This is a genomic window from Pseudomonas sp. NPDC089996 (assembly GCF_044748405.1).
In the GTDB taxonomy this organism is placed as follows: domain Bacteria; phylum Pseudomonadota; class Gammaproteobacteria; order Pseudomonadales; family Pseudomonadaceae; genus Aquipseudomonas.
This window is the reverse complement of the sequence record NZ_JBIVGA010000002.1, coordinates 453847-509968: the sequence shown is the minus strand read 5'-3', so window position 1 is coordinate 509968 and position 56122 is coordinate 453847. Positions and strand designations below refer to the sequence as shown.

51 protein-coding genes (1 of these 51 cut by a window edge) are annotated in these 56122 nt (G+C 64.4%); 28 read left to right on the top strand and 23 right to left on the bottom strand.

Annotation, left to right across the window (positions count from 1 at the left end; translation table 11 throughout):
* Position 1 precedes the first annotated feature (1 nt).
* The gene (locus ACIPW4_RS05200; protein WP_400655580.1) at positions 2–1243 is read left to right on the top strand and encodes a Zn-dependent hydrolase; all 1242 of its coding nucleotides are present in this window, start codon (positions 2–4) and stop codon (positions 1241–1243) included.
* Positions 1243–2265, top strand: coding sequence for a histone deacetylase family protein (locus ACIPW4_RS05195; RefSeq protein ID WP_400655455.1), 1023 nt, complete (start codon positions 1243–1245; stop codon positions 2263–2265). The genes ACIPW4_RS05200 and ACIPW4_RS05195 overlap by 1 nt, the downstream gene beginning before the upstream one ends.
* Before the next feature lie 107 nt (positions 2266–2372).
* Here the strand turns inward: ACIPW4_RS05195 and ACIPW4_RS05190 are convergent, their stop codons facing one another.
* The gene (locus ACIPW4_RS05190) at positions 2373–3797 is read right to left on the bottom strand and encodes a PLP-dependent aminotransferase family protein (RefSeq protein WP_400655454.1); all 1425 of its coding nucleotides are present in this window, start codon (positions 3795–3797) and stop codon (positions 2373–2375) included.
* A gap of 326 nt (positions 3798–4123) precedes the next feature.
* Here ACIPW4_RS05190 and ACIPW4_RS05185 point away from each other — a divergent pair, with 326 nt between their 5' ends.
* Positions 4124–5536: an amino acid permease gene (locus tag ACIPW4_RS05185; RefSeq protein ID WP_400655452.1), complete on the top strand. Its 1413-nt coding sequence runs from the start codon at positions 4124–4126 to the stop codon at positions 5534–5536.
* Between the two features lie 3 nt (positions 5537–5539).
* On the opposite strand, the gene ACIPW4_RS05180 is transcribed toward ACIPW4_RS05185, so the two are convergent.
* The gene (locus ACIPW4_RS05180; protein ID WP_400655578.1) at positions 5540–5719 is read right to left on the bottom strand and encodes a hypothetical protein; all 180 of its coding nucleotides are present in this window, start codon (positions 5717–5719) and stop codon (positions 5540–5542) included.
* A gap of 94 nt (positions 5720–5813) precedes the next feature.
* Between ACIPW4_RS05180 and tam the strand changes: the two genes are divergently transcribed.
* Positions 5814–6590, top strand: coding sequence for a trans-aconitate 2-methyltransferase (gene tam / locus ACIPW4_RS05175; protein ID WP_400655450.1), 777 nt, complete (start codon positions 5814–5816; stop codon positions 6588–6590).
* Here tam and ACIPW4_RS05170 read toward each other — a convergent pair.
* Positions 6587–6952, bottom strand: coding sequence for a DUF2784 domain-containing protein (locus ACIPW4_RS05170; RefSeq protein WP_400655448.1), 366 nt, complete (start codon positions 6950–6952; stop codon positions 6587–6589). The two genes, tam and ACIPW4_RS05170, sit on opposite strands and share 4 nt — an antisense overlap.
* A gap of 74 nt (positions 6953–7026) precedes the next feature.
* The gene (locus ACIPW4_RS05165) at positions 7027–7896 is read right to left on the bottom strand and encodes a LysR family transcriptional regulator (protein ID WP_400655446.1); all 870 of its coding nucleotides are present in this window, start codon (positions 7894–7896) and stop codon (positions 7027–7029) included.
* Between the two features lie 244 nt (positions 7897–8140).
* Between ACIPW4_RS05165 and ACIPW4_RS05160 the strand changes: the two genes are divergently transcribed.
* The 5 genes from ACIPW4_RS05160 (at position 8141) to ACIPW4_RS05140 (ending at position 14241) form a co-directional block, all read left to right on the top strand.
* Positions 8141–9457 carry an MFS transporter gene (locus ACIPW4_RS05160; RefSeq protein ID WP_400655443.1) on the top strand — a complete coding sequence of 439 codons (1317 nt, stop codon included), beginning with the start codon at positions 8141–8143 and terminating at the stop codon, positions 9455–9457.
* 14 nt (positions 9458–9471) lie between these two features.
* Positions 9472–10863: an FAD-dependent oxidoreductase gene (locus ACIPW4_RS05155; RefSeq protein WP_400655442.1), complete on the top strand. Its 1392-nt coding sequence runs from the start codon at positions 9472–9474 to the stop codon at positions 10861–10863.
* A 95-nt stretch (positions 10864–10958) separates the two neighbouring features.
* Positions 10959–11669: a YebC/PmpR family DNA-binding transcriptional regulator gene (locus tag ACIPW4_RS05150; protein WP_051097568.1), complete on the top strand. Its 711-nt coding sequence runs from the start codon at positions 10959–10961 to the stop codon at positions 11667–11669.
* A gap of 134 nt (positions 11670–11803) precedes the next feature.
* Positions 11804–12748, top strand: coding sequence for a LysR family transcriptional regulator (locus ACIPW4_RS05145; RefSeq protein WP_400655440.1), 945 nt, complete (start codon positions 11804–11806; stop codon positions 12746–12748).
* 80 nt (positions 12749–12828) lie between these two features.
* The gene (locus ACIPW4_RS05140; RefSeq protein ID WP_400655438.1) at positions 12829–14241 is read left to right on the top strand and encodes a DOPA decarboxylase; all 1413 of its coding nucleotides are present in this window, start codon (positions 12829–12831) and stop codon (positions 14239–14241) included.
* A 120-nt stretch (positions 14242–14361) separates the two neighbouring features.
* Here the strand turns inward: ACIPW4_RS05140 and ACIPW4_RS05135 are convergent, their stop codons facing one another.
* Positions 14362–15735 (bottom strand): MFS transporter, encoded by a 1374-nt coding sequence (locus ACIPW4_RS05135; protein ID WP_400655436.1) that lies wholly within the window; start codon positions 15733–15735, stop codon positions 14362–14364.
* A 476-nt stretch (positions 15736–16211) separates the two neighbouring features.
* Here ACIPW4_RS05135 and quiC point away from each other — a divergent pair, with 476 nt between their 5' ends.
* Positions 16212–18119 carry a 3-dehydroshikimate dehydratase QuiC gene (gene quiC, locus ACIPW4_RS05130; protein WP_400655434.1) on the top strand — a complete coding sequence of 636 codons (1908 nt, stop codon included), beginning with the start codon at positions 16212–16214 and terminating at the stop codon, positions 18117–18119.
* A gap of 67 nt (positions 18120–18186) precedes the next feature.
* Here the strand turns inward: quiC and ACIPW4_RS05125 are convergent, their stop codons facing one another.
* Complete coding sequence (locus tag ACIPW4_RS05125; RefSeq protein WP_400655432.1) at positions 18187–18435, bottom strand: CsbD family protein; 249 nt, start codon at positions 18433–18435, stop codon at positions 18187–18189.
* Positions 18436–18684: 249 nt separating this feature from the next.
* Between ACIPW4_RS05125 and ACIPW4_RS05120 the strand changes: the two genes are divergently transcribed.
* From ACIPW4_RS05120 to ACIPW4_RS05105, 4 genes are all read left to right on the top strand, one after another.
* A complete protein-coding gene (locus ACIPW4_RS05120) occupies positions 18685–19143 on the top strand; it encodes a chalcone isomerase family protein (RefSeq protein WP_400655576.1) in 459 nt (152 codons plus the stop codon).
* A gap of 3 nt (positions 19144–19146) precedes the next feature.
* Complete coding sequence (locus ACIPW4_RS05115; RefSeq protein WP_400655430.1) at positions 19147–19680, top strand: DUF3833 domain-containing protein; 534 nt, start codon at positions 19147–19149, stop codon at positions 19678–19680.
* Positions 19677–19826 (top strand): DUF2256 domain-containing protein, encoded by a 150-nt coding sequence (locus ACIPW4_RS05110; RefSeq protein WP_400655428.1) that lies wholly within the window; start codon positions 19677–19679, stop codon positions 19824–19826. Before ACIPW4_RS05115 ends, ACIPW4_RS05110 begins: the two co-directional genes overlap by 4 nt.
* A gap of 76 nt (positions 19827–19902) precedes the next feature.
* Positions 19903–20574: a TetR/AcrR family transcriptional regulator gene (locus ACIPW4_RS05105; RefSeq protein WP_400655426.1), complete on the top strand. Its 672-nt coding sequence runs from the start codon at positions 19903–19905 to the stop codon at positions 20572–20574.
* Between the two features lie 6 nt (positions 20575–20580).
* On the opposite strand, the gene ACIPW4_RS05100 is transcribed toward ACIPW4_RS05105, so the two are convergent.
* Positions 20581–21588, bottom strand: coding sequence for a GlxA family transcriptional regulator (locus ACIPW4_RS05100; RefSeq protein WP_400655424.1), 1008 nt, complete (start codon positions 21586–21588; stop codon positions 20581–20583).
* 174 nt (positions 21589–21762) lie between these two features.
* On the opposite strand from ACIPW4_RS05100, the gene ACIPW4_RS05095 reads away from it, so the two are divergent.
* The 3 genes from ACIPW4_RS05095 (at position 21763) to ACIPW4_RS05085 (ending at position 25059) form a co-directional block, all read left to right on the top strand.
* Positions 21763–21975: a PLDc N-terminal domain-containing protein gene (locus ACIPW4_RS05095; protein ID WP_012314118.1), complete on the top strand. Its 213-nt coding sequence runs from the start codon at positions 21763–21765 to the stop codon at positions 21973–21975.
* 359 nt (positions 21976–22334) lie between these two features.
* Positions 22335–22829: a GNAT family N-acetyltransferase gene (locus ACIPW4_RS05090; protein WP_400655422.1), complete on the top strand. Its 495-nt coding sequence runs from the start codon at positions 22335–22337 to the stop codon at positions 22827–22829.
* Between the two features lie 139 nt (positions 22830–22968).
* The gene (locus tag ACIPW4_RS05085) at positions 22969–25059 is read left to right on the top strand and encodes a putative bifunctional diguanylate cyclase/phosphodiesterase (protein ID WP_400655419.1); all 2091 of its coding nucleotides are present in this window, start codon (positions 22969–22971) and stop codon (positions 25057–25059) included.
* A 133-nt stretch (positions 25060–25192) separates the two neighbouring features.
* On the opposite strand, the gene ACIPW4_RS05080 is transcribed toward ACIPW4_RS05085, so the two are convergent.
* Positions 25193–26017: an aldo/keto reductase gene (locus tag ACIPW4_RS05080; RefSeq protein WP_400655417.1), complete on the bottom strand. Its 825-nt coding sequence runs from the start codon at positions 26015–26017 to the stop codon at positions 25193–25195.
* A gap of 226 nt (positions 26018–26243) precedes the next feature.
* On the opposite strand from ACIPW4_RS05080, the gene ACIPW4_RS05075 reads away from it, so the two are divergent.
* A complete protein-coding gene (locus ACIPW4_RS05075) occupies positions 26244–27122 on the top strand; it encodes a DMT family transporter (RefSeq protein ID WP_400655415.1) in 879 nt (292 codons plus the stop codon).
* Positions 27123–27252: 130 nt separating this feature from the next.
* Here the strand turns inward: ACIPW4_RS05075 and ACIPW4_RS05070 are convergent, their stop codons facing one another.
* The 3 genes from ACIPW4_RS05070 to ACIPW4_RS05060 are packed head-to-tail and all read right to left on the bottom strand — an operon-like array spanning position 27253 to position 31071.
* Complete coding sequence (locus ACIPW4_RS05070; protein ID WP_400655413.1) at positions 27253–28704, bottom strand: aldehyde dehydrogenase family protein; 1452 nt, start codon at positions 28702–28704, stop codon at positions 27253–27255.
* A complete protein-coding gene (locus ACIPW4_RS05065) occupies positions 28701–29669 on the bottom strand; it encodes an NAD(P)-dependent oxidoreductase (protein WP_400655411.1) in 969 nt (322 codons plus the stop codon). Before ACIPW4_RS05065 ends, ACIPW4_RS05070 begins: the two co-directional genes overlap by 4 nt.
* A 10-nt stretch (positions 29670–29679) precedes the next feature.
* Entirely contained in the window at positions 29680–31071 is a 1392-nt protein-coding gene (locus ACIPW4_RS05060; RefSeq protein ID WP_400655409.1) for an NAD(P)/FAD-dependent oxidoreductase, read from the bottom strand.
* Between the two features lie 198 nt (positions 31072–31269).
* Here ACIPW4_RS05060 and ACIPW4_RS05055 point away from each other — a divergent pair, with 198 nt between their 5' ends.
* Positions 31270–32328 carry a GlxA family transcriptional regulator gene (locus tag ACIPW4_RS05055; RefSeq protein ID WP_400655407.1) on the top strand — a complete coding sequence of 353 codons (1059 nt, stop codon included), beginning with the start codon at positions 31270–31272 and terminating at the stop codon, positions 32326–32328.
* 165 nt (positions 32329–32493) lie between these two features.
* Here ACIPW4_RS05055 and ACIPW4_RS05050 read toward each other — a convergent pair whose 3' ends face one another.
* From ACIPW4_RS05050 to ACIPW4_RS05040, 3 genes are read right to left on the bottom strand one after another with little or no spacing between them, the layout of a single operon-like run.
* A complete protein-coding gene (locus ACIPW4_RS05050; RefSeq protein WP_400655405.1) occupies positions 32494–32832 on the bottom strand; it encodes a RidA family protein in 339 nt (112 codons plus the stop codon).
* Positions 32833–32844: 12 nt separating this feature from the next.
* Positions 32845–33195: a cupin domain-containing protein gene (locus tag ACIPW4_RS05045; RefSeq protein WP_400655402.1), complete on the bottom strand. Its 351-nt coding sequence runs from the start codon at positions 33193–33195 to the stop codon at positions 32845–32847.
* An 11-nt stretch (positions 33196–33206) separates the two neighbouring features.
* On the bottom strand, positions 33207–34586 hold the full coding sequence (locus ACIPW4_RS05040) for an MFS transporter (protein WP_400655400.1): 1380 nt from the start codon (positions 34584–34586) through the stop codon (positions 33207–33209).
* A 230-nt stretch (positions 34587–34816) separates the two neighbouring features.
* Between ACIPW4_RS05040 and ACIPW4_RS05035 the strand changes: the two genes are divergently transcribed.
* A complete protein-coding gene (locus ACIPW4_RS05035) occupies positions 34817–36295 on the top strand; it encodes an FAD-dependent oxidoreductase (RefSeq protein WP_400655397.1) in 1479 nt (492 codons plus the stop codon).
* A gap of 108 nt (positions 36296–36403) precedes the next feature.
* Here ACIPW4_RS05035 and ACIPW4_RS05030 read toward each other — a convergent pair whose 3' ends face one another.
* Positions 36404–37186 carry an NAD(P)-binding domain-containing protein gene (locus ACIPW4_RS05030; RefSeq protein ID WP_400655395.1) on the bottom strand — a complete coding sequence of 261 codons (783 nt, stop codon included), beginning with the start codon at positions 37184–37186 and terminating at the stop codon, positions 36404–36406.
* A gap of 12 nt (positions 37187–37198) precedes the next feature.
* Positions 37199–38518: an NAD(P)/FAD-dependent oxidoreductase gene (locus ACIPW4_RS05025; RefSeq protein ID WP_400655393.1), complete on the bottom strand. Its 1320-nt coding sequence runs from the start codon at positions 38516–38518 to the stop codon at positions 37199–37201.
* Positions 38519–38789: 271 nt separating this feature from the next.
* Here ACIPW4_RS05025 and ACIPW4_RS05020 point away from each other — a divergent pair, with 271 nt between their 5' ends.
* Genes ACIPW4_RS05020 through ACIPW4_RS05010 form a run of 3 tightly spaced genes read left to right on the top strand, consistent with a single transcriptional unit; the run spans position 38790 to position 42532 of the window.
* Positions 38790–40142, top strand: a complete 1353-nt coding sequence (locus ACIPW4_RS05020; RefSeq protein ID WP_400655391.1) for an MFS transporter — start codon at positions 38790–38792, stop codon at positions 40140–40142.
* Positions 40143–40158: 16 nt separating this feature from the next.
* Positions 40159–41148, top strand: coding sequence for a LysR family transcriptional regulator (locus ACIPW4_RS05015; RefSeq protein WP_400655388.1), 990 nt, complete (start codon positions 40159–40161; stop codon positions 41146–41148).
* Entirely contained in the window at positions 41135–42532 is a 1398-nt protein-coding gene (locus ACIPW4_RS05010; protein ID WP_400655386.1) for an aspartate ammonia-lyase, read from the top strand. Before ACIPW4_RS05015 ends, ACIPW4_RS05010 begins: the two co-directional genes overlap by 14 nt.
* 43 nt (positions 42533–42575) lie before the next feature.
* Here ACIPW4_RS05010 and ACIPW4_RS05005 read toward each other — a convergent pair whose 3' ends face one another.
* Positions 42576–43106, bottom strand: coding sequence for a GNAT family N-acetyltransferase (locus ACIPW4_RS05005; RefSeq protein WP_400655383.1), 531 nt, complete (start codon positions 43104–43106; stop codon positions 42576–42578).
* Positions 43107–43232: 126 nt separating this feature from the next.
* On the opposite strand from ACIPW4_RS05005, the gene ACIPW4_RS05000 reads away from it, so the two are divergent.
* Positions 43233–43856 (top strand): glutathione S-transferase family protein, encoded by a 624-nt coding sequence (locus ACIPW4_RS05000; RefSeq protein WP_400655381.1) that lies wholly within the window; start codon positions 43233–43235, stop codon positions 43854–43856.
* A gap of 53 nt (positions 43857–43909) precedes the next feature.
* On the opposite strand, the gene sfnR is transcribed toward ACIPW4_RS05000, so the two are convergent.
* The 3 genes from sfnR to msuE are packed head-to-tail and all read right to left on the bottom strand — an operon-like array spanning position 43910 to position 46774.
* On the bottom strand, positions 43910–45010 hold the full coding sequence (gene sfnR / locus ACIPW4_RS04995) for a sigma54-dependent transcriptional activator SfnR (protein WP_400655378.1): 1101 nt from the start codon (positions 45008–45010) through the stop codon (positions 43910–43912).
* A 9-nt stretch (positions 45011–45019) separates the two neighbouring features.
* Positions 45020–46204: an acyl-CoA dehydrogenase family protein gene (locus tag ACIPW4_RS04990; protein ID WP_400655375.1), complete on the bottom strand. Its 1185-nt coding sequence runs from the start codon at positions 46202–46204 to the stop codon at positions 45020–45022.
* A gap of 9 nt (positions 46205–46213) precedes the next feature.
* Positions 46214–46774, bottom strand: a complete 561-nt coding sequence (gene msuE / locus ACIPW4_RS04985) for an FMN reductase (protein ID WP_400655372.1) — start codon at positions 46772–46774, stop codon at positions 46214–46216.
* Positions 46775–46812: 38 nt separating this feature from the next.
* Here msuE and ACIPW4_RS04980 point away from each other — a divergent pair, with 38 nt between their 5' ends.
* Together ACIPW4_RS04980 and ACIPW4_RS04975 are read left to right on the top strand one after the other, a co-directional pair.
* The gene (locus ACIPW4_RS04980) at positions 46813–47226 is read left to right on the top strand and encodes a hypothetical protein (protein ID WP_400655370.1); all 414 of its coding nucleotides are present in this window, start codon (positions 46813–46815) and stop codon (positions 47224–47226) included.
* 320 nt (positions 47227–47546) lie between these two features.
* The gene (locus tag ACIPW4_RS04975; RefSeq protein WP_400655367.1) at positions 47547–49034 is read left to right on the top strand and encodes an aldehyde dehydrogenase family protein; all 1488 of its coding nucleotides are present in this window, start codon (positions 47547–47549) and stop codon (positions 49032–49034) included.
* Positions 49035–49058: 24 nt separating this feature from the next.
* Here the strand turns inward: ACIPW4_RS04975 and ACIPW4_RS04970 are convergent, their stop codons facing one another.
* Together ACIPW4_RS04970 and ACIPW4_RS04965 are read right to left on the bottom strand one after the other, a co-directional pair.
* A complete protein-coding gene (locus tag ACIPW4_RS04970; RefSeq protein ID WP_400655365.1) occupies positions 49059–49907 on the bottom strand; it encodes an ABC transporter permease in 849 nt (282 codons plus the stop codon).
* Positions 49904–50905, bottom strand: a complete 1002-nt coding sequence (locus tag ACIPW4_RS04965) for an ABC transporter substrate-binding protein (RefSeq protein WP_400655362.1) — start codon at positions 50903–50905, stop codon at positions 49904–49906. The genes ACIPW4_RS04970 and ACIPW4_RS04965 overlap by 4 nt, the downstream gene beginning before the upstream one ends.
* A 154-nt stretch (positions 50906–51059) precedes the next feature.
* Between ACIPW4_RS04965 and ACIPW4_RS04960 the strand changes: the two genes are divergently transcribed.
* On the top strand, positions 51060–52997 hold the full coding sequence (locus tag ACIPW4_RS04960; RefSeq protein WP_400655359.1) for a S8 family serine peptidase: 1938 nt from the start codon (positions 51060–51062) through the stop codon (positions 52995–52997).
* A gap of 11 nt (positions 52998–53008) precedes the next feature.
* On the opposite strand, the gene ACIPW4_RS04955 is transcribed toward ACIPW4_RS04960, so the two are convergent.
* Positions 53009–55153, bottom strand: coding sequence for a methyl-accepting chemotaxis protein (locus ACIPW4_RS04955; protein ID WP_400655356.1), 2145 nt, complete (start codon positions 55151–55153; stop codon positions 53009–53011).
* A gap of 268 nt (positions 55154–55421) precedes the next feature.
* Between ACIPW4_RS04955 and ACIPW4_RS04950 the strand changes: the two genes are divergently transcribed.
* Positions 55422–56122, top strand: partial view of a Na+/H+ antiporter family protein gene (locus ACIPW4_RS04950; RefSeq protein ID WP_400655353.1) — the 5' portion only. The gene runs 619 nt beyond the window's last position; the window shows 701 of its 1320 coding nt (coding positions 1–701); it begins with the start codon at positions 55422–55424; its stop codon lies beyond the right edge, outside the window.

Genomic DNA, 56122 nt, shown 5'->3' with positions numbered 1-56122 from the left:
CATGTTGAAAAGCAATGGTGATCGCCTGTGGGCGAGCCTGATGGCCATGGCCGAGATCGGCGCCACCGCCCGTGGTGGCAGCTGCCGCCTGGCCCTGAGCGACGAGGACAAGGCCGGCCGTGAACTGTTCAGCCACTGGTGCCGCGAAGCCGGGCTGACGTTGACCGTGGATGCCATCGGCAACCTGTTCGCCCGTCGTGCCGGCAGTGATCCGACCGCCGCCCCGGTGATGATGGGCAGCCACCTCGACACCCAGCCCGAAGGCGGCCGTTTCGATGGCGTGTATGGGGTACTGGCGGGGTTGGAGGTGGTACGCCGCCTCAACGACCTGAACATCCAGACCCGCAAACCGCTGGAAATCGCGGTGTGGACAAACGAAGAGGGCGCCCGCTTCACCCCGGCCATGTTCGGCTCGGCAGTGTTCACCGGCAGCCTGGCGCTGGACCAGGCCCTGGCCATCCGTGATGCCGATGGCATCAGTGTCGCTGACGAACTGCAGCGCACCGGTTACGCCGGCCAGCGTCCGCTGGGTGGCAACGTCGATGCCTACTTCGAGGCGCATATCGAACAGGGCCCGATCCTCGAAGACAACGCCAAGGCCATCGGTGTGGTCAGCGGTGGTCAGGCGATCCGCTGGCTGGACGTAACTGTCGAAGGCATGGCTGCCCACGCCGGTACCACGCCGATGCCGCTGCGCAAGGACGCCCTGTACGGCGCCGCGCGGATGATTCAGGCGGTCGAGCAACTGGCCGCCGACTTCGCCCCGCAAGGCCTGACCACCGTCGGTGAATTGTCGATCGCCAAGTCCTCGCGCAACACCATCCCCGGCGTGCTGCGCTTCACCGTCGACCTGCGTCATCACCGCGACGAAGCCATCGAGGCCATGGAGCGCGACCTGACCCTGAAGCTGCAGGCCATCGCCAACCAGCGCGGTCTGCAGGTGCGCATCGAGCGCCACTGGGTCAGCCCGGCCACGCCGTTCGACGCCGAGTGCGTGGCCGCCGTGCAGCAAGCGGTGGACGGCCTTGGCTATGCCCAGCAAGCAATCGTCAGCGGCGCCGGCCACGACGCCATTCTGCTGGCTCGCTACTGCCCCACGGCGATGGTGTTCATCCCCTGCGTCGGTGGCCTGAGCCATAACGAAGCCGAGGACGTGCTGCCCGAGGATGCCCGCCAGGGTGTCGACGTACTGCTCAATGCCGTGCTGGCCCGCGCCGGCCGAGTCGAACAAGGAGAAGCCTGATGCGCTGCTATTTCCACCCCGAACAGCTGCGCCACCATCCGCGCAGTTATTACTCGCGCGGCGCCATGCGCACTCCGCAGGAAGTCCCCGAACGCGCCCAGCGTCTGCTGCAGGCCGCCAAGGACCTGGGCTTCGACATCCGCCAGCCCGACGACGCCGGCCTGGCACCGCTCAAGGCCGTGCATGGTGAGGCTTACCTGACGTTCCTCGAAGAGGCCCATGCGCGCTGGAAGGAAGTGCCCGAGGACTGGGGCGACGAGGTGATGTCGAACATCTTCGTGCGCGAGCCCAACGCCCTGCGCGGCATCCTCGCCCAGGCCGGGCGCTACCTGGCCGACGGCAGCTGCCCGGTAGGCGAGAACACCTGGCGATCGGCGTACTGGTCGGCGCAGAGCGCAGTGGCCGCGGCCCAGGCCATTCTCGATGGCGAGCCAGCGGCCTATGCGCTGTGCCGCCCGCCCGGGCACCATGCGCGGTTCGATGCGGCAGGTGGTTTCTGCTACATCAACAATGCGGCCGTGGCGGCCCAGGCCCTGCGCAGCCGTTACAGCCGGGTGGCGATTCTCGATACCGATATGCACCACGGGCAGGGTATTCAGGAAATCTTCTACGAGCGCAACGATGTGCTGTACGTGTCGACCCATGGTGACCCGACCAACTTCTATCCTGGGGTGGCGGGGTTCGAGGACGAGCGCGGCAGTGGTGCGGGGGAGGGCTACAACCTCAACCTGCCGATGGCCCATGGGGCCAGCGAGGCGGACTTCATGGGGCAGCTGGAGATTGCGCTGGATGCGGTGAAGGACTTTGGCGCCGAGGTGCTGGTGCTGTCGCTCGGGTTCGATATCTATGAACTGGATCCGCAGAGCAAGGTAGCGGTGACGACTGAAGGGTTTGCTGCGCTGGGTGAGCGGATTCGGGCGCTGCGGTTGCCTTGCGTGATTGTTCAGGAAGGGGGGTATCACCTGGAGAGCCTGGAGGCCAATGCGCAGGCATTTTTTGCGGACAAGGCCGACTGGCGGTAACAGTCAGTAGCTGTTGGGTGGCTGCTGGCCTCTTCGCGGGCTCGCCAGCTCCCACAGAGACCGCGCGGGCTTGAGGCCTGTGGTGATCCTGTGGGACGCCCCAGTCCCTAAATCCCACCCCGCCGCACATGTTTCACCAACACCTTCTCCAACAACTCCCACATCCCCGGATCCGTACTGAACGCCACATTGAAGCGCATCCATCCAGTGGCCTTGGCATCGACCATGAACAACTGCCCAGGCCCAAGCATGATGCCTTTCTCCAGCGCATCATCGAGCAACGCCGCACTGTCCGGAATGGCCGGGTGGCGGGTCCAGATATACATCCCTTCATCCGACTCGGTGAACAGTTCAAAGCCCAATCGATGCAGATGCCGGCCAACTTCCTGATGCGCCTCGGTCAGCCGCTGACGCAGGCGTTTGAGGTGCTTGCGCCAGCGCCCGTCGATGATCGCGGCATACACCACTCGCTCCATCACCTGCGAGGTAGTCAGCCCCGAGCGCATCTTCAGGTGCAGCAGCTTCTGCATCAGCTCCGGGTTGGCCAGCAGGTAACCGACCCGCACGTTGGGCGAGATGCTCTTGGAGTAGCTGCCCACATACACCACCTGCTGCAGGTGGTCGAGGCTGGCCAGGCACGGCTGGGGCTCGGCAACCATGTCGGCGTACAGGTTGTTTTCCACCAGCCGGAAGCCGTGCTGGCTGGCCAGCTGCAGCAGCCGATGCAGCTGCGGCAGCGGGGTGCGGGAACAGGTCGGGCTGTGCAAGTGCGGCTGGGTGAAGAAAGCGGTAGGGCGGTGATGCGCCAGCAGCTGCTCAAGATGATTGAGATCGTAACCGTTCGGCGTGCGGGGTACGCCGATCAGCGTTGCGCCCTGGGTACGCAGGATACTCATCAGGTTGGGGTAGCCAGGGTCGTCCACCAGCACCACGTCCCCGGGCCGCACCAGCGTGCGCACGGCAAGGTCCAGCGCCTGGCTGGCGCCGTGGGTCAGCATCAGCTGCGCCGGGTTGCAGACGATCGACAGCTCCTGCTGCAGGTTCTGCGCCGTCAGTGCACGCAGCTCCGGCAGACCCATCGGGTCGCCGTAGCCAGACAACTCCAGCGGGCTGCCGGCAACCTGGCGCAGGCCACGACGCAGGCCTTCCTCATACATCCAGTCGTTGGGCAACCAGCCGCACCCAGGTTTGAACGGCAGCTGGCGGGTTTCGAAGATCTGCTGCAGGTACCACTCGGAATTGAACGTCGGGCGACCGCTGTCAGTCTCGCTGTTCTGCTGCTCCAGCAGCTCGTTAGCCGCACGATTGACGAAAAAGCCCGCATTGCCCTTGCTCACCAGCAGCCCTTGGGCGACCAGGCGGTCGTACGCCTCGACCACGGTGAAGGTGCTCACCGAATAGGTCGCGGCGAAGGCGCGGATCGACGGGACCTTGGCGCCCGGCTTGAGGGTCTGGTTGTCGATCAGCTCGCGCAAGCCGTCGATGATCTGGTTGACCAACGGCGTGGAAGAGTCTGGATCTAATTCGAACATTCGGGGCCTTCAAGTGTGCGGAACGCAAGGCGCCAGCAAGGTGTATTGCATTGGCGGCCTGTACAGTGCAGTGCGAGATTCATGCCACTGTGCATGGCTCTCTACGTCGGACATTTTTACATTAGGTGTCAGATATCGCTACATAAAGCATGTTCAGTTCGCTTCAGGTGCCAACCCTGGGGCGCGTCAGCAGGCCGCCACGGAAGGCCTGCGTGTGTTTGCGCACACCATCCTGCCCGCATTAGCACTGATGTACAGGTGAAACCGAGAGCCATCGGGGTTTCACAGTTTTCCTTGGATAAAAAGAAGCACGGGGTACACAACTGATGGACGCAACATCCACAACCACCACCGCGAAAAGCGGGCACGAGAGCAAGCTCAGTGCCTCGCTCAAGTCGCGCCACCTGACGATGATGTCGATCGCCGGGGTTATCGGCGGCGCCTTGTTCGTCGGTTCCGGCAGCGTGATCCACAGCGCCGGCCCAGCCGCAGTGCTGGCCTACCTGGCCGGCGGCATCCTGGTGGTCCTGATCATGCGCATGCTCGGTGAAATGGCGACTTCCTCGCCCGACACCGGCTCGTTCTCCACCTACGCCGACCGCGCAATCGGCCGCTGGGCCGGTTTCACCATCGGCTGGCTGTACTGGTGGTACTGGGTCATCCTGATGGCCTGGGAAGCCTATGTGGCGGGCAAGATCCTGCATGGCTTCTTCCCCGACGTGAGCGTCAACGTGTTCGTGCTGGCCACGACCCTGCTGCTGATCACCGTCAACTTCTTCAACGTCAAGCACTACGGTGAGTTCGAATTCTGGTTCGCGCTGATCAAGGTGATCGCGATCGTCTGCTTCCTGATCGTGTGCGGCGCTGCGGTCATGAACATCTGGCAGTTCGGTGAAGTGCGCGGCATCACCCACCTGACCGCCGAAGGCTTCATGCCCAACGGCATCACCACGGTGATCGGCGCGTTGCTCGGCGTGATGTTCGCCTTCCTCGGCGCCGAAATCGTCACCATCGCCGCTTCCGAAGCCAAGGACCCGGCCACCCAGATCGTCAAGGCCACCAACTCGGTGGTATGGCGTGTGTGCCTGTTCTACGTCGGCTCGATCTTCCTGATCGTCTGCCTGGTACCGTGGAACGACCCGCAGCTGGGCGTTTCCGGTTATGGCGCCTACCGCCGTACCCTGGAGCTGCTGGGCGTGCCGCACGCCGAGTTGCTGATGAACTTCGTGGTGCTGACCTCGGTGAGCAGCTGCCTGATCTCGGGCCACTACACGGCCTCGCGCATGCTGTTCTCCCTGGCCCAGCGCGGCGATGCGCCATCGTTCTTCAAGATCACCCGCGCCGGCACCGGTGTACCGGTGTTCGCGATCATTGGCTCCTGCGCCGTGGCCGTGGTCTGCGCGCTGATCAACTTCAGCGAGACCCTGCGCCCGAAAGACGTGCTGGAAACCCTGATGAACACCACCGGCATGATCGCCCTGCTGGTGTACCTGGTGATCGCCTTCTCGCAGCTGCGCATGCGCCGCAAGCTGATCGCCGAAGGCAAGGAAGTGCGTCTGAAGATGTGGCTGTTCCCATGGCTGACCTACCTGGTGATCGGTTTCATCATCGCCGCGCTGGTGACCATGGCCTTCATGCCTGACTACCAGATCCTGGTGATCTCCACCGGCATCGCCGCGGCCCTCGTGGTGGCGATGGGCGTGGTCCACCAGATGCGCTCTGGCAAGCAGCAGCACTAAGCGTCACTTGCTGTTGGAAACGGCCGGCTCCCTTGGGGACCCGGCCGTTTCGCGTTGTTGGGCCGGGTGTTTTTCCGCGGGCATGTGAAACCGCTGGTTCATCCAGGGGGAACCGAGCAGGGCGGCGGCGGCGATCAGCGCCAGGATGGCCAGGGCCAGGGATACTTTCATGGGCATGCGCATAGAGTGGATGACTTCAAGCATAGGCGGACAGTTCAGGCGCAAGCGCACCGGTATGGCTTATGCTCACTGCATCGCCTGCCAAAAGGAGCCGCCCATGGCCTGGTCCGCCACCCAGTATTCCCTGTTCGAAGACGAACGCACCCGCGCCGTGCGTGACCTGCTGGCCGCCGTGCCACCGCGGCCGGTGCGCCATGCCACCGATCTGGGCTGTGGCCCCGGCAACTCTACTGAAGTGCTGCTGCAGCGCTGCCCGGATGCCCAGGTGACGGCGCTGGACAGCGACAAGGACATGATCGACAAGGCGCGCGAGCGCAAGCGCCTGCACATCCCAAGGGTGCGCTGCGAGATCGCAGACATCAGCGGCTGGTCGGCACCCGAGCCGCAGGACCTGATCCTGGCCAATGCCTCGCTGCAATGGGTGGCCGACCATGGCGCGCTGTACCCGCACCTGGTGCGTCAATTGAGCGAAGGCGGCAGTCTGGCCGTGCAGACGCCGGACAACCTTGACGAACCGGCCCATCGGCAACTGCGCGAAATCGCCAGCCAGGGACCTTGGGCTGACAAATTCGAAGATTTCAAGCTGCCACCCCGGCACAATGCGGCGTTCTACTACGACCTCCTCAGCCCGCTGTGCGCGAGGGTCGACGTGTGGCGCACGACTTATCACCACCCATTGGCCGGCGGTGCCGAGGCGGTGGTGGAATGGTTCAAGGGCTCGGCGCTGCGGCCTTATCTGGCCAGGCTGGACCCAGTGGAACAGGCGGATTTCCTGCAAATGTACCTTCAGGCCATGCAGCGCGACTACCCGCCAGCCACTGATGGCAAGGTACTGCTGCCGTTCCCGCGGCTGTTCGTCGTTGCGACCCGTTAACGGCGGCGCCAGCGCCAGATTACATAACCGTAGATGACCAGGTTGAGCACCAGCACGACGCCGCCCAGCAGCAGCTGGATCTGCGGCGTCAGGCCTTCGGGATAGAGCAACGGCCAGATGTAATGCTCGATGAAGCCGCCGTGGTAGCCGGCGTCCCCAGCGGCAGAGCGCATATGGTTTTCCCAGTCGGTGAGCGGGCATTCCAGGTGCAGGCCTTCCACTGCCAGGCCCCAGGCCAGGGCCGGGAGGTGCAGGAGCAGGGCGGGGCGCCACTTGAGCACCAGCAGGCCGCCGAACAGGACCAGCAAGATGAAGGCCAGGTGCAGCAGTACCAGGGCGTCGGCGGCCAGGCGATACAGCATGGTGGGTGAGCCTTGACTTGAGGTATTCCCAGCATAGTTGTATTCCCTGTGCTGGCCTCTTCGCGGGTACAGCCCTACAGGCCTTCCTGAACCATTTGCAGAAAGGTCGCCACCACCCGCCGCGATCGCTGCTCACTCAGGCACACCAGGGTCTCGGTCAGGTGCCGCTGGCAATCGATGATCGGCAACGCACACACCCGCGCATCCGCGCCAAACTCGGCCGCCGACACCACCCCCACGCCAATCCCCACCACCACGGCCTCGCGCGCCGCTTCCCGGCCTTCCACCTGAATCGCCGGGCGAATCCGTAGCCCTGCGCGCTGCATCTCTTCCTCAAGTGTCTGCCGCGTCACCGACCCCGGCTCGCGCAGCACCAGTGGTGTGTCGTCCAGGTCGGCCAGGTTGATCGAGCCGCGGCTGGCCCACGGGTGGTTGTGCGAGACGAACGCCACCATGGGGTCGCGACGCAGCGGCACGCAATACAGCCGCTCGTCATCGACATCGCGCCCGAGCAGGGCCAGGTCGGCCTGGTAGCTGAACAGCCGTGACAGCGACTCATCGGTGTTGCCGGTCTCGACCTTGACCTGAATGCCCGGGTAGCGCTGGCAGAAGCGGGCGATCTGCGGCAACACGTGCACGGGCGCATCCACCGCCAACACCAGGCTGCCGGTGTGCAGGGCTCGTGAATCCTGCAGCAGGTCATGGGCTTCTGCCTCGCAGGCGAACAGGCGCTGGCTGATGCCCAGCAGCCGTTCGCCCAGGTCGGTCAACTGCACCGATCGCTTGTTGCGGTGGAACAGCAGCACGCCGAAGCGCTCCTCGAGCTTGCGCACCTGGTCGGACACCGCCGGCTGGGTCAGAAACAGTTTTTGCGCGGCGCGGGTGAAGCTGCCATGCACGGCCACTGCGTGGAAGGCCTTGAGTTGAGCGTGGGAAACCGACATGGCGACTCCAGTAACAAGCTGAGCTTATGTGTGAAATACAATAAATCGATTTTATTTATCAGTCAGCAACTGTTTCCATACGTTGCAACCCTGGGCTGCCGTCACAAGCCGCGGCCGGGCCATGGCCCGCACACCGGTGCCATCTGACCAGATGACGAGCCTTCGTCATGCAGTGCGCAACACAACAACAAGACAGGCGTTTTTTAACAATCTGCCGGCACACTTGAGCAAGAGGTCAGAATCAATGAATCAGTCACTAGCCGCGTTGAAACGCTGGCGCATCCAGATTTTCGCCATCACCTGGCTGGCTTACGCCGCCTTCTACTTCACCCGCAAAGCCTTTTCGGTGGCCAAGCTCGGCATCGCTGAAGACCCGACGTTCATGCTCGACAAGGCCGCCATGGCCAACCTCGATGCCATCTACCTGGCCGCCTATGCCGTGGGCCAGTTCACCTGGGGCATGCTCGCCGACCGTTTCGGCCCGCGCGTGGTGGTGTTGGGCGGCTTGCTGATTTCGGCGGTGGCCGCCGTGGTGATGGGCAGTTACGCAACCTTCCCGATCTTCGCCACCTGCATGCTGATTCAGGGCCTGGCGCAGTCCACCGGCTGGGCCGGGCTGTGCAAGAACATCGGCAGCTTCTTCCCGGCTTCGCAGCGTGGGCGGGTGCTGGGGCTGTGGAGCTCGTGCTATGCCTTTGGTGGCTTGGTCGCTTCGCCCTTCGCCGGCTGGTGGGCCTACACCCTGGTCGGCACCTGGCACGCGGCGTTCTTCTCCAGTGCCGCAGTGGTGGCTGGCGTGGCCGTGCTGTTCTTCTTCCTGCAGCGCAACAAACCGGAAGACGTCGGCCTGGCAGCGGTCGAACCGGAGCCGCAGAGCATGGCCCCGGCCGGCAACCTGTGCAGCGTATGGGCGCCACTGCGCGAGATCCTGCGCAACCGCACGGTGCTGACCCTTGGCCTGGCCTATTTCCTGTTGAAACCGGCGCGCTACGCCATTCTGCTGTGGGGCCCGGTCATCGTCTTCGAGCAGATGCCTTCAGTGGGCAAGGTCGGCGCGGCGATCATCCCGACCGCTTTCGAACTGGCGGGGCTGCTCGGCCCGATCATCATCGGCCTGGCTTCGGACAAGCTGTTCGGTGCCCGGCGCATGCCGGCCTGCGTGATCAGCCTGGTGCTGCTGACCGTCACCCTGGCAGCGTTCATGGCAGCCATGCACAGCGGCAGTGTCGTGATGGTGGTGGGTCTGTTATTCGTCATGGGCCTGACCTTGTACGGGCCGGACTCGATGATCAGCGGCGCCGCAGCGATCGACTTCGGCACGGCCAAGGCCGGCGCCACTGCGGCAGGCTTCGTCAACGGCTGCGGCTCGGTGGGCGCCGTGCTCGGCGGCCTGCTGCCGGGCTACTTCGACAGCGTCACGGTGTTCATCGTGTTCGCCGGTTGCGCACTGTTCTCGGCCCTGGTGCTGCTGCCGCACTGGAACAGCCGCCCGGCCAGCACACCCCAGGCCAATGACGTGGCACCCAACACCAGCATGGCGATCAAGCCACTGCGTACCTGAAGGAAAGCGAGCGAATGAGACCCTTTTGGCTGCAACAGGCCCTGGAATCGGAGCAGGACGCGGTGTGCCCTCCGCTGCAAGGCGATGCCCGCTGCGATGTGTGCATCGTCGGTGGTGGCTACACCGGCTTGTGGACGGCACTGATGCTCAAGGAGGCGGTGCCGGCGCTGGACGTGGTGCTGATCGAGGCCGATATCTGCGGCGCTGGTGCCAGCGGCCGCAACGGTGGCTGCGCGCTGTCGTGGTCGGCCAAGTACTTCACCCTCGAGCGTCTGTTCGGGGCGGCCGAAGCGGTGCGTCTGGTGCGCGAGTCGGAGTACAGCATTGGTGCCATCGGCGCATTCTGCGCGGCCAATGGCATCGATTGCGACTACCGCCTGGACGGCACCTTGTACACCGCCACCAACCAAGCCCAGGTCGGTGGCACCGATGCGGTGATCGCCGCGTTGCAGCACAAGGGCATCAACTCGTTCGAGCGCTTGCCGCTGGCTGAGCTGCAGCGCCTGGCCGGTTCCACGCGGCACCTGGAAGGCTGGTTCTCGCCAGCCGCTGCCACCGTGCAGCCGGGCAAGCTGGTGCGTGGCCTGCGCCGGGTCGCACTGCAGCGCGGGGTGCGCATTCATGAAGGCACGGCCATGACCGGCCTGGAGCACGGCGCCCCGGCCCAGGTGCGTACCGCCCACGGCACCCTTCGCGCCGACCGCGTGGTGCTCGGGCTGAACGCCTGGATGGCACGGGCGTTCCCGCAGTTCGAACGCAGCGTGGCGATCGTGTCCAGCGACATGGTGATCACCGAGCCGTGCCCCGAACTGCTGCGCGAGATCGGCCTGAATACCGGCGTAAGCGTGCTCGACTCGCGGATTTTCGTGCACTACTACCACAACACGTCCGATGGCCGGCTGATGCTCGGCAAGGGCGGCAACACCTTCGCCTACGGCGGGCGCATGCTGCCGGTGTTCGACCAGCCATCGCCGTACCGGCCGCTGCTGCGCGAAAGCCTGGGCGAGTTCTTCCCGGCCTTGGCCGAGGTGCCGCTGGCGGCCAGCTGGAACGGCCCGTCGGACCGCTCGGTCACCGGGCTGCCGTTCTTCGGCAAACTGGACGGGCAGGGCAACGTGTTTTACGGCTTCGGCTATTCCGGCAGCGGGGTCGGGCCTTGCCATATGGGCGGGCAGATCCTGTCGTCGCTGGCGCTGGGCCTGGACAACCCCTGGACCCGCTCGCCGCTGGTCAAGGGGCCGCTGGGGCTGTTCCCGCCCGAACCGATCCGCTACCTCGGCTCGCTGATGGTGCGCAACGCCATCCGCCGCAAGGAGCACGCCGAAGACCGTGGCATACGGCCGCGCCGGCTGGATGTGCGCCTGGCGCGTTTTGCGGCGGCGGCGGGCAAGGCCGACAAAGCGTGAGATTACTTGTCGATCCACTGCCCGAGGGCGTATAAACTGCTCCCACTTTTGGCCGGTCGCTTCCTGAACCGGCCGCTGAAACAAAGAGAGTCGACATGGGCGCACAGTGGAAAGCCAAACATAGAGAAACAGCTGCCAACGCCAAGGGCAAGATCATGGGCAAGCTGGCCAAGGAAATTCAGATCGCCGCCAAGTCGGGCGCCGACCCGGACATGAACCCGCGCCTGCGCCTGGCCATCGTCCAGGCCAAGAAAGCGTCGATGACCCGTGAAACCCTCGAGCGTGCAATCAAGAAAGGCGCTGGCCTGGACGGCGAGGCCGTGCAGTACCATGCGGTCAGCTACGAAGGCTTCGCCCCGCACCAGGTACCCCTGATCGTCGAGTGCCTGACCGACAACGTCAACCGCACCGTGGCCCAGATCCGCGTACTGTTCCGCAAGGGCCAGCTGGGTGCCAGCGGCTCGGTGACCTGGGACTTCAACCACGTCGGCCTGATCGAAGCCACCCCGGAAGGCGATGCCGACCCGGAAATGGCCGCCATCGAAGCCGGCGCCCAGGACTTCGAGGAAGGTGAAGAAGAAGGTTCGACCTTGTTCATCACCGATACCACCGACCTGGATGCCGTGCAGAAGGCCCTGCCGGAGCATGGTTTTACTGTCACTTCGGCGAAGATCGGCTACACCCCGAAAAACCCGGTGAGCGCGGCCAGCCTGAGTGCTGAGGCGCTGGCCGAGGTCGAGGCGTTCCTCGAAGCGATCGACGAGAACGATGACGTGCAGAACGTCTACGTTGGCTTGACCGCCTAAAGAGCTGGGGCCGCTTTGCGGCCCATTCGCGACACAAGGCCGCTCCTAACAGGGATATGCGTTTTTCTGTAGGAGCGGCCTTGTGTCGCGAAACGAGGGCGAAGCCCTCGCCGGCAATCCGGAGCCGAATCCCAATGAACCCCACCTTCGCCTCCCTCAGCCTCGCCCACCTGCGCACCCTCGACTGCCTCCTGCAGCTGAAGAACCTCAGCCATGCCGCCGAGCGTCTGGGCGTCAGTCAGTCGGCCTTGAGCCGGCAGCTGGCCCACCTTCGCGAGGCCTTCGACGACCCCCTGCTGGTACGCCAAGGCCGCGGCTATGTGCTCAGCGAACACGCCGAAGCCCTGGTCGAACCCCTGCGTCAGGTGCTCGAAGAGCTCCAGGCCCTGCGCCAACCCGCCACCTTCGACCCGGCCCGCTGCGAGCGGCGCTTCTGCCTGGCCGCTTCCGACTATGTGGCCGAGCATATGCTGCCGCTGCTGGTAGCCGCGCTTGAGCAGGAAGCCCCGGGCGTGTCCATCGACTACCGCACCTGGCAGGCGGGGCAATACGCCTTGCTCGCCAGCGGTGAGATCGACCTGGCCACCACCTTGTTCGACGAATCGCCGCCGAACCTGCATGGTCGCCTGCTAGGCGAAGACCGGGCGGTGTGCCTGATGCGCCAGGATCACCCGCTGACTGCGCGGGGCGTGCTTGGCCAGGACGATTACCTGGGCTGCAAGCATGTGCGCATTTCCGGCGGCGGCGACAAGGACAGCTTCATCGATCGACACCTGCGCGCCCAAGGCTTGCAGCGGCGTATCAGCCTGGAGGTACCGTTCTTTTCGGCGACCGTGCAGGTGATCGGCAACAGCCAGGCGCTGGCCACCGTGCCCGAGCACATCGCCCGGCAACTGTGCCGCCTGCATGGCCTGGCGTGGCGGCCGTTGGGCTTTGTCGAGCATACCCAGCGCTACTGGGTGGTGTGGCATCAGCGCCTGCAGGCCTCGGCCGAGCACCGCTGGTTGCGCAACCGGGTGTTCGAGCTGTGGCGGCAGTCGCAATTCGGCGTGCAGGGCGCGATTGCGGGTTTGCCATAGCTGGTATGCGCAAAGCGGGGTTATTCGCTTGAGTGCAGGCGCCTAGACTGGGGTACTGGATAATCCTCAGGAGAGCGCGCGTGACCCCAGAACAATTCCGCCAGTACGGCCACCAGCTGATCGACCTGATCGCCGACTACCGCCAATCCGTCGGTGAGCGCCCGGTCATGGCCCAGGTCGAGCCCGGCTACCTCAAGGCCCAGCTGCCACAAGGCGCGCCGCAGCAGGGCGAACCGTTCGAAGCGATCCTCGATGACGTCAACCGGCTGGTCATGCCTGGCCTGTCGCACTGGCAACACCCTGACTTCTACGGCTACTTCCCCTCCAACGGCACCCTGTCGTCGGTGCTCGGCGACTTCCTCAGCACCGGCCTCGGGGTGCTGGGCCTGTCGTGGCAATCCAGCCCGGCATTGAGCGAGCTGGAAGAAACCACCCTCGACTGGCTGCGCCAGCTGCTTGGTCTGTCGGCCCAGTGGAGCGGGGTGATCCAGGACACCGCCTCCACCAGCACCCTGGTGGCGCTGATCAGTGCCCGTGAGCGTGCCACCGACTATGCATTGGTACGCGGCGGCCTGCAGGCCGAGGCCAAGCCATTGATCGTGTATGTCAGTGCTCACGCCCACAGCTCCGTAGACAAGGCCGCGCTGCTGGCCGGCTTCGGTCGCGCCAACATCCGCCTGATCGCTACCGATGCGCAGTTCGCCCTGCGCCCCGAAGCGCTGCAGGCTGCCATCGAACAGGACCTGGCCGCCGGCAACCAGCCCTGTGCCGTGGTCGCCACCACAGGCACCACGACCACCACCGCCCTCGACCCGCTGCGCCCGATCGGCGAAATCGCCCAGGCCAACGGGCTGTGGCTGCATGTCGACTCGGCCATGGCCGGCTCGGCGATGATCCTGCCGGAATGCCGCTGGATGTGGGATGGCATCGAGCTGGCCGACTCAGTCGTGGTCAACGCACACAAATGGCTGGGCGTGGCGTTCGATTGCTCGATCTATTACGTGCGTGATCCGCAGCACCTGATCCGTGTGATGAGCACCAACCCGAGTTACCTGCAATCGGCGGTGGATGGTGAGGTGAAGAACCTGCGTGACTGGGGCATTCCGCTGGGGCGACGGTTCCGTGCACTGAAGCTGTGGTTCATGTTGCGCAGTGAAGGTATCGAGGCCTTGCAGCAGCGCTTGCGCCGGGACCTGGAGAATGCTCGCTGGCTGGCGCAGCAGGTGAATGCGGCAGCGGAGTGGGAAGTGCTGGCACCGGTGCAGTTGCAGACCTTGTGCATTCGCCATCAGCCGGCTGGGTTGGCGGGGGAGGCGCTGGATGCGCATACCAAAGCGTGGGCTGAGCGGTTGAATGCGTCCGGGGTGGCGTATGTGACGCCGGCGACGCTGGGGGGGCGATGGATGGTGCGGGTGTCGGTGGGGGCGCTGCCGACAGAGCGGGAGCATGTGGAGAAGCTTTGGGCGAACCTGCAAGAGGTGGTTAAAGGCTGACATCGTTGGGGCCGCGTTGCGGCCCTTTCGCGACACAAGGCCGCTCCTACAAGGGAACGCGTAATCCTGTAGGAGCGGCCTTGTGTCGCGAAAGGGGCGCGAAGCGGCCCCAGCAATCTATCAGGAGTTCACTGCCTGAAAGCTACCTTTGCGGCTGGCCTCGAAGGCTTCCTTCTCCATCGGCTTGGCCTCTGGGTTACCCAGGTCTTCCATCGCCATCCGGTGTGTCTCAGGCGCAATGTAAGCCGCCAGTGCACACACGCAGGTGATGAAGAACGCCAGGCCACCGACCACCAGCGGAATGTTGTCCGAACCCGGTGGTGCCACCAGGGCGAACAGCGCCGGCAGCATGGCGGTGAGCATGGTGCCGACGTTCTGTGCGATGGCCATGGCCGACACGCGGTAGCGGGTGTGGAACAGCTCCGGGTAGAAGCTTGGGAACACCGCGTTGTAGCCCTGGTAGACCATGCCCCACATCACGATCGAGGCAGCGAAGGCCAGCGGCACGTTCTGGATGCTGATCGCATACAGGTAGACGAAGGCCAGCAGGCCCGAGCCCAGGCAGCCAGCGATCATGGTCGGGCGGCGGCCGATCTTGTCGGAGAGGTTGCCCACGAACGGGATCACCAGCACCGCGACGATGTTGCCGACCACCGGGATCCACAGGTACACGCTCTTGTCGAAGCCGATGCCGTAGGCAGGCTGCACCGCGTAGGCCGCACCGAAAATGGTCGCGACTACCGGGATAACATTCATCAGGGCCATGAACATCACCAGCACCATGTGCTTCCAGCTGTGGCGGAAGGCTTCGCTGATCGGCGACTTGGCAACCTTGTCCTGCTTCTCTTCCTTCACGAACGCAGGGGTTTCGTGCACTTCCTTGCGGATGATGAAGCCCGCGATCAGGACGACGGCGCTCATCAGGAACGGAATTCGCCAGCCCCACTCGTTGAACGCTTCGCTCGGCATGAAGTAGGCCAGTGGCAGGAACACCGCCGCCGCCAGTACCTGGCCGGCCTGCACGCCCTGCAAGGTGAAGCTGGCGTAGTAGCCACGCCGGCCGAACGGCGCGTGTTCCATGATCATCGAACTGGCACCGGAAATTTCACCGGCCACGGCAAAGCCCTGGACCAGGCGCAGCACCACCAACAAGGCCGGGGCCAGCAGGCCGATGTCGTGGTAGGTCGGCAGCAGGCCGACGGCCATGGTCGACAGGCCCATCAGGAACATGCACAGCAGCAGCACGTTCTTGCGCCCACGGGTGTCACCCCAATGGCCAAGCACGAACGCCCCGACCGGGCGCGCCAGGTAGCCCACGCCATAGGTGGCCAGCGAGGCGATGATGGCCATTTTCGGGTCGGTGTTGGGGAAGAAGATCTGTGGGAAGATCAGCGCCGCAGCCTGGGCATAGATGAAGAAATCGTAGTATTCGAGTGCCGAGCCAATCCATCCGCTGGCGGTCGCTTTCTTGGCTTGAGAGCTTGAGTGGGCCATCGTTGTCTCCGTTGTTCTTGTAGGTCGCCGCACGGCTGGCGTCGCTCGGGGGCGGCCAGGGGGTGTGCGATCGCTTGTCGGGAGTAGGGCGTGCGTTATAGCGCGGACGATCGCAGGCGGTGTCTGCAAAGGAAGAACGAACGAGCAGGTGCGGATCGCAGGGCGATGGAGGTGTGCATAGGTCGGTACCCGGTTTATTGAACTTATTATGTCGCGACGTTGGGCGTGCGCAGGTTGTGCCGAGTGTCCGTCAGGGCAGAGGAGGGCGCTCGGTGTGCCTGCGTCTGGGTTCATGTTTGCTTAGGGTTGGCAGTGAATCAATTCGCCAGAATCGGTTTTGTGCGGTAATCGAACGCAAAACTAACCATTCCGTACAAACAGATTGCCGGGCCGACTTTACCTGCGAATAATCGACAGTGCCAGGAACCCAGCGAGGTTTCGGGATCGTCGTCCGTCCAATAACAAGGAACTCCTCCATGCAGCGTTCGATAGCCACCGTGTCCTTGAGCGGCACCCTGCCGGAAAAGCTCGAAGCCATCGCCGCCGCCGGTTTCGACGGCGTCGAGATCTTCGAAAACGACCTGTTGTACTACGCCGGCAGCCCGCGTGAAGTGCGGCAGATGTGCGCCGACCTTGGCATTGCCATCACCCTGTTCCAGCCGTTCCGTGATTTCGAAGGCTGCCGCCGCGACCGCCTGCAGAAGAACCTCGACCGCGCCGAGCGCAAGTTCGACCTGATGCAAGAGCTTGGCACCGACCTGGTGCTGGTGTGCAGCAACGTCCAGGCCGACGCTTTGGGCGATGAGCAGATCCTGGTAGACGACTTGCGCCTGCTCGGCGAGCACGCAGGCAAACGCGGCCTGCGCATTGGCTACGAAGCGTTGGCCTGGGGCCGCCATGTCAATACCTATCAGCAAGTGTGGAACCTGGTGCGCCAGGCCGATCACCCGGCGCTGGGCGTTATCCTCGACAGCTTCCATACCCTGTCGCTCAAAGGCGACCCGGCAGCAATCCGCGACATCCCCGGCGACAAGATCTTCTTCGTGCAGATGGCCGATGCGCCGATCCTGAACATGGACGTGCTGGAGTGGAGCCGGCACTTTCGCAACTTCCCGGGCCAGGGTGAAATGGACCTGGCCGGCTTCCTCGCGCCGATCCTCGCCACCGGTTACCGTGGCCCGCTGTCGCTGGAAATCTTCAACGACGGCTTCCGCGCCGCACCACCGCGGCAGAACGCCGCCGACGGCCTGCGCTCGCTGCTGTACCTCGAAGAGCAGACCCGCCTGCGCCTGGAACAGGAAGGCACCATCATCGAGCCGGGCGTGCTGTTCACCCCGCCGGCGGCCAGCGCCTATGACGGCGTGGAGTTTCTCGAATTTGCCGTCGACGAAGCCGTCGGCGCGCGCCTGGGTAGCTGGCTCAAGCGCCTGGGCTTCGCCGAAGCCGGCAAACACCGCAGCAAGGATGTGCGCCTGCTGCGACAGAACGACATCAACATCGTGCTCAACGCCGAGCCGTATTCGTTCGGCCATAACTTCTTCGAAGCCCACGGCCCGTCGTTGTGCGCCACCGCTCTGCGGGTGAAGGATGAGCACGCCGCGCTGCAACGCGCCACCGACCTGCGCGGCCAACCATTTCGTGGCCTGGTCGGCCCTAACGAATGCGAAGTGCCGGCCGTGCGTGCGCCGGACGGCAGCCTGATCTACCTGGTGGAGCAGGGCAAGGAGGGGCCGTCGCTGTACGACACCGACTTCCGCCTGGACCCGGCCGCCAGTGCCACCGGTGGTCTGCAGCGCATCGACCACATGGCCCTGGCGCTGCCGGCCGAGTCGCTGGACAGCTGGGTACTGTTCTACAAGAGCCTGTTCGACTTTGCCGCCGACGACGAAGTGGTGCTGCCCGACCCATACGGCCTGGTCAAGAGCCGCGCCTTGCGCAGCCAGTGCGGCAGCTTGCGTTTGCCGCTGAACATCTCGGAGAACCGCAACACTGCCATTGCCCATGCGCTGTCCAGCTATCGCGGTTCGGGCGTGCACCACATCGCCTTCGATTGCGTGGACATCTTCGCTGAAGTGGCGAGGGCAAAGGAGTCAGGCGTGCCATTGCTGGAAATTCCGCTGAACTACTATGACGACCTGGCGGCGCGCTTCGATTTCAGCGACGAATTCCTGAGCGAGCTGGCGTACTACAACGTGCTGTACGACCGCGATGCTCAGGGCGGTGAACTGTTCCACGTTTATACCGAGCCGTTCGAGGACCGTTTCTTCTTCGAGATCATCCAGCGCAAGGGCGGTTATGCCGGGTATGGCGCGGCGAACGTGGCGGTGCGCCTGGCGGCGATGGCCAAGCGGCGTAGCGGGGCGGCGCGCAAGCCGGTGTTGTAATTACCTAAGCCGCTTCGCAGAAGCGGCCTTTTTTCTAAAAAACGGCCGCCATGCGGCCGTTATCGACTCAACGGCGCAACAAGCGGCTCACCAACAGCGTGAGCCCCGCGGCTACTGCCAGCGCCGTCAACGGCTTTTCCCGTACAAACGCCGAGACGTTGTCCAGCGCATCACCATAGCTCTTGGTGATCTGCCCAGACACCTGCCGTGCATCCCCTTGCGCTTCCAGCTCCGGGTCATCCAGCCACTGACCTGCGGCGCTTTGTGCCTTGCCTGTCACTTTCTCTGCCAAACCTTCGATCTGTTCACGCTTCATGATTGATCAAACCTTCCTGTGAGTCGCTATGGGCTTGTCGCACAGGGTTAGGGGGCGCTGACTGATGATTGGTTCCACCGGGTGCGATTCATCGGTCCTTTCTTTCAGCAGCTGTACATGAATCTATTCTTGTACAACCTGCCTTGAGGGTGCTCGCTCGTGATAATCAAGACGCTGACCCTCAGCGCACTGGCGCTGACTTTCCTGATCTCGACGGATCAACCGTCCGCTGCCGATTGGCGCTCAGCTATGCCAGCAGCGCAACTGGCGGGCAGTGGCGACTTCACCTGGTTCGGCCTGCGTCTCTACACCGCCCGACTGTGGCGCGCCGAGGGTGCCGGGATCTGGGAGGCGCCCTTCGCCCTCGAGCTGACCTACCACCGGTCGCTGTCGCGGAACACCTTGGTGCAAGCCAGCATCGATGAAATACAACGCTTGGCGAACCGCCCGTTGCCCGCCGCCACGGTCAGGCAATGGTCCGCCACTCTGGCCCAGGCCTTGGTCGACGTGCGCCCGGGCATGCGCATCACTGGCCTGTATCTGCCTGGCAAAGGTTGCCGTTTCTATGTCGATGGCCAACTTACCGAAGCAGTCCCCGACCCGGCCTTCGCCCGAGCGTTCTTCTCCATCTGGCTGGCCCCCCGAGCCCGCGATGCGGGCCTGCGCGAGCAATTGCTGGGGCGAGCCGGGAGCGATCAAGGAGGCTGAAACATGTACAAGGCATTGCTGCTGTTCACCTGCCTGCTGCTGGGCAGTTGCAAGGTCGGGGTTGAACACTACGCCCAGCAACAACCGCGTCTGGATCTGGTGGCATTCTTCTCGCAGCCGGTGCAGGCCTGGGGCATGTTCCAGAAGCGCTCGGGGGAGGTGGTCAAACGCTTCCATGTGCGCATCGACAGCCGCCGTGAGGGCGCGCGGCTGATCCTCGACGAGCACTTCGTCTACAGCGACGGTACTCGCCAGCAACGGACCTGGACCCTCACCCCCGACGGGCCGGACCGCTGGCGCGGCACGGCAGGTGACGTGATAGGCGAGGCTACCGGCGTCGTGGCGGGCAATGCCCTGCAATGGCGCTACCAGCTGGACCTGCCGGTCGATGGCCGGCACTGGACCATGGACATGGATGACTGGATGTACCTGATGGACGAGGACACCCTGATCAACCGCACCCGCATGAGCAAGTTCGGGGTGGAGGTCGGTCAGATAACCTTGTTCTTCCGCCGCATGCCGCAAGGCTCACCATGAACAACTGCGAACGGCCCAGTAAGGTCTGCGTCGCCTGTGGCCTGCCATTCACCTGGCGCAAGCGCTGGGCGCGTTGTTGGGATGATGTACGCTATTGTTCCGAGCGCTGCCGGCGCGCAGCGAAACGCCGCTCACCCGGCACTTGAGCCAAAAGCCTGCTTCCCAGCCTCTTGCCACTCACGGATAATCCCCCCAAATCCCAAAAATATCCCGTGAGCAGCCATGAGCAACCCCGTAGCCCCCCTCAGCCCGCCTGAACCCTCGGCTACGCGCCAACCGCGCAAGAACAACCCCGAGAAAACCCGCGAGGACATCCTCCAGGCCGCCATCAACGAGTTCGTCCAGCAGGGCCTGGCCGGTGCCCGGGTGGACGCCATTGCCGAGCGCACGGCCACCTCCAAGCGCATGATCTACTACTACTTCGGCAGCAAGGAGCAGCTGTACGTCGAGTGCCTGGTCAAGCTCTATGGCGATATCCGCAAGACCGAGCAGAGCCTGGACCTGGAGTCGCTTCCGGCCGAGCAGGCGATCCGCCGGCTGGCCGAGTTCACCTTCGACCACCACGACCGCAACGTCGATTTCGTGCGCATGGTCTGCACCGAGAACATTCATTACGGTGAATACGTCAAGAAATCCCCGGCCATCCGCGAGATGAGCAGCCTGGTGCTGCAGGCACTGAGCAGCACCTTGGCGCGTGGCGTGCAAGAGGGCGTGTTCCGCGAGGGCATCGAGGTCATCGACCTGCACATGCTGATGAGCTCGTTCTGCTTCTATCGGGTATCCAACCGCCACACCTTTGGCGACATCTTCCAGATCGATCTGGCCGACGAGCAGGTCAAGCAGCGCCACCGGCTGATGATCTGCGATGCGATCCTCAGCTACATCCGCGCCTGAACGGGCTTATTCGCCCAGCCGTTGCTCGCGTGATGGCGGGTAGCCGAAGTAGGCGGCGTAGCACTTGCTGAAGTGCGACACCGAGACGAAGCCACAGGCCACTGCCACCTCCATCACCGACAGGTCGGAGTACTGCAGCAGGCGGCGGCTCTTGGTGATGCGCAGCTCCATGTAGTAGCGCCGCGGCGAGGTGCCCAGCTGGGCCTGGAACAGGCGGTCGATCTGCCGGCGCGAGCGGCCGCTGTAAGCGGCCAGCTGGTCGAGGCTCAGGGTTTCTTCGAGGTTGTTTTCCATCAGTTCGACGATGGTGCGCAGGTGCAGGCTCATGGACTTCTTCGCCCCTGGGCCGACCTGGCGGTAGCGCGCACCAGAGAACGACAGGATCTCCTCCACGCCCTCTGCCAGACCGTCGCCGTACAGGCGGCGCACCAGGCCGAGCATCAGCTCCATGGCGCCGTTGGGGCTGGCGGCGCTGAGGCGGTCGCGGTCGAGGGTGAAGCTGGCCGGGGTGATGCGGGTTTGCGGGCTGCGCTCGGACAGGCTGGCGCGCTGTTCGGGGTGGATGCTGCAGCCATAGTCGTCGAGCACGCCGGCACGGCCGAGGAACCACGCGCCGTTCCAGAGCCCGCCCAGGGCCATGCCGTGTGCAGCGCAGTCGTCCAGCAGGCGGTCGAGCTCGGGGTATTTCAGTGCAGTGCGCAGGCCGCCGCAAACAATCAGCAGGTCGAGCTCCTTGAGTTCGCCGGCGGACAGTTCGCTGGCGACCAGTTCCAGGCCCAGGTCGCTCAGCACCCGGTCACCCTTGAGTGACAGCGGGGTGAAGCGGAAGCTGTCGGCGCGCAGCAGGTTGGCGGTGACCAGCACGTCCATGGCCACGGTGAAACTGGCCATCGAGAAGTGCTCGAGCAGGATGAAGTCGACGCGGTAGGGTGCCTCGGGGCTGCCGGCGCTGGCCTTGAGCCGCAGCATGTTGCTGGTGCTGGTCTTCTTGCTGAACTGACGTGGGGTGGGCACTCTGGACTCCGCTTCCTGGCTGGCCAGCAGAGTGTGGCGGGAGCGTGCGGGAAAGACAACTTCCGGTGGGCGTGTGTCGTGTAGCAGGTCGTGTTGAGGCAAGTGGGCTATTTTGAAATGAACCCTAACGGCCGGCAACAGCCCAACCCTTTACATGCCAACGGGAGAGTGCTCATGGAAATCGGAACGATCTGGATCATTGTCGCGGCCCTGGTCATCCTGCTGGAGATCTTCGCCATCTGGCACATCATCGGCAGCGAGCGGCGCGCAGAGCGCAAGATGCTGTGGATTGTGTTCGTGGTCTATGCACCGTTCCCGGGTTTGCTGTTCTGGGCCTGGCGCGGGCCGCGGGCGGTGAAGGGCAGGGCGGTGCTGCAGGAGAAGTGACGGTTGCGGTACCAGACGCGGCGCGCCTGGTACCGGTGGCTTCAGTCTGGAGTGATGCCGATCTTGATGGCCGGGTCTAGGCCGCTGACCATCAGGCTGCCGGCGAAGCCGACCGTGTCCTGCACTTCAAGCGCCTTGAATGCGTCACGGATGCGGGTAGGAATCGACTTGCTGGCTTCTTTGCGTTTTTCTTCAGCGGTGCCCGGGGACAGGTGTTGAGTTTCTTAATGGTTATAGGGAAATTTCCTACAGATGCTTGACCCATACCCGACCTGTGTGGGAGCGGGCCCGCCCGCGAAAGGGCCGGTGAAGGCAACGCAAAAGCCGTAGAATGGCCTTTTCCCCGAGCCATCCCAGCCATGCCGCCCATTGAACTGCTGCCCACCACCCCCGACCAGGCCGAACTGATCCGTAACCTCTATCAGTTCTACGCCTATGAGTCCTCCGACTGGGAGCAGGAAGATGTCGAGGTGGACGGCCGTTTCTACATTCACGAAGAGCACCTGCAGCGCTACTGGCAGTCCCCGGGCTGGAGCGCCAGCCTGGTGTTGGTGGACGGTTTCATCGCCGGCTTCGTGCTGGTCGAGCGTAGCGAGTTGCCCGGCATCGACGCACTTGAACTGGCCGACCTGTTCATTCTCAAGCGCTATCGGCGCCAAGGCATCGGCCGCGCAGTGACCAATGAGTTCCTCGTCAGCCCCGGCGACTGGTTGCTGCGCTGCCACGCCCTGGACCCGATCGCCGTAGCGTTCTGCAAGGCCGTGGTGGCCGACTTGCAGCGGCCAGTGCAGCAGATTTTCCCCGGCGATGAACCGGACCTGCTCACCTACCAGGTAACTTCCGTTTTCCACTGACTGGACAATAATCCAGCAAAATTTTGTGACCTACTTCACAAAACCAGCTCGCAAGGCATAATGCCAGCACTGTTGTTCAAGACCCGGCCGCTCTGGCGCGGGGTTTCTTTTGTGCGCGTCGCAGGTTCAGGTAAATTTCATGTCGCTAGTCGCAAGCCCCGACATCATGTACCGGCTATTGATCCAGAGCGTGGTGGACTATGCCATCTACCTGCTCACCCCCGACGGTATTGTCGCCAACTGGAACCCCGGCGCCCAGCGGGCCAAGGGTTATCGCGCCGAGGAAATCGTCGGCCAGCATTACTCACTGTTCTACAGCGCAGCCGAGCGCGCCGCCGGCTTGCCCGAACACAACCTGGAACAGGCCCGCAGCACCGGCCGCTTCGAAGAGATCGGGGCGCGCCTGCGCAAGGACGGTACAGCCTTCCACGCCCATGTGGTGATCGAAGCGGTGCGTGACGACCACGGCCAGCTGGTTGGCTTCGCCAAGGTCACCCGCGACATTTCCGAACGCCGCCAGCAGGAGCTTGAGCTTTTGCAGGCCAAGGAACTGGCCGAGCAGTACAGCCAGGAAATGGCCAACCTGTCGCAGTTCCTCGACTCGGTGATCGCCAACATCCCCGCCAGCGTCATCGTTCAGGACCTTGACACCCAGCGTATCCTGCTCGCCAACCAGCAGGCCGAGCGCCTGTTCGGTGGGCGTGGCAAGCCGATGATCGGCCACACGCCCGGTGAGTGCCTGGCACCGGCCGCGGCGGATTACCTGGAGTCCCAGCTCAGCCGGGGCGCCCGCAGCAGCAAGGGTTTTGCCGCCGAAACCCGGGTCGATACCGCCTGTGGCCCGCGCACCTTGCGTAGCCGTGCATTGCTCAGCCAGAAGTGCGAGGGCCAGGCAGATTACGTGCTGTTCGTGGCCGAAGACGCGACCGAAGAGCTGGCCGCTCACGCGCAGATCCACCACATGGCACACCACGACGCGCTCACCGGGCTGCCCAACCGCACCTTGTTCCACGAGCGTCTCAAGCAGGCCCTGGTGCGCGGCCAGGACAGCGAAAAGCTCACCGCCGCGCTGTGCCTAGACCTGGACAACTTCAAGAACATCAACGACTCCCTCGGCCATGCCATTGGCGACAAGCTGCTGCGTGCGCTCGGCAAGCGCCTGCGCCGCGAACTGCGCGAGCACGACACCCTGGCCCGGCTGGGCGGTGACGAATTCGCCGTGGTGCTGACTGGCCTGGACAGCCGTGAAGCTGCATGCAACACCGCCAAACGCCTGATCGAGGCCACCTGCCCGCCGTTTCTGATCGAGGGCCATCAGTTCGCGGTGGGCGTGAGCATCGGCATCGCCATTGCACCCGAAGACAACGACCAGGCCGAACAACTGCTCGGCTACGCCGACATGGCCCTGTACGAGGCCAAGCGCAACGGCCGCAACCGCTATGAGTGCTTCCACCTCGAACTGGATGTCGCCGCCCGCCAGCGCCGCCTGGTGGAAACCGACCTGCGCACCGCCCTGCACCTGGGGCAGTTGCAGCTGCACTACCAACCGGTGGTGGATCAGCAGACCAGCAGCGTTACCGGCTACGAGGCGTTGCTGCGCTGGGAGCACCCGACCCGGGGCATGGTCATGCCCATGGACTTCATCCCCATTGCCGAGGAAACCGGGCTGATCCATGAACTCGGCACCCGGGCGCTGAACCTGGCATGCCAGGAGGCGGCCACCTGGGGTACCGAGCAGACCGTGTCGGTGAACCTGTCGGCGGTGCAGTTCAAGAACGCCAACCTAGTTCACACCGTGACCCTCGCGTTGGCCGACTCGGGGCTGGCGCCGCAGCGCCTGGAGCTGGAAATCACCGAGTCGGTGCTGCTGGGCAACAGCGAAGAGAACGTGCGCACCCTGCGGGCGCTGAAGGACCTGGGCGTGTCGATATCGCTGGACGACTTTGGCACCGGCTACTCGTCGCTGGGGTATCTGCGCTCCTTCCCGTTCGACCGCATCAAGATCGACAAGTCGTTCGTGCATGACATGTGCGAAAGCCGCGAGGCGATGTCGATCATCCGTGCGATTACCGAGCTGTCCAACAGCCTGATGATCAAGACCACGGCCGAAGGGGTGGAGTCGGAGGAGCAGATGCAGCGGCTGCGGGCGGAAGGGTGCTCGCACTTCCAGGGCTACCTGTATGGGCGGCCGGCCCCGGCGAGCGAGCGTTTGAAGCAGGTCTGCGTTTAGGCGCCGGGCTTCTCAGGCTGCTTCGCAGCCCCTGTGGGAGCGGGCGTGCCCGCGAACACCGGCGTAGCCGGTGCCAGCTACCGTGCTGGATGCTTCGCGGGCGCGCCCGCTCCCACAGAGGCCCTGTCAGGACTCAGCTATTCCAGTCCGGGGCAAAGTCTGGGCTGACCACCCGCTGATCCTTCGGCAACCCGGCAATCAGCGCGCGGTCCGCATCATCCAGACGCACCTCCAGCGCTGCCAGGTTGGCCAGCTGGTTTTCCCGGCTGCTGGCCTTGGGGATCACCGCCACGCCATCCTGGTCCAGCAACCACTTCAACGCCACCTGGCTCGGCAGCACGCCATGCTTGCGCGCGATCTCGCGGATCACCGCCTGTTCAGCCGCACGGCCACGGGCCAGCGGGGTATAGGCGGTCAGCAGCAGGTCATGTTGACGGGCATACTCGAGCAGCGGCTGCTGGCCGAGCAGCACATGGTATTCGACCTGGATCGCCGACAGCGGCGCACCCAGCTCTTCGATCACCCGGCGCAGCAGGCCCAGCGGGAAGTTGGCCATACCGATGCTGCGTGCCTTGCCCTCGTCGCGCAGGGCGGTCAGGGTTTCGATGCTGCGGGCCAGGTCCCAGTCTTTGCCGGGCCAATGGATGTGGAACAGGTCGACCTGCTCGGTGCCCAGCGCGCGCAGGCTGTCTTCCAGCGACTGGCGCATGGCCTTGGGGTCCAGTCGGTCCCACCAGACCTTGGTGGTCAGGTGGATCTGCTCGCGGGGCACGTTGCTTTCGCGCAGGGCCTGGCCGACGGCAGCCTCGTTGTCATAGGCGGTGGCGGTGTCGATGTGCCGGTAGCCCAGTTCCAGCGCCTGGTGCACGGCGCGGGTGCAGGCGTCGCCGGTCATTGGCCAGGTGCCCAGGCCGATGCAGGGTAGATCGAGGCCGTTGCGGGTGGTGAGCCGGTGCATGAAAACTCCTTGTTCGAGGTAGAAGGTCCGCAGCCGATGGTGCGCGCTTTGCCGAGCACGGACCATGCAGCCGGGGCACAAAGTGGTCGATCAGCGAACGCAATGGCAAACATGCCATGCAAAGCCTGGAAATGAACTTCCTCAAGTCGTCGTATCTCTTCTAGAATCCGTGCTGTCGCACCTTTCCCTGGCGCAGCATTCAGCGCGCGCCGCCGTCGAGAACGCCATGAGTTCCAGCACACCGCTGTCCGGAGTCAACCAACCCCTGCGCGGCATCGCCCTGGTGGTGGTGGCGACGCTGCTGTTCGCCAGCCACGATGCCTTGTCCAAGTTCCTCGGTGGGCTGTACCCGATCGTCATGGTGGTATGGGCACGTTATGTGGTGCACACGTTGCTGATGGCCGGGATCTTCCTGCCCAAGTCGGGCCTCAATGTACTGCGCACCCGTCGCCCGGTGCTGCAGACCTTGCGGGCGCTGAGCCTGCTGAGTACCAGCCTGCTGTTCACCACCGGCCTGCAATACCTGCCCCTGGCCGAGGCGACCTCGGTCAACTTCCTTGCCCCGGTACTGGTCACCGCCCTGTCGGCGCCCTTGCTCAAGGAGCGGGTGACGCCAGGGCAGTGGGTGGCGGTGGTGCTGGGCTTCATCGGTGTGCTGGTGGTGGTGCACCCCGGTGGCGCGATGTTTACCCCGGCGATCCTCTATCCTTTCGGTTCGGCACTGGGCTTCTGCTTTTATCAGCTGCTCACGCGCATCCTGGCAGCTTACGACAGCCCGACCACCAGCAACTTCTACGCCGGGCTGTGCAACACCCTGGTGATGAGTGCGCTGGTGCCGTTCTTCTGGGAGGTGCCGCGCTGGGAGCATGCATTGCTGATGCTGGCCCTGGGCGGTTTCGGCATGAGTGCGCACTTGCTGCTGACCCAAGCCTTCCGCCATGCCGCGCCGGCGCTGCTGGCGCCGTTCAGCTACTGCCAGATCGTGTTTGCCGGGATGCTGGGGCTGCTGATCTACGGTCAGGTGCCCGACACCGCGAGCTTGTTGGGTATCGCCATCATCTGCCTGAGCGGCCTGGGGGCGGCGTGGATGCAGCGCAAGAAGTGAAAGGCATTTGCTGGGTTCGAGATTGCTGGGGGCGCTTTGCGCCCCTTTCGCGACGCAAGGCCGCTCCCACAGAGGACTGCATTCTCCGCTGAGACTGCATGCTCTTGTGGGCGCGGCCCCCGAGGCCCTGTCAGGCCAACTGGTAAGTGGTCTTCACCCGGGTAAAGAACTGCCGCGCATGGGTCCCTTGCTCCCGCGACCCCAGGCTCGAAGCGCCATTGCCACCAAACGGCACGTGGTAATCCACCCCCGCCGTCGGCAGGTTGACCATCACCATGCCTGCCGAGCTGTTGCGCTTGAAGTGCTCGGCATGTTTCAGCGACGTAGTGACGATCCCCGCTGACAAGCCAAACGCCGTATCCTCGGCGGCGGCAAAGGCTTCGTCGTAGTCGCGCACCTTGAGCACGCTCAGCACCGGTCCGAAGATCTCTTCGCGGTAGATGCGCATGTCTGGTGTCACCTCTGTGAACAGCGCAGGGGTGAACAGATACGCCCCCGCGTCGTTCTCTACCACTTCACCACCGCACACCAGTTTCGCCCCTTGTTCACGGCCGCTGGCCACGTACGCCAGGTTCTGTTCCAGCTGCCGGCCATCGACCACCGGGCCGATATCGGTACTGGCCTGCAAGGCATCGCCCACCTTCAGCGCACGGGTGCGCTCGGCCAGGCGTGCGACGAAGGCATCGTGGACCCCCTCGGTAACGATCACCCGCGAGCTCGCCGTGCAACGCTGCCCGGTGCTGAAGAACGAACCGTTCAGCGCCACGTCCACCGCCTGCTCCAGGTCGGCATCGTCGAGCACGATCAGCGGGTTCTTGCCGCCCATTTCCAGTTGCACTTTCTTCATGCCTTCGGCCGCCAACCGGGCGATCTGCCGGCCAGTATTTTCCGAGCCGGTGAAGCTGATCCCGTCGACCAGCGGCGAGCGGATGATCGTGTCGCCGACGCTGCGCCCTGGCCCGATCAGCAGGTTGAACACACCCGGCGGCAGGCCAGCGCGGGAGATGATCTCGGCCAGCGCCCAGGCCGAGGAGGGCACCAGTTCGGCAGGTTTGAACACCACGCAATTGCCGAAGCACAGCGCCGGGGCGATCTTCCACGCCGGGATCGCGATCGGGAAGTTCCACGGCGCAATGATGCCGATCACGCCCAACGGCTGGGTGAACACGTCGATGCCCACGTCCTGGCGCACCGACTGGTATTTCTCGCCCTCGGCGCGCAGCGCCTCCTGGGCGTAGAACTTGAACGAGCGCCCGGCGCGGTCCACTTCACCCAAGGCCTCGCGGACGATCTTGCCTTCCTCGCGGGCCAGCAAGGTGGCCAGTTCCTGGCGGCGGGCGAGGATCTCGCTGCCGATGAAGTCCAGCGCATCGGCGCGTTGCTGGGGGTTGCTGCGTGCCCAGCCGGGTGCGGCACGGCGGGCGGCGACGAGGGCCTGTTCGGTCAGCGCCTGGTCGGCGCGCACGAAGCGCTCGATGACGTCTGCAGGGTTGGACGGGTTGCGGTTTTCCAGTATGTCGGTGCCGCTGTCCAGGGCGACGAAGGCGCCGTCGACGTAACTGCTCTTGCTTGCCAGGGTCATGCGCTACGGATCCTTTTGCTGTTGGCTTGGCGGGCGACGAAGTCGCTGATGTTGTCCACGGCGCAGTCCATCAACTGCTGCATGGCGTCCTCGCTGCTCCAGGCGATGTGCGGGTTGAGCAGGAAGTCGTCGCGGTCGATCAGCTGGAACAACGGGTTGCTCGGGTGTAGCGGCTCGACTTCCACCACGTCCAGGGCCACGCCGCCCAGGCGTCCGTTTTGCAGGGCGTCGATCAACGCCGCCTCGTTGACCACCCCGCCACGGCCGGTGTTGACGACCACGGCATCCGGCTTCATCAGGGCCAGCCGGTCAGCGTCGATCAGGTTGTGGGTTTCGGGCGTCAACGGGCAGTTGATCGACAGCACGTCGCAGCTGCGCAGCAACTCGGCCAGAGGCCGGCAGTCGGCACCACGGCGCTTGCCGCCACGGTCCTCGAACAGCACCTGCATGCCGAAGGCCCGGGCCAGCTCGGCCAGGCGCACGGCGATCGGGCCGCTGCCGATGATCGCCAGTTGCTTGCCACGCACATCGCGAATGCGGTGGTCGAAGTAGATGTTCTTGTATTCGGCCTTGCCGGCATGCACCTGGCGCATCAGCCGGGTGAATGCGGCCGGGCGGCGGAACAGTTCGAGAATCATCGCCAGGCTGTGCTCGGCCACGGTATTGGCCGCGTAGCCCGGTACGCTGGCCACTTCGATGCCGTGGGCGTCGCAGTAGTCGACATCGACGATGTCGCGGCCGGTCAGGGCCAGCGAAATCATTTTCAGCCTGGGCAGCTGGCGCAGATGCTCTTCACGCAGCGGCACGCTGCAGGTGAAGGCGATGGTGGCATCCTTGAGGTGCTCGAGTATCTGCTCTGGATGGGTGTAGGCAAACTGTTGCCAGGTGTGCTCGCAGTCCGGGCGCTTGAGCCGGGTGGAGGGCGCCAGGCCCTCGTCGTCGAGCAGGACGATATGTTCGCTCACGGTGTCTTCCTTATTTTTTCTGCGCCGGCACATAGCCGGCTGGGGCCATGCTGACCAGCTGGCGGGTGACGAAACCGGCGTCCTGGTCGTGGTCTTCCAGCGACTCCTTGCGCACCAGGGCATCACGCACCATGTGCGCGCCGAAGAAGCGGAACGGCTCTGGCGGCAGCAGCTTCATCTTCTGATTGACCAGTCCGCAGTTGGCCCACTCGTCACTGGCATGGGTGGCCAGCGACTTGATGATGCGGCTGGCGAACACCGTGGTGGCCACGCCGTTGCCCGAAAAGCCGATGCCGTAGCTCACCGTCTGGTGGTGGTCGAGGTAGCCGAAGTTGGGCAGGCCCTTCATGGCTCGGTCGATCGGCCCGGTCCAGCTGCTGACCACCGGCACGTCCTCCAGTTGCGGGTACAGGCGGCGCAGTTCGGCGGCGACCTTGTCGGCCGCCGGCGAGGGTTTTTCATAGAGGTTGCCGATGCGCCCGGCGTAGGCAAACTGGCCCAGCGGCTTGCCGAACACGACACGGCCGTCAGGGGTGTTGCGCCAGTAGTTGAGCACGGTGCGCGAATCGGTCATGCACTCGCCACGGCTGAAACCGATGGCATCGAGCTTGGCTTTTACCGGTGCGGTGGCGACCATGTCGCTGGACATGATCGCGATCATCCGGCGCAGCTCGGGGAACTGCGCGCCCCAGGCGTTGAGCGCGAGCACCACATGGTTGGCCTTCACGTGGCCCATGGCAGTGTGCACCACCGGGTGCTTGCCGCGTACCAGGTGGGTGAAGGGCGATTTCTCGAAGATCTTCACCCCCAGCTTCAACGCTACCCGGCGCAAGCCACGTGCCAGCATTGCAGGCTGGACAGTCGCGGCATTGGGGTCGTAGATACCGCCCAGCACCAGCGGCGAGCCAACGCGGCCGCGAATGGTCTCGCGGTCCAGTTCCTGGAACGGGTTCACATCGAGCTTCTGCAACCCGTCGGTCAGCACCTTCCAGGAGTTCATCTGCCGCTGGTTGGTGGCGGTCCACAGCCAGCCATCCTTGCGGTACTGGGCATCGATGCCGTGCTCCTGGCAGAACGTGCCGATCTCGTCGATCGCCGATTCCGCCGCCTCGCAGATGCGCCGTGCCTCGACGTCGCCGCAGATGGTACGCACCGACAGGTACTTGCCCCACCAGTTGGTGGCGATGCCGCCATTGCGGCCGCTGGCACCGGAGCCACAGCGGTCGCGTTCGACGATGACGATGGTCTTTTCGGGATGTGCCTGTTTCAGGCGGATGGCCGACCACAGGCCAAGAAAGCCACCGCCGACGATACAGACGTCAGCTTGAATCGAGTCCTGCAGGGCAGGGGCCAGGTCGCTGTCCAGGTCGAGTGCCTGGGCATACCAGAATCCGCGGTACATGTGGGGTGCCTCTGAGCATGTTGTTGTGACTACATGATGCTCAGCGTGGCCAGCGGCCCGATATTACAGGCATGACAATTGATAGAACGGCAGCGCGTTTTGTCATGGACTTACTATTTGTTGTGCGGCATATGATATGCCGGACGCCAGGTGCGTCCTACAATGGCGCTATTCAGCAAGGTCATGAGGCCGATATTCATGGTTGCGCAACTACAAGAACAACTACAAACCCCTGAATCACCGGCGCAGGTCAAGCCCGAACTGCGTGTGGGCTTCGTGCTGCTCAACCAGTTCACCCTGGTGCCCGTTGCCGGCTTGGTGGATTCGTTGCGCTTCGCCGCCGACAAGTCGTTCCGCAGCCAGCAGGTGTACTGCCAGTGGGACTGGATGACCCTCGACGATCAGCCGATCACCGCCAGTTGTGGCATGCCGATCTCGCCGACCAAACCGCTGAACCTGTTCGCCCAGTACGATTACGTGGTGCTCGCCGGCGGCCTGCTGGGCGAAACGCGCAATCCGCCCGACTGGCTGCTGGATGCCTTGCGCGACGTGCATGCCGCCAACATCCCGATCATCGCCCTGTGTTCCGGCTCGTTCGTGCTGGGCAAGGCCGGCCTGCTCGATGGCCGCCGCTGCGCGGTGCATTTCACCCTGCGCGACGAGTTCCGCGAACGCTTCCCGCTGTCGACCATGGTCATCGACAAGAGCTACGTCGACGACCGCGGCATCATCACCTGCCCGGGTGGCACCGCCATCGACCTGGCCGCCAACCTGATCCGCCGCCACTGTGGCGCTGTGCGGGCGCAGAAGGGCCTGGAGTACCTGTTGGTGGACGAGCGCGCGGAGGAGGAGAGCGACAAGGCCGCCAGCGAGTGCGTGTACCAGAACGACCGGGTGCAGCGGGCAATCGCCTTCATGCGCGCCAACCTGGATGCGTCGATGACGCTCAAGGCCGTGGCCGAGGCGGTGGGCACCCACCCACGGCAGTTGCACCGCGAGTTCGTCGCCAACACCCAGGAGCCGCCGGCCAACTACTGGCGCAAGCTGCGCCTGGACCATGCGCGGCGCCTGCTGGTGAACACCAGCCAGAACATCACCACCATCGCCTTGGCCTGCGGGTTTTCCGATGCGTCGCACTTCATTTTGTGGTTCCGCAAGCAATATGGCGAGACGCCGTACAGCTTCCGCAAGCGCCGGCATGAAGTGGAGCGCTTCGACTGGCATGGCGACAAGGTAGGCCTGGACCCGGATCTTTGACGGCTTGCACAGCTTTGTAGGAGCGGCCTTGCGTCGCGAAAGGGCCGCAAAGCGGCCCCGGCGATATCGGCGGCGAAGCTGATATCTGGGGGGCGCTACGCGCCCCTTTCGCGACACAAGGCCGCTCCTACAGGAGATGTGCCGGTCAGCTGGGCGATTGCGATTTCAAAGCTGGCCGAAGGCCTGAATTTCGATACGGTACTCAGGCGCCGCCAGAGCTGCCCCCACACAAGCCCGCACCGGCGGCTGGTTCCCCACCCAGGCGTCATAGACTTCATTCATCGCCGCAAACTCGCCCATGTCGGCCAGCCAGATCTGCACCCGCGTCAGGTGCTGCTTGCCAGCCCCGATCTGCCCCAGCCATTGCTCCAGCTGTGCCAGCACACAGCGCGTCTGCGCGGCGATGTCACCCGCTTCCAGCGCTACGATGCCGGAGGTCTCGATGCGGCCATCCACCAGCACCATCTGGCTGGCCCGCGGGCCAGGGTTGATACGTTCGATCATCTGCCCGACTCCTCAGAACAGCACGTACGTCTTGCGTAGGGTTTCGTGGATATGCCACACGCCCTCGCAGTTTTCCGGGAACAGCACCGCATCGCCGGCCCGCAGCGCCACCGGTTCGCCACCGTCTGGGGTGAACGTGCAGCTGCCACTGACGATATGGCTGAACTCGCGGTTCTTGAGGAACCGGCGGAACACACCCGGGCTGCTTTCCCACACGCCGATGCTGGCGCCGACCGCTTCATCGGTCTGGTCCTGGGCGCTGGCGGCGTGGGCGATCGGTTCGCCGATCGGCAGGCGGGCAGGGGCCGGCTCGCCCAGCAGCGAGGCAGGGGCATTGCGGACAACGGTTAGAACTTGGCTCATGACGGGTTCCTTCAGGCTTTACGAGCGACAGATTTATAGGTTGGCGAAGCCGTTGTGGCTTGCCCGCCCAGGGCAGCAGCTTGCTGCAGGTCGAGCTTGCTGGTCTCGGGGGCCAGCCACCAGGAGATCAGCGCACCGAACAACGAGATCAGCGCAGCGGCGAACATGGTGTTGGCCACGCCATAACTGGCCAGGGAGATTGGTACCAGGTAGGTACCTACGGCAGCCCCGATACGCGACAGCGAGGTCGCCAGGCCCACAGCAGAGGCGCGGATCTCGGTAGGGAACAGTTCGTTGGGGTACACGTATTCCAGCACCTGGGCACCACCGATCAGCACTGCATAGGCGCCGAACAGGACCAGCACGGTGGTTGGCGAAGCGTCGGGGAACACACCCAGCAGCACCAGCGACAGGCCCGACCAGAGGAAGCTGTGGATCAGCATCTTGCGCCGGCCCAGGCGGTTGATCAGCAGGGTTGCCAGCAGGCAGCCGAGGGTGAACAGGAAGGTGATGGCGATCGAGCCGTAAGCGGCCCAGTCGCCGGTCAGTTTCAGCGCCTGCAGCACCTTCGGCGCGAAGGCGTAGATGGCGAACAGCGGCACGATGGCGCAGGTCCAGAACAACGTGACGAACGCCATGCGCTTGCCGTAGCCGGAATGGAACAGCGACCACAACGACACCGGCTTGCCGCTGCTCTGCTCGGGCAGGTCGGCAATCGAGTAGTCGGCGCCGTAGACCTTCTTGATCACCGCGTCGGCTTCGGCGGTGCGGCCCTTGCTCAGCAACCAGCGCGGCGACTCCGGGGTGCCGCTGCGGGCAATCAGGAACAGCACGCCTGGCACCAGGGCGCTGGCCAGTACCCAGCGCCAACCGTCGTCACCGCCCATGCGCAGCAGCAACTCACCCACCACGTAGGCCACGGCGGCGCCGGCGAACCACATCAGCACCATGGCGGCGAGCAGTGGCCCACGCTGCTTGCGTGGCAGGAACTCGGCCAGCAGCGAGGTGGCGATCGGGTAGTCGGCACCCACTGCAATCCCGATCAGCAAGCGCCAGGCGAACAGCGCCCAGGCCGACTCGACCCAGAACTGCGCTACCGAGAAACCGACGATGGCGATCAAATCCACCAGGTACAGCACCTTGCGTCCGTACTTGTCGGTGAACCAGCCGCCGAGAAAGCCGCCAAGGAACACGCCGATCAGCGCCGAGGCGGCGATCAGCCCTTCCCAGAAGGCCGACAGCTGCAAGGCGTTGGTGATCTGCAGCATGGCCACGCCGATGATGCTCAACACATAGCCATCGAGGAACGGCCCGCCTGCGGAGTAGACGGTCAGTTTGCGGTGGAAGGCATTCAGCGGAGCATCTTCGACAGAGCGTTTGGATGTGGTCATTCAACTTACCTCTTGTTGTTATTCACGCATCAGCGTCGCGGCACTATGGCACTGGCTTCGCAGGGCTCCATATAACGGCTGGGACGAGTCATGGGATGCGCTGGCCGGGCTTGCCCAGGGCTTATGCAAGTTGTCCTGGATGTTCTAGAGGGAAGGTCAGGGCTTTTCTACTGTGTGCAGGTGGCTTGGTTTTCGCTGCAGAACAATCACAAGAACCTGGAACCGAACTCATGATCCGTCCTCCCCTGGAATCCCTCGACGGCGACCGCTACGACGTGGTAGTCATCGGCGCCGGTGCCGTCGGCTGCGCCGCCGCCCGGCAACTGGCTGCGCGCAACTTCCGTACCCTGCTGGTCGACCGTGGCGACATTGGTGCCGGTACCTCGTCGCGCTCCAGCCGCATGCTCTATTCGGGCCTGGGCTACCTGGCTGCGCGCTACCCGCTGTGGCAAATCCCGTTTCGCCCGCTCGACATGTGGCAGCGCCTGCGCTACACCCGCGAGGTGATGCGCTGCCGCGCCGAGCTGGTCAAGGACATGCCGGAGCACCTGACCAAGCACCGTTTCCACTACCCGTTCCGCAAGGGTGACCGTTACCCGCCGTGGCTGGTGGACATGGGCTTTCGTCTGGTCGAGGCGCTCGGTGGCTGGAAGGTGCCGCTGGCCTACCGCCGCCAATCGGTGCAGCACGCGGCCGCTGACAGTGCCATGGCCGCCGGCCTGGGTGGGGCGCTGCGCGGCGTGGGGGTATTCGAGGAATACATGTACGCCTGGCCCGAGCGCATCTGCGTCGATACAGCCCTGGATGCCCAGTGGCGCGGCGCGACGGTGCGCACCTATACCCGCGTCAGCCAGCTGCAGCGCAGCGCAGGCCAGTGGCGGCTGACCCTGGACGAGCAGGCACCCGAAGCCCTCGGCCAGGCGCAGGTGACGGCCAAGGTGGTGATCAACGCCGCCGGCCCCTGGGTCGATCGTGTGGCCGGCGCCGCCGATCGTGCGCCCCGGGTACTGGGCATCAAGGGCGTCAACGTCATGGTGCGGCTGCCCGAAGCCTATCGCGGCCAGGGCCTGGAGGCGTTCTCCAGCAAGGGCGAGCCTTACTATGTGTTCCCTTGGCGCGAGTTCCACTTCATCGGCCCGACCGAGTCGCACTTCACCGACGACCCGGACACGGTGCGTGTCGAGGATGGCGAGATCGACTACATCCTCGCCGAAGCTAACCAATTGTTCCCCGACCTGCAACTGACCCGCGCCGATGTACAGCACTGTTGGTGCGGTGTGCGCCCGACCTCGACCCTGGATGGCCGCAGCAGCTACCTGCCGGTGCGCCTGAGCGAGGCGGCCGGCAAACCGGACCTGCTGACCCTGACGGGCTCGACCATCATGCTGCATCGCCATGCGGCGCGGGTGATCGCCCGTGGCGTGGAAGCGCGGCTGGGCAAGCGCGGCAAGGCGCCCAAGGGCATGATCGAACGTGAGCGCATCGATGGCGAGGACATCGCCCGCATCGTTGGCCGAGAACATGTGGTGCGGTTGGTGGACCTGGTGCGTCGGCGTTTGCCATGGGGGCTGGACCCGGACCTGGGGCGTGAGCGGGTGGAGCAGTTGTCACAGCGTGCGGCAGAGGCGATAGGCTGGTCGGAGGCGCGGCGCCAGGCAGAGCTGAAGCACTTTGAGGAGGACACTGCCCGGGTGTATCGCCAGCTTTGAATTTGCATCAGGGCTGCTGGCATCTTCGCGGCTGAAGCCGCTCCTACAGGGATCGCATAACCCTTGTAGGAGCGGCTTTAGCCGCGATAGGGCCGGAACTGAAAAAGCCTATCGTCCAGGCAACCCAGAGCGGGTCAGCAAGGCATCCAGCACCACCTCGCAAGCGGCCCCCCAGCTGGCACTCACCGGCTGATGCATCAGCACCGCCAGGCCATCGGCGGTAAAGGTCCCAGGCGTGGCGATCGCCTGCCCCAAGGCCTTCAAGGTGTATTCCGGCTGCTGCTGCGCACTGGTAATACAGTCCTGCATGTTGCCCAGCACCAGCGCCCGCGCATCGGCAGCCGGCAGCCCCTTGTCGGTCAGCCATTGCTGCAAGTCATGCAGCAGGAAATAGAACCAGCCATTCATGCATGCCGCCACCGTGGCCAGCTCGAACGCCGGCTCATCCTGCACCACCACCAGGTTGCCCAAGGGCCCCAGGCATTGTTCGGTCAGCGCATCCTCAGGGCACACCACCACGGTGGACTGGTTGTATTGCGCCGCATACGACAGCATCACCCGCACGCACTGCGCACCCGGGAAGGCCGTGGCCAGCAGTTCCAGGCTGACCCCGGCCGCCAGCGATACCAGGCGCTGGCCGGGGCGCAAGCGCACTTCACTGGCCAGCTGTGCCAGCGATTCGGGGCGCACGCCGAGGATCACCAGGTCAGCCTGATCGACCACCGCCTGGTTGCTCGCCAGCACCTCGCACCCTTGCTCTGCAGCCAGCGCCTCGGCCCGCTGGGCGTTACGCGGCGACAGGTACAGCGCGCCCTCGAACCCACTGCGGCGCAGGCCGACCACCACTTTTTCGGTCAGTTCGCCAACCCCGAGAATACCCAGGCTATGCATGTTGCCTCCTTATCAGCTTTCCAGGCCGGCGCGGCGCTGGCCCCAGTGCAGGTTCAGGTTGACCCCCACGCTCAGCAGCGGTTCCGGCGGGTTGCGGTTGGGGCCTTCGGAGCCGAGCAGGAAGTCGATCAGCTCGTCACGTTCGCCGCTCAGCCAGTCGGCCAGCAGGGTGCCAGTGGCGGTGCCGCGGGTGATACCCAGGCCGTTGCAGCAAAGCGCCGCGTGCACGTTCGGCGCCAGGGTGCCGAAGTGCGACAGGTGGTTGCGCGACAGGCACATCGAACCGCCCCAGGTGAACTCGAACGGCATGCCCGAGAGCATCGGGAAGCGCCGTTCGAACGACTCGCGGTGCTGGCGCCCGGCCCGGTCCAGGTAGCGCTGCCGGGCCTGGCCATTGGCGTTGAAACTGAAACTGTTGCGCACCAGCAGGCGCTGGTCCGGGGTGCGCCGCAGGGTACTGCCGAACGGGTCGGCGGGGATGATGCCCCAGGTCGACTTGCCGCCCAGGCGCGCTTGCTCATCTTCAGTCAGGGCGCGGGTCATGCTGGCGTAGGTGAAGATCGGCAGCAGTCGGCCCGGCAGGAAGCCGAAATATGAGGCAAAGGCGTTGTTTGTCAGCAGCAGTTGGTCGGCAACGATCTCGCCGTTGGCGTGCATGAGGGTGATGCGCCGGCCTTGTTCGATACGGGTGATGGTAGTGCCTTCGTACAGCGTGACGTTGGCGGGCAGGCTGTCGGCCAGGCCCTTGGCCAGCGCAGCCGGCTGCAGCAACTGAGTACCGGGGGTGTACAGCGCCTTGCGGTAGAAATCGGTACCGAAGTGCGCGGGCAGGTCGCGGGTGTCGATCATCTCATAGGGTTGGCCGAGCTTTTCGAGGCCGCTGCGGTAGGCTTCGAGCACTGCCAGGCCCTTGTCTTCGACCGCCGCCTGGTACTTGCCGTCCGGGCGGATCTGGCAGTCGATGCCGTGCTGATTGATCAGCCCGCGCAAGATCGACTGGGCGCGCAGGTTGAGCTTGAGGTTCATCCGCGCCGTGGCCAGGTCGCCGATGTAGTCGGGCGCGCCGATGTCGTGCGGCAGGTCGATGGCAAAGCCGGAGTTGCGCCCCGAGGCGCCAAAGCCAACCTCTTGGGCCTCGACCAGGATGATCTCGTCGTCAGGGTGGTGAAGCGCCAGTTGCCGGGCGGCGGCAAGGCCGGTGAAGCCCGCGCCGAGCACTACCCAGCGCGCTTCGCTCCGCCCCCGGTGTGCGGCGCGTGGCTGGCGCTTGGGGCTGAGGTGGAACCAGCCGCAACCGTTGTCGTCCGCGGGGGTAGAGGTGTTTCTGTACATGGGATTTTATCCGTGTTGTTTTCTCCACTATCGCATCGGGGTTTGCGGCGGGCATATAACGGGAGGGACGGGTGGTGGGATGTTCGGGCTGCGCTCGCCCCTTGCAAACCCCGATGGATGGGGCCTGCATCAGTGTTCGCGGCAGCTTGTATCAACAATCCTGATACTACGACGGCACCTGCTGTTTTACTGATTATGCAGTCGTAGACTTGTTCGTAACCGGCCACCCGAGCCGGCCCACAATTACTACAAGAAGCAAGTGGAGACACGAATGAGTAGTCCAGTTTCGTTCGAAGACCTCCCCCTGAGCCGCTTCCATATCCGGACGGTTTTCAGTGGCACCGGCGGTCAATTCAGTGACGGATTCGTGCTAGGGATCATCGGCATCGCGGTCAGCATGGCGGCGGGGCCGTTGCAATTGAATGCGCTATGGATGGGTTTGCTCGGCGCCGCGTCATTGGCTGGCCTGTTCCTCGGCAGCCTGCTTGCCGGACCTTTGGCCGACCGCTACGGGCGGCGCACCATCTTTGCCTGGGACATGCTGTTGTTCGCGGTGATCTCGGCGTCACAGTTCTTCGTCACCTCAGCTGAACAGCTGCTGGCCCTGCGCCTGTTGCTGGGCCTGGTGCTGGGCTTCGACTACGTGGTGAGCAAGTCACTGGTCACCGAGTTCGCCCCGCGCCGTTACCGTGGCCGCCTGCTCAGCGTGCTGGCAGCGGCCTGGGCGGCGGGCTATGTGGCGGCTTACCTGGTCGGCTTCGCGATCAGGGATGTCGGCCCTGATGCCTGGCGTCTGATGCTCGCCCTCAGCGGCTTGCCAGCGCTGCTGATCCTGCCCCTGCGCATGGGCGTGCCGGAATCGCCGATCTGGCTGATCGCACGGGGGCGCACGGCTGAAGCGCAGGCCATCGTGCGCAGCAAGTTCGGCCCGCACGTGACACTGCCGGCATCACCGGCCATGGTCCAGAAGCGCGGCAGCCTCGGCGAGCTGATGAGTAAGCGCTGGCGCCGGAACACGCTGGTCGGCTGCGTGTTCTACACCTGCCAGGTGATCCCGTTCTTCGCCCTGGGCACCTTCTCGCCACGGGTGCTGGAAGCCCTGAACGTCCAGGACAAGTTTGTCGGTGGCCTGGTGTACAACGTGCTGCTGATGTTCGGCGCGCTGCTGGGGTTGCTGATCATCGACCGTATTTCCCGCCGCGCCTTCCTGGTCGGCACCTTCTACCTCAGCGCGGTGGGCCTGGCGGTGCTGGCCTGGGGCAGCTTCGGCGCACTGGGCACGATCCTCGCCTTCGGCTTCTTCGCCTGCGTGCTGGCGGCGGCGGTGAACCTGGAGTTCGTCTATCCGGGCGAGCTGTTCCCCACTCACCTGCGCGCCTCGGGTATCGGCCTCGCCGTGGCCGCCAGCCGCTTCGGTTCGGCCTTCGCCACCTTCCTGCTGCCGCTCGCGGTACAGCACCTGGGCGTGCATACCGCGCTAGGCGTGTGTGTTGGTGTGCTGGTGTTCGGCGGCGTGTTCTGCCACCTGTTTGCCCCGGAAACCAGCCAGGAACAGCTCACCGCGGTCAGCCCCGACGACGCCTCGACGGCCAGCGCTGACGAGCGCCCGGCCAACGCTCATTGATCAACGGAGAATGACCATGCCCAGCAACCGACCGATCGACATGCACGCGGTGCAGGTGTTCATCGCCGTTGCCGAAACCGGCAGCATGTCGGGTGCGGCCAGCCGCATGGGTATTTCCCAGTCGGGCGTGTCGCAGATGGTGCGCCAGCTCGAGGACGAGCTGGGCGTGGTGCTGGTCGACCGCACCACGCGGCCGCTGACCCTGACGCCGTTCGGCTTGGCGCTGCGCAACCGTGGTGCGTTGCTCAGCGAGGAACTGGCCAACCTCAAGGCTCAGGTGCTGGACGCCGGGCGCGGGGTCAAGCCTGACCTGCGCCTGGGCCTGGTGGACTCGTTTGCCGCCACCTGCGGCTCGATGCTCACCCGGCAGTTGCTCGGCCAGGTGTCCCAGCTGTCGGTGCGCACAGGGCTGAGCCCGCAGCAGGGCGAGTCGCTGCTGCGCCGCGACCTCGACCTGATTGTCACCAGCGACCCGCTGATGGACGCCAACGACGTGGTCCGCTACCGGCTGTTCTCGGAGCGGTACTTCGTCATTACGCCAAAAGCCTTGGGCCAGCGGCTGGACAGCCTGGACGACATCCGCGCCCTGGCCAACGTGCTGCCGGTGGTGCGCTTCAACCGCACCTCGCAGGTGGGCCTGCAGATCGAACGCCACCTGCGCAGTCTCAGCGTGCGCGTGCCCAACCGCCTCGAATTGGACAACGCCGACGCCCTGACGGCGATGGTCGCGGAGGGCATCGGCTGGGCGGTGACCAGCCCGATGTGTTTCCTCCAGGCCATGCCTTGGGTGGACAACGTTACCGCCCACCTGGCCCCCGAGCTGAGCCTGGAACGCTCGCTGTACCTGGTGGCCAGGCGCAATGAATACGGTGCCTTCTTCGCCGATGCCTGCGAAGCGGCGCGTGCCGTCATCCTCGATTCCTTCCTGCCACGGCTCAAGGCGCTGGGCAAGGGCGTCGAGGCTTTAGTGAATTTCGATGAGGGAGATACCCGTGAGTACTTTTGAACGTGTCGAGCAGGATTACGTAGGTGAAGTGCGCATTCCGGCCGGCAAGTTGTACGGTGTGAACAGCGTGCGTGGCTTTGAAAACCTGAGCATCGCACCGCTGAGCGTGGCGCACTACCCGGCGTTCCGCGATGCCTTCGCCCTGTGCAAATGGGCCGCGGCGCTGGCCAACCAGGACTGCGGCGTGATTGCCGGGGCCCAGGCCGCAGCCATCGCCTTGGCCTGCCAGTCAGTGATTGCCGGCGAGTGTGATGACTCGCTGATCGTCGACTTGCTGGAAGGCTCCGGCGGCACCTCGACCAACATGAACTTCAACGAAGTCATCGCCAACCGCGCCCAGCAGCTGATGGGCCATGCCGCAGGCAGCTACGAGGTGGTCCACCCCAACGATCACGTCAACATTTCCCAGTCGACCAACGATGTGTACCCGGCGGCACTGAAGATTGCCACCTACAGCATGCTCGGTGGCCTGATCGAGCAGGTTCGGCAACTGGCCCAGGCGTTCGAGGGCAAGGCCAGGCAATTCGCCGACATCCTGCATCTGGGGCGCACCTGCCTACAGGATGCCCAGCCGATGCGCCTGGGCCAGCTGTTCTCCGGATATGCCTCGCTGACCTGGCGCCTGGCGGAGGAACTGGTTGCGGTGCGCGACAAGCTGCGCACGCTGCCCTTGGGCGGCACCGCCATCGGCACCGGGTTTGGTGCCCCGGCGGGCTACCGGGCCAAGGTGTATCAGCACTTGGCGGTGATCAGTGGTGTCGACTATCTGGCCCCGGCCAACCCGTTCGACGCCATGCAGAACATGGACGTGTTCGCCCGGGTATCCGGCGAGCTGCGCACCTGCTCGGCGTCGCTGGCGAAGATCGCCGCCGACCTGATCAAACTGTCCTCAGGCCCGGTGGGCGGGATGGGTGAACTGAAGTTGCCGGAAGCCCAGGCCGGTTCGTCGATCATGCCAGGCAAGGTCAACCCGGTGCTGCCGATGGCGATGATCCAGCTCAGCTTCGCGGTGATCGGCAACGACACGGCGGTGGCCCAGGCGGTGCAGTATGGTGAGCTGGAGATCAACCACTTCGAGCCGGTGGTGGCATCGCGGGTGTTCGACAGCATTACCCTGCTGACCCAGGGGATCCAGCGACTGCGCGAGAAGTGCGTCGACGGTATTCAGGCCGATGAAGCGCGCAATCTGGCGCATCTGACCGGGTCGATGGCCGTTGCCACGGCGCTGGTGCCACGCCTGGGCTATGCCAAGGTCAGCAAGCTGGCGCGCCAGTCGGTGAATGAAGGGCGCTCGCTGCTGGCGATCATGGCCGAGTCTGGAGTGATGAGCGAGGCCGATGCGATGGCGGCGATCGAGAAGGCATCCTACCCGGTGTTTGACTGACCGATCAGCGCTGGCTTGCCCCGCGAAGAGGCCGGTACAGGACTCAAACGTTTCCGGCTGGCGCGCGGCGATAGAGCGGCCGCGGAGTACTGGGATCGAGCTCGGTCAGTTTGCTGCCAGCCAACACGAACCCTGCACGCTCGGCCAGGCGCTGGCTGGCGAGGTTGTCGATGTCGGTGGTCAGCCATACCGGGGCATCGACAGCGTCCAGCAGGCAGGTCAACGCTTCACGCATCAGGCCTTGGCCGCTGCTGGCGCGGTTGGCCCAGTAGCCCACTTCATACTCGTTTTCGCCGGGGCGCAGGCCGATGCAGCCGATCACTTCGCCGCTGTCTGCGGCAAGCACGAAATAGCGCTTTTCCTTGGCTGGGTCGAGGAACTCCTCGGCGCTCGCCTGCAGGCTGTCGCGTACTTCGTTCAAGGTCCAGTCTGGCTTTGCCCAGGCCAGGAAAGGCTGGTGCAAGGGGTAGCTGTCGATCAGCGCCTGTTGCAGTTGCAGGGCGAAGGCCGGGGCAGGGCGGACCAGCAACGTGCGTGGGGTGGACAAGGTACGGGGCAGCGTGGGGTAGGGCATTACGGGCCTTCCTGGCGAGTTGATCGGCGCATCTAAGCATACTTTTGTGCTATTTGTGTTGACCTGTTCGCGGTGCTGCCCGCGAATGGCCCAACCGATCATTCAAAGGAAAGTGAAGGTCCGCCCATGCCCGACTACCAACTGCATTGCTTCGCCGAATCCGGCAACGCCTACAAGGCTGCGCTGATGCTCGAACTCACCGGCCAGGACTGGCAACCGGTGTTCGTCGACTTCTTCAATGGCCAGACCCGCGACCCGCAATGGCGCGACGAGGTCAACGAGCAGGGCGAAGTGCCGGTGCTGGAGCACGCCGGGCAGCGGTTCACCCAGTCGGCGCTGATTCTCGAATACCTGGCCGAGCGCACCGGCCAGTTCGGCCCGCGTGACGACGACGAGAAGCGCGAGATCTGGCGCTGGATGCTTTTCGACAATCACAAGTTCACCAGCTACTACGCCGCGCTGCGTTTTCTGCTGTGCCTGAAGAAGACCGGTGAGACCGAGGTGACCGGCTTCCTGCGTGAACGGGCCACGGCGGCGTACCGGATTGTCGATGCGCACCTGGCGAAGACGCCGTTCATGGTTGGCGGGCGGCTGACCATCGCTGACCTGTCGTTGGCGGGGTATGTGTTCATGCCAGAGGATACCGGGATCGTGCTGACCCAGTTCAGCCATGTCGAGGCGTGGAAGCAGCGGATTCAGGCGGAGCCGGGGTGGAAGCATCCCTATGAACTGATGCCCCGGACTGCGTAAGCCTGAACCGGCCTCTTCGCGGGTTTACCCGCGAAGAGGCCGGCACATGAAACTCAGATGGACAACCGCACCACGCGCTTGTCCAGCACCTGCGGCGCCTGCGCCCGGCGCTTGTTCACCACCAGTTCGCCGATCGCAATCAGCCGCGTGCGCGTCACATTACGCGACAACCCCAGCAACTGCGCGGTATGCACCTGGTTGTAATGGCAGAAGTGATACGCCGAACGCAGCAGGGCATTCTCGACCTTCTCGTACAGGTCTTCAGGCTGCTCCTCGTACAACCGGCTGAACGCCTGCTGCAGCAGGTCCTCCACGCCGCGGCTTGCGGGTTCTTCCTCCTGTCGCTCCAGGCGCAGGTTGGACAAGCGCAGGTCCTGGGCCTGCACCAGCCCGTCGCCGCAGGTCAGCAGGCTGTGGTGGATGACGTTCTCCAGTTCACGAATATTGCCCGGCCAGCTGTACTCGACCAGTTTGGTCTGTGCCTTGGGGCTCAGTTCTACCGGCCCGTAGCCCAGGCGCTCGCTGTAGCTGCGGATGAAGTGCCGGGCCAGCGGCAGGATGTCCCCCGGCCGGTCGCGCAGTGGGTGCAGCTGCAGGGTGACCACGTTCAGCCGGTAGTACAGGTCTTCACGGAAATGACCGGCGTTGATGGCCTTCTCCAGCTGCACATTGGTCGCCGCCAGCACCCGTACATTGATCGGGATACTCTTGCGCGAGCCCAGACGCACCACTTCGCGCTCTTGCAGCACGCGCAGCAGCTTGACCTGAATTGGCAACGGCAGGTCACCGATTTCGTCGAGGAACAGCGTGCCGCCATTGGCCTCTTCGAACCAGCCAGCCTTGGCCGCCAGGGCGCCGGTGAAAGCGCCCTTTTCATGGCCGAACAGCTCGGCCTCGACCAGCGATTCGGCGAATGCGCCGCAGTTCACCGCGATGAACGGGCCGTTGCGCCGGCCGCTGAGGTTGTGGATGTGGCGCGCGACCAGCTCCTTGCCCGTGCCGGTTTCGCCAATGATCAGGACGCTGGCCTCGCTGGGGGCGACCTGTTGCAGGTGGGCGAGCAGCGCCTGCGACCTGGGGTCTTCGAAGACCTGTGCGGTTGCCCTGATCGAGGTAGCCAGTGTCGGTGACGGGGGGAGGGTCAGCAGTTGCATGGGCGATACTCAGGAATAGAAGGATGGGGCAGGGCGCTTGCCGCCGAGGGCCCACTCGCCGAGCTCGTGGACCCGGTAATCCACCGGGTCGTGCAGGGTTTGTGTCCTCAGGTTGCGCCAGTGGCGGTCGAAGCGCAGCGAGGCATGGGTGGCGCGGGCGCCGGTGACCTCGAACAGGCGGTTGCAGATGTCCAGGCCGTGGCGCGTGGCCGCGACCTTGGCGGTGCCGATGGCCAGCGCCAGGTCGCCGCGTTCCTCGGCGCCCAGCGCATGTTCCTTGGCCCAGGCGCTGTCGAGCTGGTGGGCGGCGCGTGCGATCAGCAGTCGCACGCTCTCGAGGGCGACCCAGAACTCGCCGTAGTGGCGCAGCATGTAAGGGTCTTCGGCACTGCGGTTGGCAGCTGAGCGGAACCACGGCCGGCTTTCATTGAGGCTGTACTGGCGCGCTTCCTCGTAGGCCCCTTCGGCGATGCCGAGGAACAGGTTGGCGAAGTGCAACTGGGCGATCAGCGGGCGCAGGGCGGCGAACGGCGTGCTCAACGGGCCAGGGTCGAGCAGCAGTTCGTCGTGTTCGACGCGCACCCGTTCGAAAGTGGCGCTACCGCTGTCGGTCTGGCGCTGGCCAATGTTGTTCCAGTCGTTGTGCAGGGTGATGCCGGTTCGCCCGCTGGGGATCGCGGCAATCAGCAGCTTGCCGCCGGCGCGCTCGTCCACCGCCGAGGCGATCAGCATTTCCGAGTCGCTGGCGCCGGAGCAGAAGCTCTTCTTGCCGGAGAACTCGCACCAGCCGTCGAGTTGCCTGACCACGGTGCGGGTGTCCAGCGGGTTGAGGGCGTTGCCCCAGAACCAGTGCTTGCGTGCGGTCTGCTCGAACCACGGTTGCCACTGCTCGGGGCGCGAGAACAGGCGCACGGTGGCCAGCATCAGGTGGTGGAAGCCGAACACGTGGGCGAGCGAACTGTCGACCCGGGCGAACTCGCGGACTACCTCGAAGGTGTCATGCCAGTTCGCACCCTGGCCACCGAAGGCCTGTGGAATCACCAGCGACAACAGGCCGCTGCCGCGCAGGGCATCGCGTTCGGCCTTGGGCGTGCCGCCGCGCTCGTCGCGCTCCACGGCGGTCTGGGCGAACTGTGTGGCCAGTTCGCGTGCTACTGCCAGTGCCGGTCGGGCCGCATTCGAAGGTGCGTTCATGGCCGTTCCTCAGGCGCTTTCACGCAGTGCGTGATGGGCGCCGAACAGCGGCACGGCGCGCTCGGCGGCCAGGCGAATGCGTGCGCCAAGGGCATCACTGGAGATGCGGTAGTCGGCAAGCTCGGCCTGGCTGGCATACACGCCGATGGGCAGGGTCAGGGCCTGCAGGAAGCTGAACAGCGGGCGCAACTGGTGGTCGAGCACCAGCGCGTGGCGTTCGCTGCCACCGGTAGCGGCGAGCAGCACCGGGGTGTCGACCAGCGCGTCCTGGCCGATGAGGTCGAACAGGTGCTTGAAGTGGCCGGGGAAGCTGCCTCGGTATACGGGCGTGGTAACCACCAGCAGATCGGCTTTTTCCACCAGGCGCAGCTGTTGCTCCACGGTGTCGGGCAGTTCACTGCGCCACAGCGCGGCGCCCAGTGGTCGGGCGATGTCGCCCAGTTCGATCAGGTGCGGCTTGATGTGCAGGTGCTGGCCCAGTTCAACGAGGATGGCCTCGGTCAGGGCCAAGGTGCGTGATGGGCGAGAGGTTCCGCCAGACAGGGCGACGACGTTCAGTGGGGTGCTCATGGGCAGGTCTCCGGTTCTTGGTGAGCGGGGAACTTTGCTTGAGCAATCGTCGTGCCGAGTTGTTTATTCGTTGTGGATCAACGGGTTGCGAATTTTTTGGCGCTTCCGGTGTTGCCTTGTGGGCGTTGGTTGTTGATCAGGTGTTGCGCTGCGGACAGTTGGCCGGGTGTTGGCGGCTGTACAGTTGGGAGAGTTATAGCGAAAAAGGTGTCATACAAAAAAGAATAAGAATTTATATTCATAGATCTTTATTGTTTTTTGGTGTAAGCCCGGCAATGGCATCAGGGCAAAGAGGTGGTCGCCTTGAGGCGTGCAGCGCCTATGAGATCGAGCGCCGCCCGCGCGGCGCATCGCGACCAAGGTCGCTCCTACATCTGTTTGGGGCCAGTCTCTCCTGTGGAGCCAACAGGGACCGCCTTGTTGGCATGGCGATGCATCTCGGTGCGCGCTGATGCCGCTCCACCTGTCTCCCGTCATGCACCAATGCGGATCCTGTTGGCGGCACAGGAATAATTGGCCCGAAACAGATGTAGGAGCGACCTTGGTCGCGATGCGCCGCGCGGGCGGCGCTCGATCTCATAGGCGCTGAACACCTCAAGGCAGGCACCTGTCAGCCATGACACTCCCTCAAGCCAGGCACCCAGCGATTTACCCACCGTGACATTCTCTTGAGTCTCCCTGACAAATCGCCGTACGGGGCTGGCAGCCAGGTGGGCGGGCGATTGAAGATCCCCCGGCACACCTTTTCGCACTGCCCTCCAGGAGTCATGTCATGAGCGATATCCAGCTGTTACCTGCCGTGGTCGAGTTCCTCGCCAGGCCCCATGGCCATTTCATCGAGGGTCAGTACCTGGCAGGCGAGGCGGGCCCGTCGATCGCCATCCATGACCCCTCCAGCGGCACGGTCATCGCTCGGGTCAGCGAAGCCAGCGATGCCGAGGTCGAACGCGCGGTGCGCAGCGCGCGGCAAGCCTTCAAGGGCGCCTGGGCCGAAGCTTCGCCGTATCACAAAGGCGTGGTGCTGAACCGTCTGGCCGACCTTATCGAGGCCAATGCCGAAGAACTGGCGCAGCTGGAAACCCTGTGCTCGGGCAAGTCGATCAACCTTACCCGGGGCCTTGAGATCGCCCAGAGCGTGGTGTTCCTGCGTTACTTCGCCGGTTGGGCCAGCAAGATCACCGGGCAGACCATGACGCCGTCGATACCCTCGTTCGCCGGCGAACGCTACACCGCATTCACCCTGCGCGAACCGGTGGGTGTGGTGGCCGGGATCGTGCCGTGGAACTTCTCGGTGATGATCGGCATCTGGAAGATCGCCTCGGCGCTGGTCACCGGCTGCACCATCGTCATCAAGCCCAGCGAGTTCACCCCGCTGACGCTGCTGCGCATCGCTGAACTGGCGATCGAAGCCGGTGTGCCAGCGGGCGCGCTCAACGTGTTGAACGGCCGCGGGCAGGCCGGGCAGCGGCTGATCGAGCACCCGGACGTGGCCAAGGTGGCCTTTACCGGCTCCGTGCCGACGGGTATTGCCGTGGGCAAGGCGGCCATGGCGGCCAACCTGACCCGTGCCACTCTGGAGCTGGGCGGCAAGAACGCGGCGGCGCTGCTGGCCGATGTCGATGTCGATGGCGCGGTGGCCGGTATCGTGCAAACGGCCTATGTGCATCAGGGGCAGGTCTGCGCATCGCCCGAGCGGCTGTACGTGCACCGCAGCAAGGTCGAGGAGTTCACCCGCAAGCTGGGCGCGGCGCTGGGGCAGATGAAGATCGGCTCGGCACTGGACCCTGAGGCGCAGTTCGGGCCACTGGCCAATGCCGCGCACCTGCAGAAGATTCTCGGCTTCTTCGAGCGGGCTCGGGCCAACAACACGGTGGTGTGCGGTGCCAGGGCAGTCGACCGTCCGGGTTATTTCGTCGAGCCAACGGTGGTACTGGCCAACGGTGCCAGCGACCCGTTGCTGCATGAGGAAACCTTCGGGCCGATCGTCTGCGTGCTGCCGTTCGATAACGAGGCAGAGCTGGTCGAGTTGATGAACGATAGCCCCTACGGCCTGACCGCCAGCCTGTGGACCAACGACCTGTCCAAGGCGCTGCGGCTGATCCCGCAGATCGAGGCCGGGACGGTGTGGGTCAACATGCACACCTTCCTCGACCCGGCGGTGCCGTTTGGCGGGACCAAGGCTTCGGGGGTAGGGCGCGAGTTCGGCAGCGCCTTCATCGAGGATTACACCGAGTTGAAGTCGGTGATGATCAGGTACTGAACCCAACCTGGCATCGGGGGCGCACTAGCGGCCGGTGCGCCCATACGCCTGGCTGATCCGGTCGATCACCATTGCCAGTGCGACGATGGCCAAGCCCGCTTCGACGCCTTGGCCGACGTTGAGTGTCTGGATACCCGCCAGCACATCCTCCCCCAGCCCGCGGGCACCGATCATCGACGCTACCACCACCATCGACAACGCCATCATCACCGACTGGTTGAGCCCGGCCATGATGCTCGGCAGTGCCAGTGGCAGGGCGATGCGCCGCAGCCGCTGCCAGCGGCCGGCACCCAGGCCATGGGCGGCTTGCAGCAGCGACGGGTCGATCTGGCTCAGGCCCAGCTCGGTCAACCGCACCAGCGGCGGCAGGGCATAGATCAAGGTGGCGAACACCGCCGGCACCTTGCCCAGGCCGAACAGCATCAGCACCGGGATCAGGTAGACGAAGGCCGGCAACGTCTGCATCACGTCCAGCACCGGCATCAGCAGGCGCCGGGCCAGCGGGCGGGTAGCCAGCAGAATGCCCAATGGCACGCCAATCAGCACGCACAGGCCGGTGCTGACCAGCACCAGCGCCAAGGTCTGCAACAGTTTGTCCCACAGCCCAAGCATGCCGATGAACGCCAGCAGCGCCACCAGCACCACGGCGCGCAGCAGGCTGCGGCTGGCGTGCCAGGCGAGCAGGCCGACCAGCAACAGCAGCAGCCACCAGGGCATCAGGCGCAAGGCGTTTTCCAGCCCTACCAGCAGTTGCAGGAGTTGATCGGAGACGCTGCGCAGGTGGTCGCCATAGTGCAGTACCAGCCAGTCGACCAGGCGGTTGATCGCGTCGGCGAAGGACAGTTGCAAGGCTTCGGGGAAACCAGCACTCACAGGCTGGCCTCGACCTTGACGGCCGCGTCAGCGGGTAGCCAGGCCTTCCACACATCCGGGTTGGCGCGCAGGAACGCCTTGGCGGCATCGGCCGGTGGCTGGCGCTTTTCGTTCATCTCGGCCAAGGCCTTGTTCAGCCTGTCGATGGGCAGGTCGACCTTTTCGAACACGGCGACCAGCTCCGGATAATGGTCGCGAAATGCCTTGGATACGCCAATCGAAAGTTTGGCCGGCAACGATTGACTGCCCTTCGGGTCGGGATTTTTCGCATCGGTCAAGGTGGCCCAGGCGGCCGCATCGTAGGGTGGCTCCTGCAAGCGCACGAGGTCGTAGCGACCGATCAGCGCCGTGGGGCTCCAGTAGTAGAACAGCACGGGTTTCTTGCGGCGGATGGCCGAGTCCACTTCGGCATCCAGTGCAGCGCCCGAGCCCGTGCGGAAATTGTTGTACAGGCCTTCCAGGCCGTAGGCCTTGAGCTTCTGGCTGTTGACGATCTCCGAGGTCCAGCCGCTGGGGCTGTTGAGGAAGCGCCCTTTGGCCGGCTCTTCAGGGTCCTTGAACACCGACGCGTAGCGCTTGAGGTCTTCGACACTGCGCAGGTCGGGTGCGGGGGCTTTGTCGCCCTTGACCACGTAGGCGGGCACCCACCAGCCTTCTTCGGCGTTCTTCACCGTGTCACCCAGGGCGAACACCTCACCTGCCTTTTCGGCGTTGACCCAGGCGGGGCTGCGCCCGGCCCATTCTTCGGCAATGACCTGCAAGTCATTGCGCGCCAATGCCACTTCCAGGCTCACGGTGCTGCCAGGGAGGGTGTCGGTGGGGTAGCCATAACCCTGTTCGACGATCCGGCGCAGGATTTCGGTGGTCAGTGCGCCGCTTTCCCAGGTGAGGGCAGCGAAATGGATGGGCTTGTTTTGCTCGGCTGATGCGGCGCTGTAGGTGCTGGCCAGGCCGATGGCGAGCAGCAGGCTGGCCAGCAGCGTTGGAATCTTCTTCATGGGGCCTCGTCGGTAACCGCTCGGTGGGTTGCGGCAAGTGTAGACGAGCGATCCTGTCCGCCCCCCAGGAAGCGCTTCGCAATTCTGATGGTCGGCTGCGGCCGGAACAATTGCCGGCTCCAAATGGCAACACATCAATTTCGAGAGGCTGACCATGAGCTTGCAACTGGATTTCATCTATTACCGCAATTTCCGTTTCGACGGATTGTTCCATGTGCGGTGCCTGGGCCCCGACTTGCCCAAGGTCAACCGGATTCGTTACGAGCTCGAACGCGTGGAGTCGGGGCAGGTGGTTGAATTCGAAGGTGTATCGACCTATTCCCAGACCGCCAGCGGCAAGCTTGAAGAACATGGTTGCCAGGCCACACTGACGGCTGAGCGCGTGGCCGGCACCTACCGCATCAGGCCCAGGGTGGTGCTGATGGACAGCGAGGCGATCGCCATGAATCGCCCTACGGGCGCGGCTGGCGTTTTCGACCTGGAGCCGTTGGTTATCGAGATCGAAGAACGAGAGATGAGCCGTGGAATACTCGATAACGTACCGCTCGATGGCAGCGGTTCCAGACGCAAGCGCGCCTTGGCCGATACGTCAGGCAGCGGCGTGGACGACCCATGGGGCGCAGCGCAACCGACCTTTCCCTATCGCGAAGAAGGCAGGCGTTACCCGCCAGTGATGATCAAGTTTCGCCCGGGGGGGCTCGACACCTTCCTTGAGCAACTCGAAACGGCCTCGGGTTCAAGGCTGGCGCGCACCTGGCCGGGCCTGAAACCGCTGATCGGCCCCACGCCTTGCCTGGAAGCTGACGAGCGTGACATCGAAGCACTCGAAGTGCTGCGTGAGTACTGCACCATCAGCCAGCCCCTGTCGATGAGCAACGACATCTTCGTCGAGCTGCTGAAGACCCTGACGGCGTTGGATTATCTTGAGAACTTGCGGTTCCTGGCGCCGGAGGCGGACGGCGGCAATGTGATTCTGGGGGCGGCGGCAGTGCTGGCGACGTTGCTCACCGGCACTGTCGTGGCAGCGGGCAACCGTGCCAACGAAGAGGCCAGGCCGACACCAGACTTCGAACTTCAGCAGCAGTATCTGGATGCGCCGCAGAGTTCCAGCAAGGGGCTGAACATCCGCAAGGCCTGGGACAAGCAGGTGACAGGCTACGGCGCGCGGATCCATTTTTCCGACGGTGGATTGTTCGCCAACCATGAAGACCTCGCTGGCAATCCCAACGTGCAGATCGTCAGCGCTACCCCCAACGACGACCCTGATCACGGCACGGCGTCACTGGGCGTCATGGTGGCCGCGCGCAATGGCCTGGGCGTGACGGGCATCAGCCACGATTGCCAACTCTACCTTTACGACAACCGGGCATACACGAAATCAGGCCAATCCAGCACGCTAAAGCGATTGCTGCGCAGCGTGGCGCCAGGGGATATCGTCGGGATCAACCGGCAAACTGCCAGTATCAACGCGCTGCACACCATGTTGCCGTCTTTGCACGATAAGGACTGGTGGGATGTTTGCCGTAAACTGACACAGCGTGGCGCGGTAGTGGTCAACGCTGCGGCCAATGGCAGCAGCCAATCGGATACCGGCCTAGGTACGCAAGCCAGCTATGGTGTCGATCTTTCGCAGTGGAAGTTGTTCAATGACCACGGCGATGCGGGCGTGATCGTGGTAGGTGCCTGCCATTCCTGGGATGGCAAGCCGCACCAATATTCCAACCACCACTATCGTCACGCGATGCTCAATGCCTGGGGAGACAGTGTGGTCACCTTGGGCTACGGCCCATTGCAGGACAAAAAAGGCAATGACAGGGATTACACCGACAACTATGCCGGTACTTCATCAGCGACGCCGATGGTCGCGGGCGCGCTTTGCCTGATCCAGTCCTATGCCTTGCAGCAGCACCACCTCTACCTCGACAGTGAGCAGATGCACCTGTTGGTCATGGCCAGCGGCTTCCAGGACGCGACCCTGCCGTACAGCAGTGTTCTGCCCATGGGGGCCAGGCCTGACGTGCAGGGTGCACTGGTGCTGCTTGACCGTATCCTCGGTGGTGGCCGCTTCCACAGCACCAAGGATGAGTTGTAGCCGCGCACGCATCAGACCCGGAACTGATCCATCAACGCCTGTTGCTGGTTGGCCAGGCTGTTCAACGACTGGCTGACCCGCGCTGACTCGTTGGCCTGGCCGGACAGCGATTCGGTGACATCGCGGATGGTCGCGACGTTGCTGTTGATCTCTTCGGCCACCGCACTTTGCTCTTCGGCGGCCGAGGCGATCTGCAGGTTCATGTCGGTGATCACACTTACCGCCTGGCCGATGCGCTGCAGCGCGCTCACCGCCTGGCCCACCTGCTCGACACCACCCTGGGCCTGGCGATGGCTGTGGTCCATGCTGCCCACCACGTCGCGAGTACCGGCCTGCAGGGCTTCGATCACCTGGCGGGTCTCTTCCACCGACTCCTGGGTGCGCTGTGCCAGGTTACGCACTTCGTCGGCGACCACCGCGAAGCCGCGGCCTGCCTCACCGGCACGGGCGGCCTCGATGGCCGCGTTGAGTGCCAGCAGGTTGGTCTGCTCGGCGATCGAGCGGATCACCTCCAGTACCGAACCGATTTTCTCGCTGTTCTGCGCCAGGCCTTCGACTTCGGCCATGGCCTCGCTCATGTTGGCAGCCAGGGCATCGATGCTGGTGGTGGTGCGGTCGATCACCGCCAGGCCTTCGCGGGTGGCCTGGTCGGCCTCGCGGGCGGCTTGCGCGGCCTGTGCGGCGCTGCGGGCAACGTCCTGGGCAGTCGCGCTCATCTCGTGGGAGGCAGTGGCGACCTGGTCGACCTGGCGGTACTGCTGCTCCATGCCGGCGCTGGTTTCGCTGGCAATCGCCGAAGACTGGTCGGCGGTGCCGCGGGCGGCATGCACCGAGCGCTTCACCTCGGCGATGGTTGGTTGCAGTTTGTCGAGAAAGCGGTTGAACCAGCCGGCCAGTTCGCCGAGTTCGTCGCGCTTGTCGTAAGTCAGGCGGCGGGTCAGGTCACCTTCGCCGCTGGCGATGTCCTTGAGCATCGCGGCCACGCCGAGGATCGGCTTGGTGACGCCACGGGCCATCAGCCAGACCAGCAGCAAGCCGGCAATAGCTGCAGCCAGGCCCAGGCCCAGTTCCAGCAGGGTGCCGCTGGTGTTCAGGGTATCCAGCTCTTGCTTGAGCGCTTCGGCGGGGCCGGTCAGGGCATTTTCCGGAACATCCAGCAGCACGCCCCAGGGCTGGGCGCCGGGGATCGGTTCAAAGGCTGCCAGTACCTTCAGGCGGGCCTGGTCGTGAAGGATGCTGAGCTTGCCCTCAGCCAGCTTGCGCACCAACTCGGCGCCCTGGCGCGGGTCGACCTGGGCGAAGCGTTGGGCCAGCTTGCTGGCATCGGCGCTGTAACCGGCCAGCAGGCCGACCGGGCTGAGGATGCCGACCGTGGTGCGGCCTTCGTAGAGGCTGCGGCTGGCGTCCTGGCTCAGGGCCTGCAGGCTGTTGAGGTTGATGTCGATGGACAGGGTGGCGATGATCTTGCCGTTGACCGCCAGCGGGAAGACGATGCTGGTCATCAGCACGCGCTGGCCGTCGATGTCATAGAAGTACGGCTCCACCACGCAGACCTTGCCGGTGCTGCGCGGGCAGGTCCACCAGGTGTTGGCCGGCTGGCCGCTGGGGCCGATCTCGGTATTGGCCAGGTCGTGCTCGGGCAGGGCCATGGCAGTCAGCTGGCCGGCACGCGGCTGTGACCAGTACAGCGAGAAGCGCCCGGTTTCGTTGCTGCCCAGCTCGGGTTTGTCAGCGAACAGGCTGTCCTTGTTGTCCAGCGCATTGGGTTCGAACACCAGCGACAGGCCAAGCAGGTCAGGGTTGGCCTGCAGGGCGGTGCGCACCTGGCGGGTCAGGTCTTCACGCAGGTCGAAGGCGTCGAGGAAGCGTTTCTCCGCCTGTTCACGCAGGAACAGCACCTGGCGCGAGAAGCCCGCGCCGTACTGGTAGGCGTCCATGAACTGGCGGCGGATGTTGAGGGCCTGGACTTCGCCTTGCGACTCGATACGCGCTTGCGCGGCTTCGGTGAGCATCTGCATGCTGCTGGCCTTCACCAGGTCCGAGCTGTGGTCCATGCGATACAGCGAAAGGCCGACGAGCAGGGTGACGATGCCAGCGAGGCAGAGACCAGCGAGCAGGGTGATCTTCCACTGGATGGAGAGTTGTCGCAAAGGCATGGGGTGAGTCCCTTTTTATGCAGTAAGGGTTTTTGAGGGGCTGGGGGGTGTTCGCTGTGACGCTTCTGTCGCCTGAGAGATCGAGCGCCGCCCGCGCGGCGCTCGATCTCTCGGCCTCCCACCTATATCGACCCTGGCGCTTTTTTCTTTATTCAAACATTCAATTTAATATGACTGCGAAATGCGCCGTAATATGGCGCTTTTGACATCTAGCGCGCACTCCGTCAGAGTGCGCGCTTTTTGTCTGTCGCTAGAGGAAACTCAAACCATGAATGCAGTGATCGCCGCAGTCGGCATCATGCTGATACTCAGCCTGTCCCGCGTGCACGTGGTCATCGCCCTGATCATCGGTGCACTGGCCGGCGGCCTAGTCGGCGGCTTGGGGATCGAAGGCACGCTCAAGGCCTTCAATGGTGGCCTCGGTGGCGGCGCCACGGTGGCCATGTCCTACGCGTTGCTCGGCGCCTTTGCCGTGGCCATCGCCAAATCGGGCCTGGCCCATGCCCTGGCCGACCGTGCCCTGGCCATGATCGACCGCCAGGGCCATGCCAATGGCGGCAAGGTCAAATGGCTGCTGATCGGCCTGATGCTGGTGGTGGCGGTGTCGTCGCAGAACATCCTGCCCATCCACATCGCCTTCATTCCACTGCTGGTACCGCCACTGCTGTACGTGCTGACGCGCCTGCGCATCGACCGCCGGCTGATTGCCTGCGTGATCACCTTCGGCCTGATCACGCCGTACATGTTCCTGCCGGTGGGCTTTGGCAACATTTTCCTCAACGAGATCCTGCTGGCCAATGTCGCTCGGGCCGGGGTCGATGTGAGTGGGGTCAACGTCACCCATGCCATGGCCATTCCGGCCGCCGGCATGTTCGCCGGCCTGCTGCTGGCGGTGTTCATCAGCTACCGCAAGAAGCGCGACTACGACCTGGCGCGCATCGAGCAGGTCGAGCAGGTCAGCGTCCGGTA

Coding starts and splice junctions, on each gene's coding strand:
- ACIPW4_RS05025 (WP_400655393.1), bottom strand. CDS start 38,518: ATGTACAGAAACACCTCTACCCCCGCGGACGACAACGGTTGCGGCTGG.
- ACIPW4_RS05035 (WP_400655397.1), top strand. CDS start 34,817: ATGATCCGTCCTCCCCTGGAATCCCTCGACGGCGACCGCTACGACGTG.
- ACIPW4_RS05055 (WP_400655407.1), top strand. CDS start 31,270: ATGGTTGCGCAACTACAAGAACAACTACAAACCCCTGAATCACCGGCG.
- ACIPW4_RS04960 (WP_400655359.1), top strand. CDS start 51,060: ATGAGCTTGCAACTGGATTTCATCTATTACCGCAATTTCCGTTTCGAC.
- ACIPW4_RS05160 (WP_400655443.1), top strand. CDS start 8,141: ATGAATCAGTCACTAGCCGCGTTGAAACGCTGGCGCATCCAGATTTTC.
- quiC (WP_400655434.1), top strand. CDS start 16,212: ATGCAGCGTTCGATAGCCACCGTGTCCTTGAGCGGCACCCTGCCGGAA.
- ACIPW4_RS05070 (WP_400655413.1), bottom strand. CDS start 28,704: ATGACCCTGGCAAGCAAGAGCAGTTACGTCGACGGCGCCTTCGTCGCC.
- ACIPW4_RS05080 (WP_400655417.1), bottom strand. CDS start 26,017: ATGCACCGGCTCACCACCCGCAACGGCCTCGATCTACCCTGCATCGGC.
- sfnR (WP_400655378.1), bottom strand. CDS start 45,010: ATGCAACTGCTGACCCTCCCCCCGTCACCGACACTGGCTACCTCGATC.
- ACIPW4_RS05200 (WP_400655580.1), top strand. CDS start 2: ATGTTGAAAAGCAATGGTGATCGCCTGTGGGCGAGCCTGATGGCCATG.
- ACIPW4_RS04965 (WP_400655362.1), bottom strand. CDS start 50,905: ATGAAGAAGATTCCAACGCTGCTGGCCAGCCTGCTGCTCGCCATCGGC.
- ACIPW4_RS05185 (WP_400655452.1), top strand. CDS start 4,124: ATGGACGCAACATCCACAACCACCACCGCGAAAAGCGGGCACGAGAGC.
- ACIPW4_RS05060 (WP_400655409.1), bottom strand. CDS start 31,071: ATGTACCGCGGATTCTGGTATGCCCAGGCACTCGACCTGGACAGCGAC.
- ACIPW4_RS05150 (WP_051097568.1), top strand. CDS start 10,959: ATGGGCGCACAGTGGAAAGCCAAACATAGAGAAACAGCTGCCAACGCC.
- ACIPW4_RS05000 (WP_400655381.1), top strand. CDS start 43,233: ATGCCCGACTACCAACTGCATTGCTTCGCCGAATCCGGCAACGCCTAC.
- ACIPW4_RS05145 (WP_400655440.1), top strand. CDS start 11,804: ATGAACCCCACCTTCGCCTCCCTCAGCCTCGCCCACCTGCGCACCCTC.
- ACIPW4_RS05155 (WP_400655442.1), top strand. CDS start 9,472: ATGAGACCCTTTTGGCTGCAACAGGCCCTGGAATCGGAGCAGGACGCG.
- ACIPW4_RS05090 (WP_400655422.1), top strand. CDS start 22,335: ATGCCGCCCATTGAACTGCTGCCCACCACCCCCGACCAGGCCGAACTG.
- ACIPW4_RS05075 (WP_400655415.1), top strand. CDS start 26,244: ATGAGTTCCAGCACACCGCTGTCCGGAGTCAACCAACCCCTGCGCGGC.
- ACIPW4_RS04990 (WP_400655375.1), bottom strand. CDS start 46,204: ATGAACGCACCTTCGAATGCGGCCCGACCGGCACTGGCAGTAGCACGC.
- ACIPW4_RS05125 (WP_400655432.1), bottom strand. CDS start 18,435: ATGAAGCGTGAACAGATCGAAGGTTTGGCAGAGAAAGTGACAGGCAAG.
- ACIPW4_RS05040 (WP_400655400.1), bottom strand. CDS start 34,586: ATGACCACATCCAAACGCTCTGTCGAAGATGCTCCGCTGAATGCCTTC.
- tam (WP_400655450.1), top strand. CDS start 5,814: ATGGCCTGGTCCGCCACCCAGTATTCCCTGTTCGAAGACGAACGCACC.
- ACIPW4_RS05165 (WP_400655446.1), bottom strand. CDS start 7,896: ATGTCGGTTTCCCACGCTCAACTCAAGGCCTTCCACGCAGTGGCCGTG.
- ACIPW4_RS05050 (WP_400655405.1), bottom strand. CDS start 32,832: ATGATCGAACGTATCAACCCTGGCCCGCGGGCCAGCCAGATGGTGCTG.
- ACIPW4_RS05105 (WP_400655426.1), top strand. CDS start 19,903: ATGAGCAACCCCGTAGCCCCCCTCAGCCCGCCTGAACCCTCGGCTACG.
- ACIPW4_RS05005 (WP_400655383.1), bottom strand. CDS start 43,106: ATGCCCTACCCCACGCTGCCCCGTACCTTGTCCACCCCACGCACGTTG.
- ACIPW4_RS05020 (WP_400655391.1), top strand. CDS start 38,790: ATGAGTAGTCCAGTTTCGTTCGAAGACCTCCCCCTGAGCCGCTTCCAT.
- ACIPW4_RS05015 (WP_400655388.1), top strand. CDS start 40,159: ATGCCCAGCAACCGACCGATCGACATGCACGCGGTGCAGGTGTTCATC.
- ACIPW4_RS05045 (WP_400655402.1), bottom strand. CDS start 33,195: ATGAGCCAAGTTCTAACCGTTGTCCGCAATGCCCCTGCCTCGCTGCTG.
- ACIPW4_RS05190 (WP_400655454.1), bottom strand. CDS start 3,797: ATGTTCGAATTAGATCCAGACTCTTCCACGCCGTTGGTCAACCAGATC.
- ACIPW4_RS05135 (WP_400655436.1), bottom strand. CDS start 15,735: ATGGCCCACTCAAGCTCTCAAGCCAAGAAAGCGACCGCCAGCGGATGG.
- ACIPW4_RS05110 (WP_400655428.1), top strand. CDS start 19,677: ATGAACAACTGCGAACGGCCCAGTAAGGTCTGCGTCGCCTGTGGCCTG.
- ACIPW4_RS05095 (WP_012314118.1), top strand. CDS start 21,763: ATGGAAATCGGAACGATCTGGATCATTGTCGCGGCCCTGGTCATCCTG.
- ACIPW4_RS04955 (WP_400655356.1), bottom strand. CDS start 55,153: ATGCCTTTGCGACAACTCTCCATCCAGTGGAAGATCACCCTGCTCGCT.
- ACIPW4_RS05115 (WP_400655430.1), top strand. CDS start 19,147: ATGTACAAGGCATTGCTGCTGTTCACCTGCCTGCTGCTGGGCAGTTGC.
- msuE (WP_400655372.1), bottom strand. CDS start 46,774: ATGAGCACCCCACTGAACGTCGTCGCCCTGTCTGGCGGAACCTCTCGC.
- ACIPW4_RS05120 (WP_400655576.1), top strand. CDS start 18,685: ATGCCAGCAGCGCAACTGGCGGGCAGTGGCGACTTCACCTGGTTCGGC.
- ACIPW4_RS05030 (WP_400655395.1), bottom strand. CDS start 37,186: ATGCATAGCCTGGGTATTCTCGGGGTTGGCGAACTGACCGAAAAAGTG.
- ACIPW4_RS04975 (WP_400655367.1), top strand. CDS start 47,547: ATGAGCGATATCCAGCTGTTACCTGCCGTGGTCGAGTTCCTCGCCAGG.
- ACIPW4_RS05180 (WP_400655578.1), bottom strand. CDS start 5,719: ATGCGCATGCCCATGAAAGTATCCCTGGCCCTGGCCATCCTGGCGCTG.
- ACIPW4_RS05195 (WP_400655455.1), top strand. CDS start 1,243: ATGCGCTGCTATTTCCACCCCGAACAGCTGCGCCACCATCCGCGCAGT.
- ACIPW4_RS05085 (WP_400655419.1), top strand. CDS start 22,969: ATGTCGCTAGTCGCAAGCCCCGACATCATGTACCGGCTATTGATCCAG.
- ACIPW4_RS05170 (WP_400655448.1), bottom strand. CDS start 6,952: ATGCTGTATCGCCTGGCCGCCGACGCCCTGGTACTGCTGCACCTGGCC.